Origin of the sequence: Sungkyunkwania multivorans, assembly GCF_042675645.1 — a bacterium.
Lineage (GTDB): Bacteria > Bacteroidota > Bacteroidia > Flavobacteriales > Flavobacteriaceae > Sungkyunkwania > Sungkyunkwania multivorans.
Genome location: NZ_JBHTJH010000002.1, coordinates 1 through 56,730, shown reverse-complemented (window position 1 = coordinate 56,730; position 56,730 = coordinate 1). Strand labels below are relative to the sequence as shown.

The 56,730-nt window shown below is 40.9% G+C and carries 59 protein-coding genes (1 of these 59 only partly in view); 22 read left to right on the top strand and 37 right to left on the bottom strand.

Annotation, left to right across the window (positions count from 1 at the left end):
• The 8 genes from ACFQ1M_RS01575 to ACFQ1M_RS01540 all read right to left on the bottom strand — a co-directional run.
• A protein-coding gene (locus tag ACFQ1M_RS01575; RefSeq protein WP_386402845.1) for a M20 family metallo-hydrolase crosses the window boundary here: on the bottom strand, positions 1–51 show its beginning. 1,011 nt of this gene lie to the left of the window's left edge; 51 of the gene's 1,062 nt are visible here — the first part of the coding sequence; it begins with the start codon at positions 49–51; its stop codon lies beyond the left edge, outside the window.
• The gene (gene argB / locus ACFQ1M_RS01570) at positions 48–863 is read right to left on the bottom strand and encodes an acetylglutamate kinase (RefSeq protein ID WP_386402842.1); all 816 of its coding nucleotides are present in this window, start codon (positions 861–863) and stop codon (positions 48–50) included. The genes ACFQ1M_RS01575 and argB overlap by 4 nt, the downstream gene beginning before the upstream one ends.
• Positions 853–1,806, bottom strand: a complete 954-nt coding sequence (locus ACFQ1M_RS01565) for an N-acetylornithine carbamoyltransferase (protein ID WP_386402839.1) — start codon at positions 1,804–1,806, stop codon at positions 853–855. Before ACFQ1M_RS01565 ends, argB begins: the two co-directional genes overlap by 11 nt.
• A 1-nt stretch (position 1,807) precedes the next feature.
• Positions 1,808–2,947: an aspartate aminotransferase family protein gene (locus tag ACFQ1M_RS01560; protein ID WP_386402837.1), complete on the bottom strand. Its 1,140-nt coding sequence runs from the start codon at positions 2,945–2,947 to the stop codon at positions 1,808–1,810.
• Between the two features lie 4 nt (positions 2,948–2,951).
• Positions 2,952–3,746, bottom strand: a complete 795-nt coding sequence (proC, locus tag ACFQ1M_RS01555; RefSeq protein WP_386402835.1) for a pyrroline-5-carboxylate reductase — start codon at positions 3,744–3,746, stop codon at positions 2,952–2,954.
• A gap of 19 nt (positions 3,747–3,765) precedes the next feature.
• On the bottom strand, positions 3,766–4,743 hold the full coding sequence (gene argC / locus ACFQ1M_RS01550; RefSeq protein ID WP_386402832.1) for an N-acetyl-gamma-glutamyl-phosphate reductase: 978 nt from the start codon (positions 4,741–4,743) through the stop codon (positions 3,766–3,768).
• Between the two features lie 146 nt (positions 4,744–4,889).
• Entirely contained in the window at positions 4,890–6,074 is a 1,185-nt protein-coding gene (argG, locus tag ACFQ1M_RS01545) for an argininosuccinate synthase (protein WP_386402829.1), read from the bottom strand.
• Entirely contained in the window at positions 6,071–6,685 is a 615-nt protein-coding gene (locus ACFQ1M_RS01540) for a GNAT family N-acetyltransferase (RefSeq protein ID WP_386402827.1), read from the bottom strand. The genes argG and ACFQ1M_RS01540 overlap by 4 nt, the downstream gene beginning before the upstream one ends.
• A 271-nt stretch (positions 6,686–6,956) precedes the next feature.
• Between ACFQ1M_RS01540 and ACFQ1M_RS01535 the strand changes: the two genes are divergently transcribed.
• The 5 genes from ACFQ1M_RS01535 to ACFQ1M_RS01515 all read left to right on the top strand — a co-directional run bounded on the left by ACFQ1M_RS01535 (position 6,957) and on the right by ACFQ1M_RS01515 (position 14,406).
• A complete protein-coding gene (locus ACFQ1M_RS01535) occupies positions 6,957–8,273 on the top strand; it encodes an anthranilate synthase component I family protein (protein WP_386402825.1) in 1,317 nt (438 codons plus the stop codon).
• Positions 8,274–8,344: 71 nt separating this feature from the next.
• A complete protein-coding gene (locus tag ACFQ1M_RS01530; RefSeq protein WP_386403050.1) occupies positions 8,345–9,193 on the top strand; it encodes an alpha/beta hydrolase in 849 nt (282 codons plus the stop codon).
• Positions 9,190–10,500, top strand: coding sequence for a tRNA lysidine(34) synthetase TilS (tilS, locus tag ACFQ1M_RS01525; RefSeq protein ID WP_386402822.1), 1,311 nt, complete (start codon positions 9,190–9,192; stop codon positions 10,498–10,500). Before ACFQ1M_RS01530 ends, tilS begins: the two co-directional genes overlap by 4 nt.
• Positions 10,497–12,473 carry a protein-disulfide reductase DsbD family protein gene (locus tag ACFQ1M_RS01520; protein ID WP_386402819.1) on the top strand — a complete coding sequence of 659 codons (1,977 nt, stop codon included), beginning with the start codon at positions 10,497–10,499 and terminating at the stop codon, positions 12,471–12,473. Before tilS ends, ACFQ1M_RS01520 begins: the two co-directional genes overlap by 4 nt.
• A 100-nt stretch (positions 12,474–12,573) precedes the next feature.
• Positions 12,574–14,406, top strand: a complete 1,833-nt coding sequence (locus tag ACFQ1M_RS01515; RefSeq protein ID WP_386402816.1) for a DUF885 domain-containing protein — start codon at positions 12,574–12,576, stop codon at positions 14,404–14,406.
• Between the two features lie 166 nt (positions 14,407–14,572).
• Here the strand turns inward: ACFQ1M_RS01515 and ACFQ1M_RS01510 are convergent, their stop codons facing one another.
• Positions 14,573–16,051, bottom strand: coding sequence for a hypothetical protein (locus ACFQ1M_RS01510; RefSeq protein WP_386402813.1), 1,479 nt, complete (start codon positions 16,049–16,051; stop codon positions 14,573–14,575).
• 190 nt (positions 16,052–16,241) lie between these two features.
• Between ACFQ1M_RS01510 and ade the strand changes: the two genes are divergently transcribed.
• Positions 16,242–17,861, top strand: a complete 1,620-nt coding sequence (gene ade, locus ACFQ1M_RS01505) for an adenine deaminase (RefSeq protein WP_386402810.1) — start codon at positions 16,242–16,244, stop codon at positions 17,859–17,861.
• Positions 17,862–17,913: 52 nt separating this feature from the next.
• Here ade and ACFQ1M_RS01500 read toward each other — a convergent pair whose 3' ends face one another.
• The 7 genes from ACFQ1M_RS01500 to xerD form a co-directional block, all read right to left on the bottom strand.
• Positions 17,914–18,930, bottom strand: a complete 1,017-nt coding sequence (locus ACFQ1M_RS01500) for a T9SS type A sorting domain-containing protein (protein WP_386402807.1) — start codon at positions 18,928–18,930, stop codon at positions 17,914–17,916.
• 138 nt (positions 18,931–19,068) lie between these two features.
• A complete protein-coding gene (locus ACFQ1M_RS01495) occupies positions 19,069–19,641 on the bottom strand; it encodes a phage tail protein (protein ID WP_386402804.1) in 573 nt (190 codons plus the stop codon).
• Between the two features lie 19 nt (positions 19,642–19,660).
• Positions 19,661–20,233, bottom strand: coding sequence for a phage tail protein (locus ACFQ1M_RS01490; RefSeq protein WP_386402801.1), 573 nt, complete (start codon positions 20,231–20,233; stop codon positions 19,661–19,663).
• Positions 20,234–20,395: 162 nt separating this feature from the next.
• Positions 20,396–21,868, bottom strand: coding sequence for a PAS domain-containing sensor histidine kinase (locus ACFQ1M_RS01485; RefSeq protein ID WP_386402799.1), 1,473 nt, complete (start codon positions 21,866–21,868; stop codon positions 20,396–20,398).
• A gap of 131 nt (positions 21,869–21,999) precedes the next feature.
• Positions 22,000–23,232, bottom strand: a complete 1,233-nt coding sequence (locus tag ACFQ1M_RS01480) for a DUF418 domain-containing protein (RefSeq protein ID WP_386402796.1) — start codon at positions 23,230–23,232, stop codon at positions 22,000–22,002.
• 2 nt (positions 23,233–23,234) lie between these two features.
• Positions 23,235–24,947 (bottom strand): glycoside hydrolase family 13 protein, encoded by a 1,713-nt coding sequence (locus ACFQ1M_RS01475; protein ID WP_386402793.1) that lies wholly within the window; start codon positions 24,945–24,947, stop codon positions 23,235–23,237.
• A gap of 36 nt (positions 24,948–24,983) precedes the next feature.
• Complete coding sequence (xerD, locus tag ACFQ1M_RS01470; RefSeq protein WP_386402790.1) at positions 24,984–25,880, bottom strand: site-specific tyrosine recombinase XerD; 897 nt, start codon at positions 25,878–25,880, stop codon at positions 24,984–24,986.
• A 225-nt stretch (positions 25,881–26,105) separates the two neighbouring features.
• Here xerD and ACFQ1M_RS01465 point away from each other — a divergent pair, with 225 nt between their 5' ends.
• Entirely contained in the window at positions 26,106–26,303 is a 198-nt protein-coding gene (locus tag ACFQ1M_RS01465) for a hypothetical protein (protein WP_386402787.1), read from the top strand.
• 52 nt (positions 26,304–26,355) lie between these two features.
• Here the strand turns inward: ACFQ1M_RS01465 and ACFQ1M_RS01460 are convergent, their stop codons facing one another.
• The 9 genes from ACFQ1M_RS01460 to ACFQ1M_RS01420 all read right to left on the bottom strand — a co-directional run bounded on the left by ACFQ1M_RS01460 (position 26,356) and on the right by ACFQ1M_RS01420 (position 34,220).
• A complete protein-coding gene (locus ACFQ1M_RS01460) occupies positions 26,356–27,297 on the bottom strand; it encodes a LysR family transcriptional regulator (protein ID WP_386402784.1) in 942 nt (313 codons plus the stop codon).
• Between the two features lie 157 nt (positions 27,298–27,454).
• On the bottom strand, positions 27,455–27,922 hold the full coding sequence (locus ACFQ1M_RS01455) for a DUF2141 domain-containing protein (RefSeq protein WP_386402781.1): 468 nt from the start codon (positions 27,920–27,922) through the stop codon (positions 27,455–27,457).
• A 300-nt stretch (positions 27,923–28,222) separates the two neighbouring features.
• Complete coding sequence (locus ACFQ1M_RS01450; protein ID WP_386402778.1) at positions 28,223–29,563, bottom strand: DUF58 domain-containing protein; 1,341 nt, start codon at positions 29,561–29,563, stop codon at positions 28,223–28,225.
• Entirely contained in the window at positions 29,564–29,980 is a 417-nt protein-coding gene (locus ACFQ1M_RS01445) for a hypothetical protein (protein WP_386402775.1), read from the bottom strand.
• Between the two features lies 1 nt (position 29,981).
• Positions 29,982–30,182: a hypothetical protein gene (locus ACFQ1M_RS01440; protein ID WP_386402772.1), complete on the bottom strand. Its 201-nt coding sequence runs from the start codon at positions 30,180–30,182 to the stop codon at positions 29,982–29,984.
• A 22-nt stretch (positions 30,183–30,204) separates the two neighbouring features.
• A complete protein-coding gene (locus ACFQ1M_RS01435) occupies positions 30,205–31,191 on the bottom strand; it encodes an AAA family ATPase (RefSeq protein WP_386403047.1) in 987 nt (328 codons plus the stop codon).
• An 84-nt stretch (positions 31,192–31,275) separates the two neighbouring features.
• Positions 31,276–32,496 carry a DUF4350 domain-containing protein gene (locus tag ACFQ1M_RS01430; protein ID WP_386402769.1) on the bottom strand — a complete coding sequence of 407 codons (1,221 nt, stop codon included), beginning with the start codon at positions 32,494–32,496 and terminating at the stop codon, positions 31,276–31,278.
• Positions 32,496–33,236 carry a hypothetical protein gene (locus ACFQ1M_RS01425; RefSeq protein WP_386402767.1) on the bottom strand — a complete coding sequence of 247 codons (741 nt, stop codon included), beginning with the start codon at positions 33,234–33,236 and terminating at the stop codon, positions 32,496–32,498. Before ACFQ1M_RS01425 ends, ACFQ1M_RS01430 begins: the two co-directional genes overlap by 1 nt.
• Positions 33,237–34,220 (bottom strand): stage II sporulation protein M, encoded by a 984-nt coding sequence (locus ACFQ1M_RS01420; RefSeq protein ID WP_386402764.1) that lies wholly within the window; start codon positions 34,218–34,220, stop codon positions 33,237–33,239.
• A gap of 23 nt (positions 34,221–34,243) precedes the next feature.
• Between ACFQ1M_RS01420 and ACFQ1M_RS01415 the strand changes: the two genes are divergently transcribed.
• Both ACFQ1M_RS01415 and ACFQ1M_RS01410 read left to right on the top strand, forming a co-directional pair.
• Positions 34,244–34,981: an RDD family protein gene (locus tag ACFQ1M_RS01415; RefSeq protein WP_386402762.1), complete on the top strand. Its 738-nt coding sequence runs from the start codon at positions 34,244–34,246 to the stop codon at positions 34,979–34,981.
• Complete coding sequence (locus ACFQ1M_RS01410) at positions 34,981–35,601, top strand: trimeric intracellular cation channel family protein (RefSeq protein ID WP_386402759.1); 621 nt, start codon at positions 34,981–34,983, stop codon at positions 35,599–35,601. The genes ACFQ1M_RS01415 and ACFQ1M_RS01410 overlap by 1 nt, the downstream gene beginning before the upstream one ends.
• Positions 35,602–35,604: 3 nt before the next feature.
• Here the strand turns inward: ACFQ1M_RS01410 and ACFQ1M_RS01405 are convergent, their stop codons facing one another.
• Positions 35,605–36,321: a peptidylprolyl isomerase gene (locus ACFQ1M_RS01405; RefSeq protein ID WP_386402756.1), complete on the bottom strand. Its 717-nt coding sequence runs from the start codon at positions 36,319–36,321 to the stop codon at positions 35,605–35,607.
• Between the two features lie 4 nt (positions 36,322–36,325).
• Between ACFQ1M_RS01405 and ACFQ1M_RS01400 the strand changes: the two genes are divergently transcribed.
• The gene (locus ACFQ1M_RS01400; RefSeq protein ID WP_386402753.1) at positions 36,326–36,967 is read left to right on the top strand and encodes an NUDIX hydrolase; all 642 of its coding nucleotides are present in this window, start codon (positions 36,326–36,328) and stop codon (positions 36,965–36,967) included.
• Between the two features lie 47 nt (positions 36,968–37,014).
• Positions 37,015–37,818 carry a lysophospholipid acyltransferase family protein gene (locus tag ACFQ1M_RS01395; protein ID WP_386402750.1) on the top strand — a complete coding sequence of 268 codons (804 nt, stop codon included), beginning with the start codon at positions 37,015–37,017 and terminating at the stop codon, positions 37,816–37,818.
• A gap of 56 nt (positions 37,819–37,874) precedes the next feature.
• Here the strand turns inward: ACFQ1M_RS01395 and ACFQ1M_RS01390 are convergent, their stop codons facing one another.
• Complete coding sequence (locus ACFQ1M_RS01390; RefSeq protein WP_386402747.1) at positions 37,875–38,507, bottom strand: hypothetical protein; 633 nt, start codon at positions 38,505–38,507, stop codon at positions 37,875–37,877.
• A 3-nt stretch (positions 38,508–38,510) separates the two neighbouring features.
• Complete coding sequence (locus ACFQ1M_RS01385; RefSeq protein WP_386402744.1) at positions 38,511–39,005, bottom strand: RNA polymerase sigma factor; 495 nt, start codon at positions 39,003–39,005, stop codon at positions 38,511–38,513.
• 116 nt (positions 39,006–39,121) lie between these two features.
• On the opposite strand from ACFQ1M_RS01385, the gene ACFQ1M_RS01380 reads away from it, so the two are divergent.
• Positions 39,122–40,423 (top strand): NAD(P)/FAD-dependent oxidoreductase, encoded by a 1,302-nt coding sequence (locus tag ACFQ1M_RS01380; RefSeq protein WP_386402741.1) that lies wholly within the window; start codon positions 39,122–39,124, stop codon positions 40,421–40,423.
• Here ACFQ1M_RS01380 and ACFQ1M_RS01375 read toward each other — a convergent pair.
• The 5 genes from ACFQ1M_RS01375 to ACFQ1M_RS01355 all read right to left on the bottom strand — a co-directional run bounded on the left by ACFQ1M_RS01375 (position 40,410) and on the right by ACFQ1M_RS01355 (position 44,079).
• The gene (locus ACFQ1M_RS01375; protein WP_386402738.1) at positions 40,410–41,093 is read right to left on the bottom strand and encodes a lysoplasmalogenase; all 684 of its coding nucleotides are present in this window, start codon (positions 41,091–41,093) and stop codon (positions 40,410–40,412) included. The two genes, ACFQ1M_RS01380 and ACFQ1M_RS01375, sit on opposite strands and share 14 nt — an antisense overlap.
• Positions 41,093–41,779, bottom strand: a complete 687-nt coding sequence (locus ACFQ1M_RS01370; protein ID WP_386402735.1) for a lysoplasmalogenase — start codon at positions 41,777–41,779, stop codon at positions 41,093–41,095. The genes ACFQ1M_RS01375 and ACFQ1M_RS01370 overlap by 1 nt, the downstream gene beginning before the upstream one ends.
• 36 nt (positions 41,780–41,815) lie before the next feature.
• Entirely contained in the window at positions 41,816–42,502 is a 687-nt protein-coding gene (locus ACFQ1M_RS01365) for a lysoplasmalogenase family protein (protein WP_386402732.1), read from the bottom strand.
• 106 nt (positions 42,503–42,608) lie between these two features.
• Positions 42,609–43,310 (bottom strand): lysoplasmalogenase, encoded by a 702-nt coding sequence (locus ACFQ1M_RS01360; protein ID WP_386402729.1) that lies wholly within the window; start codon positions 43,308–43,310, stop codon positions 42,609–42,611.
• Positions 43,311–43,389: 79 nt separating this feature from the next.
• Positions 43,390–44,079 carry a lysoplasmalogenase gene (locus ACFQ1M_RS01355; protein ID WP_386402726.1) on the bottom strand — a complete coding sequence of 230 codons (690 nt, stop codon included), beginning with the start codon at positions 44,077–44,079 and terminating at the stop codon, positions 43,390–43,392.
• A 171-nt stretch (positions 44,080–44,250) separates the two neighbouring features.
• Here ACFQ1M_RS01355 and ACFQ1M_RS01350 point away from each other — a divergent pair, with 171 nt between their 5' ends.
• On the top strand, positions 44,251–46,401 hold the full coding sequence (locus tag ACFQ1M_RS01350) for a TonB-dependent receptor (protein WP_386402723.1): 2,151 nt from the start codon (positions 44,251–44,253) through the stop codon (positions 46,399–46,401).
• Here ACFQ1M_RS01350 and ACFQ1M_RS01345 read toward each other — a convergent pair.
• The gene (locus ACFQ1M_RS01345; RefSeq protein WP_386402720.1) at positions 46,383–47,198 is read right to left on the bottom strand and encodes a hypothetical protein; all 816 of its coding nucleotides are present in this window, start codon (positions 47,196–47,198) and stop codon (positions 46,383–46,385) included. The two genes, ACFQ1M_RS01350 and ACFQ1M_RS01345, sit on opposite strands and share 19 nt — an antisense overlap.
• Positions 47,199–47,752: 554 nt before the next feature.
• Between ACFQ1M_RS01345 and ACFQ1M_RS01340 the strand changes: the two genes are divergently transcribed.
• The 9 genes from ACFQ1M_RS01340 (at position 47,753) to ACFQ1M_RS01300 (ending at position 53,178) form a co-directional block, all read left to right on the top strand.
• Positions 47,753–48,403, top strand: a complete 651-nt coding sequence (locus ACFQ1M_RS01340; RefSeq protein ID WP_386402717.1) for a DUF2306 domain-containing protein — start codon at positions 47,753–47,755, stop codon at positions 48,401–48,403.
• A 109-nt stretch (positions 48,404–48,512) separates the two neighbouring features.
• Positions 48,513–49,139 carry a hypothetical protein gene (locus ACFQ1M_RS01335; RefSeq protein WP_386402714.1) on the top strand — a complete coding sequence of 209 codons (627 nt, stop codon included), beginning with the start codon at positions 48,513–48,515 and terminating at the stop codon, positions 49,137–49,139.
• Positions 49,139–50,476 (top strand): 2TM domain-containing protein, encoded by a 1,338-nt coding sequence (locus ACFQ1M_RS01330; protein ID WP_386402712.1) that lies wholly within the window; start codon positions 49,139–49,141, stop codon positions 50,474–50,476. The genes ACFQ1M_RS01335 and ACFQ1M_RS01330 overlap by 1 nt, the downstream gene beginning before the upstream one ends.
• A gap of 126 nt (positions 50,477–50,602) precedes the next feature.
• Positions 50,603–50,914, top strand: coding sequence for a 2TM domain-containing protein (locus ACFQ1M_RS01325; RefSeq protein WP_386402709.1), 312 nt, complete (start codon positions 50,603–50,605; stop codon positions 50,912–50,914).
• Between the two features lie 11 nt (positions 50,915–50,925).
• The gene (locus ACFQ1M_RS01320) at positions 50,926–51,237 is read left to right on the top strand and encodes a 2TM domain-containing protein (protein WP_386402706.1); all 312 of its coding nucleotides are present in this window, start codon (positions 50,926–50,928) and stop codon (positions 51,235–51,237) included.
• A gap of 8 nt (positions 51,238–51,245) precedes the next feature.
• Positions 51,246–51,596: a 2TM domain-containing protein gene (locus ACFQ1M_RS01315; RefSeq protein WP_386402703.1), complete on the top strand. Its 351-nt coding sequence runs from the start codon at positions 51,246–51,248 to the stop codon at positions 51,594–51,596.
• A 7-nt stretch (positions 51,597–51,603) separates the two neighbouring features.
• The gene (locus ACFQ1M_RS01310) at positions 51,604–51,924 is read left to right on the top strand and encodes a 2TM domain-containing protein (RefSeq protein WP_386402700.1); all 321 of its coding nucleotides are present in this window, start codon (positions 51,604–51,606) and stop codon (positions 51,922–51,924) included.
• An 11-nt stretch (positions 51,925–51,935) separates the two neighbouring features.
• The gene (locus tag ACFQ1M_RS01305) at positions 51,936–52,409 is read left to right on the top strand and encodes a DUF2306 domain-containing protein (RefSeq protein WP_386402697.1); all 474 of its coding nucleotides are present in this window, start codon (positions 51,936–51,938) and stop codon (positions 52,407–52,409) included.
• Between the two features lie 13 nt (positions 52,410–52,422).
• Entirely contained in the window at positions 52,423–53,178 is a 756-nt protein-coding gene (locus tag ACFQ1M_RS01300) for a LytR/AlgR family response regulator transcription factor (RefSeq protein WP_386402694.1), read from the top strand.
• A 16-nt stretch (positions 53,179–53,194) separates the two neighbouring features.
• Here ACFQ1M_RS01300 and ACFQ1M_RS01295 read toward each other — a convergent pair whose 3' ends face one another.
• The 3 genes from ACFQ1M_RS01295 to ACFQ1M_RS01285 all read right to left on the bottom strand — a co-directional run bounded on the left by ACFQ1M_RS01295 (position 53,195) and on the right by ACFQ1M_RS01285 (position 56,574).
• Entirely contained in the window at positions 53,195–54,310 is a 1,116-nt protein-coding gene (locus ACFQ1M_RS01295; protein ID WP_386402691.1) for a hypothetical protein, read from the bottom strand.
• A 496-nt stretch (positions 54,311–54,806) separates the two neighbouring features.
• Complete coding sequence (locus tag ACFQ1M_RS01290; RefSeq protein ID WP_386402688.1) at positions 54,807–55,892, bottom strand: DUF4932 domain-containing protein; 1,086 nt, start codon at positions 55,890–55,892, stop codon at positions 54,807–54,809.
• Between the two features lie 214 nt (positions 55,893–56,106).
• Positions 56,107–56,574, bottom strand: coding sequence for a hypothetical protein (locus tag ACFQ1M_RS01285; protein WP_386402685.1), 468 nt, complete (start codon positions 56,572–56,574; stop codon positions 56,107–56,109).
• Positions 56,575–56,730: the final 156 nt, after the last annotated feature.

Sequence of the window (56,730 nt, the reverse complement as noted above, 5' to 3'; positions counted from 1 at the left end):
CAAATTTTGCAGCAATTCAAGGGCCTTATTGGTTAGTTGTTGTTGGTTCATAAGGTTAGGGTCGTAAATAACTGACGATTATTTGTAAACATTGTTGCGTTTCCGATACAAACTTTAACAACTTTATTATCGAGCGCATGGAAGCAATTATGCATTTTAGGAAGCATCCCATCCGCGATGATCCCTTCTCTTTTCAGTTCATTGTATGCCGTTTTATCGATCTTTTCAATGACCGAATTCTCATCTTCCACATTTCGTAAGACGCCATTTTTTTCGAAGCAATAGTATAGGGTGGTATCAAAGAATTCACTTAGGGCGATTGCCACTTCGGCTGCGATCGTATCGGCATTGGTGTTTAGCAATTGCCCATTTTTATCGTGCGAGATAGCGCAAAAAACGGGCGTCAATCCAATTTCGAGAAGTTTTTTAATGTTAAAACCATCCACATGGTCAATATCGCCTGCAAAGCCATAATCTATTGCTCTCACGGGACGTTTATGGGCTACGATGGTATTTGCGTCAGCTCCCGAAAGTCCAACTGCATTGCAACCAAAACCTTGAAGTTTGGCAACGATATTCTTATTGGTCAAGCCACCGTAGACCATGGTGATCACCTCTAAGGTCTGAGCATCGGTAATGCGTCGTCCTTGATGCATCTTAGCTGGTATGCCTAGCTTTTCAGCTAATAGTGTCGCTAACTTGCCTCCACCATGTACTAAAACTTTCTGACCATCAATGGCGGCAAAATCCTTCAAAAAGGCGGTCAGTTTTGCTTCATCTTCAATGACATTTCCGCCGATCTTTATAACATTTATTTTGTTATTCCTGCGCCGGTAGGAATCTTTTTTATTGTCAGTTTTCATAGCGACCTAATAATTTTTTCAGCACCAATTGCGCTGCAAATGTTCTGTTATTTGCCTGTTCAATGACGATAGAATTGTCACTGTCTAAAACGGCATCCTCAATCACCATATTTCTTCGTACGGGCAGACAATGCATCAACTTTCCATTGTTGGTCAATTGCATTTTTTGTTGGGTGATCATCCAATTTTTGTCTTTGGAAAGTACTTTTCCATAGTTCTTATAACTACTCCAGTTTTTTACATAGACAAAATCTGCATCCTTAAAAGCATTTTGTTGATCGTATTCGACAGACATATCTTTTGTGATGGCCGGATCCAATTCATAGCCTTCGGGATGCGTGATCACCAAATTAACGTTTTGCAATTGCATCATTTTCACGAATGAATTTGCGACCGCATGCGGTAAGGCTTTTGGATGCGGCGCCCAGCTCAAAACGACCTTGGGTCGTTCTACCTTTTTGAATTCTGTTATCGTGATGGCGTCGGCTAATGCTTGCAGTGGATGCGCTGTAGCACTCTCCATATTTACGATTGGCACGGTGGCGTATTTTTTGAAGCTATTCAGTACCAATTCTGCCTCATCCTGTTCTCTGTCGGTCAAAGAGGCAAAGGCGCGAATAGCAAGGATATCACAATATTGCGATACTACGGCGGCTGCTTCTTTGATATGTTCGGCCTTTCCAGCGTCCATGATCGACCCATCCTCAAATTCCAATTGCCAGCCTTCGGATCCAAAATTCATCACCATCACTTGCATCCCTAAATTCATTGCTGCTTTTTGGGTGCTGAGACGCGTTCGCAAACTCGGATTGAAAAAAAGCATGCAAAGTGTCCTCTTTTTGCCGAGTGATTCGAATTGAAAAGGATCCACCTTCAATTGTAAGGCTTGATCTATCCAACTTTGGACATGATCGATAGCTGTGATGTCTAGATAGTGTTTCATGTTAGACCGCTGTATTTACCATCGCCAGTTCTAAAGCATCGAAGAACTGGTCGATATGTTTATTCTGAATGCTTAGTGGCGGTAGGATTCTCAATAGTTTTTTGTTGCTGCTTCCTCCTGTAAAAATATGATGCTCATAGATCAGTTTTTTACGCAGTTTTCCCACTTCAAAATCGAATTCTAGCCCGAGCATCAATCCACGACCTTTTATTTTTTTCAACTGTGGAAGTTGCTTGGCTTTTTTTATAAAGTAGGATTCCATCCTTTTGGCATGGGGCATCAGCGACTCATTTTCGATCACCTCGAGCACCGCCAAGGTTGCTGCGCAGGCCAAATGATTCCCGCCAAAGGTAGTGCCGAGCATTCCATATTTAGCTTCGATACTTGGGTGAATTAGGATACCTCCGACAGGAAAGCCATTGCCCATTCCTTTCGCGATGGAAATGATGTCTGGAACAATACCGTGTTTCTGGAACGCAAAAAAATCGCCTGTTCGCCCAAAGCCCGATTGTACCTCGTCGGCAATAAGCTTTGTTCCATGCGATTTGCACAAGGACGCTGTGGTTTGAATGAAAGTTGTTGATGGTTCGTCCAACCCGCCAACACCTTGAATGCTTTCGAAGATCACGGCGCATACGTCTTCTTTTTGTAATTCCACTTTCAGACCTTCGATATCACCAAATTCCAAGAACGTAACTTGTTGTTGTGCATTGATAGGCGCAACGATGTTTTGATTGTCTGTAGCGACCACCGCGGCCGAGGTTCTTCCATGGAAGGCATTTTTAAAGGCAATGACTCTGGGTCTGCCCGTTGCAAAGGAAGCGAGTTTGAGTGCATTTTCATTAGCTTCGGCACCAGAATTACAGAGGAATAATTGATAGTCATCACAGCCTGAGATAGCACCTAACTTTTCAGCTACTTCTTTTTGTAAAGGATTTTGAATCGCATTGGAATAAAAACCGATATTATTTAGTTGTACGCTTATTCTTTTTAAATAGGCCGGATGGGCATGGCCAATAGAGATCACCGCATGTCCGCCATATAGGTCCAAATACTTAGTGCCGTTCTTATCCCAAACATAAACGCCTTTTGCTTTGATAGGCGTCACATCATACAATGGATATACATCGAATAGTTGCATAGTATTATTTTTCGGCGATCTGATTTATTTTGTTGAAGGAGGCCACGATACCTCTGATAAGAGAAGAGCTAAGTCCCTGGTGTTCCATTTCGTTGAGACCTTCGATCGTACAGCCTCGAGGTGTGGTGACTTTGTCGATTTCCTGTTCCGGGTGATTTCCACCTTGGATGAGCAAATTGGCGGCGCCTGCACAGGTCTGCATGGCCATTTGTTGGGCTTCTTCGGCATCAAAGCCCAATTGGATTGCTCCTTGGGTGGTTGCTCGGATGAGTCGCATCCAAAAGGCAATACCGCTTGCGCATATGACGGTTGCGGCCTGCATCAAACGTTCCTCGATAATGATCGACGTTCCCAAGCCATTAAATATAGCTTCGGCGAGTTGGATGCGCTTCTTCCCCTTTTCGTTGGCGCACAAACAGGTCATCGATTTTCCTACAGAGATCGCGGTATTGGGCATGCTGCGAATGATGTTTGTATCACTTCCGAGAATGCTTTCCATTCGTTCGATCTTAAAACCGGTGATGGTAGATATCACTACGTGGTTTTCATGCAAAAGATCATTGATCTCTTTGAGAATACTCTCAAATTGATTGGGTTGTACAGCAAAGATCAAAATATCTGATTTTTTCACCGCTTCACGATTGTCTGCAGTGACCTTCACATTGCCATATTCTTCCCAATTTTCAATACTCTCGGTATTGCGCTTGGTGAGGTATAGCGAGGTGGTGGTATTGTTCTTGATGAGTCCTTTGGCGATGCTCAATCCTAAGTTTCCAGTTCCGATAATGGCTATTTTCATATGATACTCTCTTGATTTTTTAAAAAAAACTACCTTTTAGCTGTAATCCTTCGGTTTCCTCTAGTCCGAAAATGATATTCATGTTTTGTATGGCCTGCCCAGAAGCGCCTTTCAACAAATTGTCGATAGCGCTGGTAATGAGCAAGGTGTTTTCATATTTATGCAAATGGATGTGGCACTGATTGGTATTCACCACCTGTTTCAAATGAATTTCCTTGGAAGAAACATGGGTGAAAGGGGCAAGTGCGTAAAAATCACTGTAAAGCTTTTGGGCAGCCTCTAGGGAATCTTCGAATCGCGTATAGGCCGTGACAAAGATTCCTCTCGCAAAGTTTCCTCGTTGTGGCATAAAGAACAGTTCACTTTCAGTTCCCTGCATTTGTTTCAGGCTTTGTTTTATTTCACCCAAATGCTGATGCGTAAAAGGTTTGTACCAAGAGACATTGTTGTTTCGCCAGCTAAAATGAGTGGTGGTCGATGGTTTAACTCCCGCTCCAGTACTTCCCGTTACGGCATTGATATGTACTTCATTTTGAAGTTTTTTGGCCTTGGCCAATGGTAATAAGGCTAGTTGAATGGCTGTTGCAAAACATCCTGGGTTTGCGATATATTTTGCTTTTTGAATCGTATTTTTTTGCAATTCTGGAAGTCCATAAACAAATTCTTTTCCCTCTAGAACGGCATCTTTTTCTAATCTGAAGTCATTGCTTAGATCGATGATGGTAGTCGCTGCCGAAAATTGATGTTCCTTGAGAAAAGCAGTCGAGTTTCCGTGCCCTAAACAAAGGAAGACCACATCGACCTCGGTATTTAGGGCGTTAGAAAATTTTATGTCAGTGATCCCCAATAGGTCTTGATGTGTCTCAGCGATCAAATGTCCCGCTTTGGTAGTGCTAAATACAAAATCTATTACCGCCTTGGGATGATTCAATAGCAGCCGAATCAGTTCACCTCCGGTATATCCACTTCCTCCTATAATTCCTGTTTTTATTTTCATTTATTGCTTTGTTTACTTGTTAGCTGTCGTTTCGAGTGAATCTTTGTAAGAGCATCTGAAAAGATTGGTATCGAGAGGTTATATGAATACTGTTCTTGATACGATTTTTCATCATTCCATTGAGAAAAATCATTCGAAATGACAAACTAATTGTTCACACTTTGATAGATCTTGTTCTGATTGGCCGTTATCTTGATAAAACCTTTTGCATCATCAGCGGTCCAGCCCTTGTTCATTTCGCCATAACTCCCAAAAGAGGCATTCATAAGGTCATGCTGTGATCGAATACCATCGATAGTAAACCGGTAGGGATAAAGCGTTACAAGGACATCTCCCGAGACATTTTTTTGGGTATCCTCCAAAAAGGTCTCAAAGTTTCTCATCACGGCATCCAAATACTGCCCCTCGTGCAATAGCATCCCATACCAATTACCCAGCTGCTCTTTATGATGCTGTTGCCATTTGGTCAATACATGTTTTTCCAAAGTGTGATGTGATTTGATGATGATCATCGGGGCGGCGGCCTCAAAGCCAACCCTTCCTTTAATGCCAATAATGGTATCGCCCACGTGGATATCTCGTCCAATGGCGTATTTTGAAGCGATGGATTGTAGCTTTTCGATATTGGCAACGGGGGTGTTCTGCTCATCGTTCACCGCTGTCAATTCGCCCTTCGTGAATGTGAGCTTTACCGCGATCGGTGTTTTTTCTTCGAGCTGACTTGGGTAAGCTTCCTCTGGAAGCGATTGATGTGAGGTCAATGTTTCTGAACCACCAACACTAGTACCCCATAGTCCTTGATTGATAGAATATTTTGCTTTCTCCCAAGACATGTGAACGCCCTCTTGCTTCAAATATTCAATTTCTGCCTCACGAGATAGCTGCTGATCTCTGATCGGAGTGATAATTTTTATTTCTGGTGCTATCACTTGGAAGATGAGGTCGAATCGCACTTGGTCGTTTCCTGCACCCGTACTTCCATGCGCGATCGCCGTAGCACCCAATTTTTTGGCGTAGTTGATTATTTCTATGGCCTGTACGATTCGTTCCGCACTCACCGATAAAGGATAGGTGTTATTTTTGAGCACATTTCCGAAGATGAGATATTTCACCACTTTTTGGTAAAAAGCGTCGATGGCATCAATGTTTATATAACTAGCTGCTCCTAGTTGCAGAGCCCTTTCTTTGTTTTGCGCGATCTCTTCAGCGGAGAATCCGCCCGTATTGACACTGACAGCATGAACTTCAAAGCCATGCTCTTTGCTAAGATATTTAACGCAATAGGAGGTGTCCAAACCACCGCTATATGCTAGGACGAGTTTTTTACTCATGGTTTTTTCTTTAAAAACAGGGATTGTTTGATACTTTTCAATCTTTTGAACACCTTCTTGTCATACGGATGCTCATTGACATCTTCAACTTTTTTGGGGTCATAGAGCATTCCTGTGCACAGGCACATTTTGTGGTCGGTCCTTGTCAACACATCGTAATTTTTACAGGTCTGACAACCTTTCCAAAACAATTCGTCATCCGTCAATTCAGAGAAGGTCACGGGCTTATAGCCTAATTCAGAATTGAGTTTCATTACCGCCAGGCCGGTGGTAATACTGAATATCTTTGAATCTGGAAATTTTGTCTTGGAATGTTCAAAGACCACTTTTTTTATCTTCCTTGCCAAACCTTGCCCTCGAAAATCGGGATTGACGATCAATCCAGAATTGGCAACATATTTGCCATGACCCCAGGATTCGATATAGCAAAAGCCAGCGAAAACATCCTCTTCTAAAGCGATGACCGCATTTCCCTTTTCGATCTTTTCGATGATATACTCAGGAGATCTTTTGGCGATTCCTGTACCTCGATCCTTGGCAGAATCTTCAATGGTCTTACAGATGATGTGCGCGTATTTTACGTGCGATTTGTTGGCAACAACGATTTGCATGCTCATGATTTTGAGTTACAAAAAATTAAATGAAAGTATTCTTTTGGAAAGGGGAGTCGAACGCATCTAGACTCCAAAATTGAAGTACACCCTTACGGGCGACGGCGGGGAGCGCGACGAATGATAACCGGTCTTAAAACGGGTCGTTTTAAGTTGAGTAACAATAATATGTAGTCTATCTTGCTCATTTGATACTTCAAAGATTGTAATTTTTTAGATACGCTCGACATTGAATTTGTATTTTAGCGAAAAATTGCAGATTCGATAATTTATGCTTCGTATTTCGAAGAAAATTCAACTAAAAGACGCTAAAACTTTCAAAAATAAGTTGTTGGCATGGGCACAACAGTTTGAAGAAGTGGTGTGGTTGGATGCCAATGGTCATCGCGACGACAACAATGCCTTTGATGTAATTCTCGCAGTTGATGCCTTTACCAGTATAAAAACAGATACCGAAAATGCCTTCGAAAAGTTGAGTGAATATCAGCAGACCACGAAAGATTGGCTCTTTGGATACCTCACGTACGATCTAAAAAATGATACAGAAAAACTGACCTCTACCAACTTTGATGGTTTGTGTTTTCCCGATCTATTTTTCTTTCAACCTAAAAAGATATTCATTTTTAGGGGCAATGATCTAGAGCTATTATACTTGCCTTTGGTAGATGATGAAATTGATATTGATGTAGAAGAAATAGAAAAGATGCGCTCTACGCATCCTATTGAAGAGACACATTCAGCAACAGAAAATTCGAAAGGCGTAAAGATAAAATTGAGAATTCATAAAGATGAATATCGAAAAAAGGTGGAAAAAATGCTATGGCATATTCAGCGGGGAGATATTTATGAGGCAAATTTTTGTCAAGAATTCTATGCGGAGAATACCACTATCGACCCACTTAAAACATACCAACATCTCAATGATATATCACATCCACCATTTGCAACCTTTTTGAAGCTCGAAGAAAATTATCTCCTGTCGGCTTCGCCTGAACGCTATTTGAAGAAAGAGGGCAATAGGATTATTTCCCAACCTATCAAGGGGACCTCAAAACGCTCAAAGATAGCGATGCACGATTATTTCTTGAAGCATCGGTTAGCAAATGACCCAAAAGAGCGCAGTGAAAATGTAATGATCGTCGATTTGGTTCGCAACGATCTTTCCAAGACCGCTATCAAAGGTTCTGTAAAAGTAGAAGAGCTATGCAGGGTGTACACCTTTGAACAGGTGCATCAGATGATTTCTACAGTGGTTTCTGAGGTTGATGAATCGACATCTCCAGTGGATGTCATTGCGACCACATTTCCGATGGGAAGCATGACTGGTGCCCCAAAGGTTTCAGCCATGAGGATCATAGAGGATTTAGAGGAGACCAAGCGTGGTCTGTATAGTGGCTCAGTTGGATATTTTACACCAAAGGGTGATTTCGACTTCAATGTTGTCATTCGCTCAATTCTTTATAATGAGGGGGTAAAATATGTCTCCTATTCGGTAGGAGGCGCTATCACCGCCAAGTCGATTCCTGAAAGAGAATACGAAGAATGCCTGATCAAGGCCAAAGCGATGCGAGAGGTGTTGGAAGGTTGACGCATAAAGATTTTGTCATCTAATAGATCGTTTGTAGCTTAGGGGCTATCTAACCAATATCTTACTTGCAAGTGTCGATCAACCACAAAAAGTTTCACTTTCAAAGTCATGGTACACTTTTTTTTGGCCAACATTGGCAGCCTCGAGAAGCCAAAGCGGTGGTGGTTCTAGTACATGGTTTTGGAGAACATTCTGGTCGCTACGCAGATTTTGTCGTCCCAGAACTTGTAAAAAAGAATATAGCTGTCGTTTCTTATGACAATTTTGGTCATGGTGAGACTGAGGGGAAACGAGGTCATTGCCCCAATTACGATGCGCTCATGTTTGTATTGGGTATTGTAGTGAGAAAGGCCGAAGATCTCTTTCCAGGGTTGCCAGTTTTTCTTTATGGACACAGCATGGGAGGTAATCTGGTATTGAACTATGTATTGAGAAGTCCGCATAAGGTAACAGGTGTTATCGCCACTAGTCCTTATTTGCGATTGGCATTTGACCCACCAAAGTGGAAAATGCTTGTTGGCAAAATGCTGATGGGTGTTTCGCCAGGTATCACCTTGGCCTCAGGTTTGGAGGTCGAGGCGATTTCTAGAGATGCATCAGAAGTGGCCAAATACAAGGAAGATCCATTAGTTCACGATAAGGTGAGTCCGATGTTTTCTTTTCCGATCATGGATGCTGGCGAATGGGTGGTAAAGAAAGCCGAGGAATTGTCGGTCCCTACCTTATTGCTTCACGGGACAGATGATCGATTGATAGATCATAAGGCATCTGTAGAATTGGAGGCGAAAGCTCCAATGAGCAAACTACATCTCTTCAAAGGAGGGTATCACGAATTGCATAACGATCTTGAGAAAGACAAGGCATTAAAGATCGTCACTACTTGGATAGACGATCACGTTGGTGCTAACTTTGTATTGTGACCGATAAATTTTTTAAACATATTGAAGATAATTTCCCGTTTCTTCACAACGGAAAATTGCTTGTTGCTGTCAGCGGTGGTTTAGATAGTATGGTCCTGGCACATCTCTGCATAAAGGCCAAGCTCAAGATTGCCATTGCACATTGCAATTTTAAATTGAGAGATGCCGATAGCGATATGGATGAGGAATTTGTGAGAGCCTTTGCAAAAAAAAGCGGCGTTCAATTCTTCAGTGCAAATTTTGATACGGCCTCCTACGCAAAAAAGAATAAAATTTCTGTACAAATGGCGGCGAGGGAACTACGTTACCAGTGGTTCGAAGAGATAGCAAAGGAAAGTGGGTTTGACCATATCCTTACGGCACATCATGCGGATGATGTTATCGAGACCTTTTTGATAAATTTGTCAAGAGGTGCTGGTCTGGATGGACTCACGGGTATTCCAGCGATCAACGATAACATCGCACGACCATTATTGCCTTTCGCCAGAGAGGATATTTTACACTACGCGAAAGACCAAAAGCTTTCATGGAGAGAAGATGGGAGCAATGCAGAGACAAAATATTTGAGAAATAAGATACGGCACGAGATCGTTCCTAGTTTAAAAGAACTCAATCCTTCGTTTATCCATAGCTTTCAGAGAACACTTCGCTATTTGAATGGTAGCCAAGCTTTGGTTGCTAAGCATATCAACGAATATAAGCAGGTCCTCTTTAATAGGGAGGATGGCGTATACCGAATCCCAATATCGCATTTAAAAAATTTAAATCCGAGGCCGGCCTATCTCTATGAGTTGTTCAAAGAGTTTGGTTTTACCGAGTGGGATGATGTGGCAGCCTTAATAGATGCACAGACTGGAAAGCAGATTTTCTCGAAGACACATCGTTTGCTAAAGGATCGCGAAAGTCTCTTTATTCAAGAAATTCAACCGAAGGTGAGGAAGCGAAGTTTTCTAATCGAGGATGACGAAAGTTCGACTACGAAACCTATTAATTTGAAACTAGAAAGTGTCGCCTATGTGCTGGCCGAAGGCCCACGAATTGCACACCTTGATAAAGAAAAGTTAAAGTTCCCTCTAACTGTAAGGAGATGGGAAAATGGTGACTATTTTTACCCAGCAGGAATGCAAGGGAAAAAGAAGTTGAGTAAATTTTTTAAGGACGAGAAGTTTTCCTTGATCGCCAAAGAAAACCAGTGGCTCTTATGCGATGCAGAACACATCGTTTGGGTCATTGGGAAACGATTGGACGAACGATTCAAAGTGACGAAAAGCACTAAACAAATTTTAAAGATCACCTATACTCCATGAGGTATTTTTTACTGACCTTGGCCTTTCTACTGTCCTTTGAGGGCATCGCGCAGAAACAGTATGCTTCTTGGACCACTTCCGTAAAGAAGGTATCCGAGACAGCGTATGATCTGACATTTGAAGCAGAGATCGCTCCAGAATGGCATGTTTACTCACAGTTTACTCCAGATGGCGGTTCCCTGCCGATGGTCATTACTTTTGAAAATGCTGGCTTGGGATACGAGCTCGTCGGCAAGGCGCAGGAAAGCGCCACCGAAACCAAGTTTAGTGAGATATTTGAAGTGGACGAGGTTTTCTTTGTTGGAGAGGCAAAAATCACACAACGGATCACATTGCTGGACGCCTCGTTGAGACAAATTAAGGCAGAGTTAGATTATCAGGTATGCAAAGAAGTATGTATCAGAAAGATCGAGGAGTTTACGTTCGTTTTAGATGGTGGTGCCATTATAGAAGAAACTAAAAGTTTTACCGATAAGGATAAAGAACTTACGGAGGCCCTAATTCTAAATATCAAGAATCGAGAACTGCTTGAAGATGTCAATCAGGTAGAGGCGAAGAAAAAAGGCCTTTGGGGCTTTTTTCTCATAGGCATCTTAGGAGGGTTGGTCGCATTATTGATGCCTTGTACCTTCCCAATGATCCCATTGACCGTTTCGTTTTTTACAAAACATGCAAAAAGCAAGGCACAGGGAGCAAGGGATGCGATCATTTACGGATTATCAATCGTTGCTATTGCCGTATTGTTGAGCATACCCTTTCATCTTTTTGATTCGATTGACGAAGGAATATTAAATACCATTTCTACCAATGCTTGGCTAAACGTCATCCTCTTTGCCGTCTTTATCTTTTTTGCATTCTCATTATTTGGTTTTTATGAGTTAACGCTTCCTAATTCTTGGAGCACCAAGATGGATAAAGCATCCAATAGGGGTGGACTGATAGGAATCTTTTTTATGGCCTTGACACTGGTGTTGGTTTCCTTTTCATGTACAGGGCCCATTTTGGGCGGTCTTCTTGCAGGCACGGCCACCAGCGAAGGAGATGTTGCCATGAATCTTACATTTGGGATGCTTGGTTTTGGAGTGGCTTTTGCACTTCCGTTTACTTTGTTTGCTTTGTTTCCAAATATGTTGAGTTCACTACCGAAGTCTGGAGGGTGGATGAATACGGTCAAGGTAGTTCTCGGATTCGTAGAATTGGCTTTTGCCTTTAAATTTTTGAGTAATGCCGATCTGGTGGAACATTGGGGATTGTTAAAAAGAGAGATTTTTATCGGAATATGGATATTGATCTTTGTTTTATTGGTTATTTATCTATTTGGAAAATTAAAATTTCCCCATGACGGGCCTTTAAAAAAAATGAGCACGACCCGAATAGGCTTATCGTTGATAACCATCGCGTTTGTAGCCTACCTCGCATTTGGATTCACCAATAGATTGTCCTTGTTAAGCGGAATACTACCTCCAGAGTTTTACAGTGTTTCCCCAACCGAAAATGATTGTCCCTTGGGATTGGACTGCTATAAGGATTTTGAGGAGGGACTGGCGGTCGCCAAGTCCGAAAATAAGCCGGTATTACTTGATTTTACGGGTTGGGCTTGCCAGAATTGCCGAAGGATGGAAGAGAACGTATGGGTAAAAAATGAGGTGTATGATATGTTGAGCAATGATTATATACTCATCTCCCTCTATGTTGATGATCGCAAAGAACTCCCAGTTGCCGAGCAATTCAATTTTAAATATCGATCTTCGGGAAGAATCAAAGAGATTGAAACCGTAGGAGAGAAATGGGGTACTTTTCAATCAGTCAATTTCAAATCAGCGTCTCAGCCATATTATGTGCTACTTAGTCCAGACATGGAGGTCTTAAATACGCCCCAACAGTATACAGACGCTGCTGTCTATTCTACTTGGCTAAGGGAAGGATTGCAAAATTTCGAGAAAACAAAACAGACTGCCGCGAATTCCGACTAAATGTATTTCACGCGAGCGCTGCGTGGGTTGATACACCCACTTTTTTGTTTTTAATGATTTTGAAGTATATTTATTCAGCTACTAATTCAATACGTACTTAATGAGATTGACCTATTTGAAAATACTGCTATTGGCAATAATGGCAGTGTATGCTATGAGTTGTGAGAAATCGCCCAAACAAAACTCACATCATTCTCCCGAAGAGGTCGTGGAGACCTCTAAAAAGCTGAATGAGTGGTTTCAACAACAATTTGAGAAAAATATTGCTAGGTCGCCTATGTCTCAGACCAGCTTGGGCGATAAGACCAACTACGATCAGTGGGATGATTTTTCCTTGGAAAGAGAAAAGCAGGATTATGAGGATGCCAAACTTCGTTTGCGTTATCTTGAAGACTCGGTACACGTTGATGCCTTGGACAAATCCACCAACTTAAGTTATCGGCTTGCAGTACAGCAATTGCAAAATGAAATCACCGACTTTAAATATCGATTATATGATTATCCTGTAAACCAGATGTATGGTTTTCATTCTAGGATACCGGCTTTTTTGATCAATATGCATCAAGTTTCCAACAAGAGTGATGCAGAGGCCTATATCGCAAGACTGAGAGGTGTAGATGAGATGTTTGATGATTTGATGGCGGGAATGAAAGAACGTGAGGAAGCAGGGATCTTACCTCCAAAATTTGTTTTTCCAAGAGTCATTGAGGGAAGCAAAAACATTTTAACAGGCGTACCATTCGATGCTACAGAGAAAGAAAGTACGCTTCTGAATGACTTTAAAGGTAAAGTAGAGCTTCTTGAAATTTCAGAGACAGAGAAAGAAGCGCTTGTCAACAAGGCCAAGGAGGCCATGTTGAAGTCCGTCAAACCTGCATATACCAAATTGATTGCGCTATTAGAGGACCAGCAAAAGAGAGCTACCTCTGATCACGGCGTGTGGAAATTACCTAATGGCTTAGATTTTTATAACAATGCCTTGGTGCGTACCACCACCACTGGGATGACTGCAGAAGATATTCACGACCTTGGACTCAGAGAAGTGGAGCGTATCCATGGGGAGATGAACGAGATCAAAAAGCGAGTTGGCTTCAAAGGCTCGCTTCAGGAGTTCTTTGCATTCATGAAAGAAGACCAACAATTTTATTATGAGGACTCGGAAAAGGGCAGAAAGGCCTATATGAAGGAAGCCACGCGTATCATCGATAGCATGAAGGGCCGTTTGGATGAATTATTCAATACAAAGCCAAAAGCTGATATGGTTGTGAAACAAGTAGAAGCATTTCGCGAAAAATCTGCTGGAAAGGCATTTTATCAACAGCCTGCAATAGACGGGTCTAGACCAGGAACTTATTACGCCAACATGTATGATATTATGGCCATGCCCATTTATCAGATGGAGGCATTGGCGTATCACGAGGGCATTCCAGGACATCATATGCAGATCGCTATCGCTCAAGAATTAGAGAATATCCCAATGTTTAGAAAATTGGGAGGTTACACTGCTTATATAGAGGGCTGGGGACTGTATGCGGAATACATTCCAAAAGAAATGGGTTTCTATAGCGACCCTTATTCAGATTTTGGGAGATTGGCAATGGAATTATGGAGAGCGTGCCGATTGGTGGTAGATACAGGAATCCATGCCAAAAAGTGGACCCGCGAACAGGGTATTAGATATTACACGGAAAATACTCCAAATGCCGAGTCCGATGCCATAAAGATGGTGGAGCGTCATATTGTTTTACCAGCGCAAGCCACAGCCTACAAGATCGGGATGATCAAGATCCTCGAGTTAAGGGATAAGGCGAAAAAGAAACTTGGCGATGATTTCGATATCAGAGATTTTCATGATGTGGTTCTCACCAATGGAGCGGTACCTCTTAATGTTTTGGAAATAATGGTAGATGAATGGATCGCCAGCAAGGAATAAATGAAAAGAGGGTGTCTAAAAAGTACAATATCGGGTCATTGCGATTCACTTAGGGCGGAGAAGCAATCTGTCTATCTTTTAGTTGAAATTTGGCAGATTCCTTCCCCGTGAGGCATCGGGGTCGGAATGACTACTTTTTAGAACCCTTTTCTCATCTCTAAATGTCCTATGGTTTGATCATCGTCACATATCTTACCGCAGAATTATGGCCTACCCAACCATAACCATTGGTGGTTCTTGCCCAGGCGCGTACTCTAAAAGCATAGGCACAGGTCACTGGTGGCACCCAGACTCCCGAGCTCGGTGCAAGGATGTTGTTCTGGCCTTGCCATGAATCCGTTGGCGATGGTGTATAGCTCTTACTATCGATTACAGCCGTGTGTCCTTCGCCCCATTGTGCGGTCAAATTGTAGGCACGCAGATTCCCCTCAATATCAAAGGCATCATATATGACTTTTACTCCATCTGTATTGTTAGTAAGATTAACAATACCGCAAGCGCCAACATTGCTCACTCCATGCTTTATGGCATCGATCTTCACCGATGGGACATTATTGTCGATATATAGCGTCAAAGTTTGGGCAGTCGTTGGGATCTTTACATTTGCGGTGTTGTAGAATTCTATTTTGAATTGATGAAAGCCAGTATCCAAGGCTGTAGAATCGAACTGAAGCAATAGATCATCGATTGAGTAATCGACGCTAGGATTTAGCATCCAATAATAATTGTTGCTGTCTGGCGAATAGTTCAATGGAACATATTTGTTTTGACTGGCAATCCATCGATAATTTCTCCAAGAACTTTCGAACTCGGTAAACGTTCCACTTTTTCCTTTTTGATGTAACATTTTGTACTTTCTCGCCCCTGAACCATATAAATTCTGCATCGTAGTTCTATTGCCTATAATATTTAGAAGACCTCCAAATGCAGCATCGGTAACATGCACATAATAGCCGGCCGCTGTGGTCGCCTTCCCCGTGTTACTATTGATCTGTGTGGTGGGTATCAAACCAACACTTCCCATTACCGGTCCTGATAAGGAAGGCGCAATAGAAGGTTTTCTAGAGAAATAGATCCTATGCAAATGGGTGAAGTTTGTATAAAAATTATTGGGCGTATCCCAATTCTTGTTAGGGGCAGAAGAATGGACACGTAGCCCAAAATTCACATACGACATCCACCAAAATGGTAACAGACTTACATTGAGATCCGTAAGTTTGAATTTGAATTTCCATATTCTATGCGGAGTTGTGGAATTTGGCGAAGCCTCGAATGCTTGTTTGCATTCGGATAAAGACGCTTCGTTAATGAGACCTGTCCAAGACCCAGGTCCCAGATAGTATTGCCTTCCCATCTTGTTTGGATTCCCTGGATACAGGCCGTAGTTCACATCAAAGTTAGGAGAGATCGCCTTATTTCTGTTTCGGTCAAAGGTGAACCAGAAATAATCGCCAGTACCCGGATTGTTCGTCGTATCATCTACCATGTCCAATGCCGCATACATGAACTGTGCGTCGTTCTTTACCCAAAGAAATCCTCCAGGAATGGTCATTTGTACATCAGCAGCTCCCGACCAAGACTCGTGTGATAAGGAATTTGAAAGATCGATAGGCGTGGCCGCCCATTTAGAATTAATTGTTGCCATTTGTTATGATTATTGGTTTCTGGCAAAAGTATTTCGAAGGGAAGCAGCTTGTAACAGGCGAAACACGCAACGGCTTGGGGAATATCCCCTTTAGGGTATGTTTCAAACGAAGTGCTCTCTTTTTCTTATGGGAATGCTTTTGCAGCCACTATAAATTTCGGCTATCTTCGCTATAAACATGAAATTTTAAATGAAGATACAGGGCCAAATAGTTGATATAAAAAATCAACGAATATTTAAAGGAGAGCTTCATATCGAAAACAGTAACATCAAATCGGTAATGGCAGTTGAACATGATGTTGACTCATATATTTTACCTGGTTTTATAGATGCCCATATTCATATCGAAAGTTCTATGTTGGTACCTTCAGAATTTGCTAAACTCGCTGTAATTCATGGAACGGTTGCCACGGTCTCGGATCCGCACGAGATTGCCAATGTAATGGGAGTGAGAGGAGTAGAGTTTATGATAGAAAATGGCAAAAAGGTTCCCTTGAAGTTCAATTTTGGTGCGCCATCCTGTGTCCCGGCGACAAATTTTGAAACGGCTGGGGCAACGATTGATGCTGTTGGAATAAAGGACTTGCTTTCCAATCCAGATATCAAATACCTGGCAGAAATGATGAACTATCCGGGTGTACTATTTGAGGACGAGGAAGTAATGAAAAAGATCGCTTGGGCAAAACATTACAACAAACCAATTGACGGTCATGCGCCAGGACTCAGAGGCGAGGACATCTCAAAATATATCGCTGCGGGGATTTCTACCGATCACGAGTGCTTTAGCTATGACGAGGCCTTAGAAAAGCTCCAAAAGGGAATGAAGGTGATCATTAGAGAGGGGAGTGCTGCCAAGAATTTTGAGGCGCTTATCGACTTGCTCCCTGAATATTACGAGCATATGATGTTCTGTAGTGATGACAAACATCCGGATGACCTACTTTTGGGGCATATCGATCAGTTATGTGCCAGAGCCGTTGCAAAGGGTGTTGATATTTTTAAAGTGCTCCAAGCGGCATGTTTAAATCCTATCGAACATTATCACTTGGATGTCGGAATGCTCCGAGAAGGCGATGCGGCCGATTTCATCCTTGTTGACGACTTGAGGGATTTTAAGGTGTTAAAGACCTATATCGATGGGCGATTGGTTGCCGAAAATGGACAGTCTTTCGTGCCGTCAGTATCCTTCGATGTCTTGAATAACTTTAATTGTGAAAAGAAAAGTGTTGGCGACTTCAAATTTGAAAGTGCCACAGACAACATTCGTGTCATCGAGGCCTTGGATGGCGAATTGGTGACCAATGAGATCATTGCAGACAGTTTGATCAGAAAGGGCAATCTTGTTTCAAACGTTACCGACGATATTCTAAAGATGACGGTGGTGAATCGCTATGAAGATCAAGCGCCATCAATCGCTTTTATAAAAAACTTTGGTTTAAAGTCGGGCGCAATAGCTTCCTCGGTAGCACACGATTCGCATAATATCATTGCGGTGGGTGTCTCAGACGAAATGATATGCAAGGCAGTAAACCTATTGATTAAAAACAAAGGTGGTATCTGTGTTGTCTCTGGAGATATCGAAAAAGTGGTGTCGCTCCCAGTGGCCGGCATCATGAGTGATAAGGATGGCATCACGGTGGGAAAGGCCTATGCGGAATTGGACTTGTTAGCCAAAGAACTTGGCAGTAGTTTGCGCGCACCGTTTATGACCTTATCTTTTATGGCGCTTTTGGTGATACCCTCATTAAAGCTTTCAGACAAGGGACTCTTCGATGGAAGCTCTTTTGCGTTTACGTCTGTTGAGGTATAAAAAAAGCACACAAGGAAGGTGCTTTCTATAATAGGTTATGTGATGAAGTATCTTATTCGATCACAAATTTTTCTGAGAAGCTTGCGTTTTCAGCATTAACTCTCAACACATAGATTCCGGTTGTCAATCCTGAAAGATCCAAACGTTCTTCCACATCGGCATTACGTAGATCATAGGATTTGATGACGCGTCCGCTGATATCTACAATTTGAGCATTGGTCAGAAGCTTATTTTCGTCATTCTTGATAAAGATCTCTCCATTTGTTGGGTTAGGATAAGTTTTAATGCTATTTCTCAGGGCCACATCTTCAATACTCAAAACAGCACCCGATAAACTGGCGGGTATTGCAGCGACGGCTGCATCATAGGTGGCATCAAGACCAGGAGGGTTTGGATTGCTGCCATAGTAGTTTGCAGGGTCGGTAAGCGCAATTTTTGCATCCATAGTACTGGCAAATGTATAAGTCCCTGTGTAAACGGCATTGTCAAATTCATCGGATACTCCCGGACCCGAACCTACGGCCAATGCTGTTCTCGGCAAACCTGTATCAGAAAGGCCAGCTGGTAAATTCGTCTGAGTGGTACTTAATGAATCGTCACCCGTGAATCCGGTAGAACCTAAGTTCAATGCAAAGATAAAAGTAGGATTGGAAGCCGGATTGATATTGTCACCATCTGCATCTTGGAAAGCGATCACTTGATCCCCTGCTGTCGAAATTGCAAAACCGCCTGTGATGAGACTATCACCTACTAAAGGTGAAAAATCAGCAGCACCAGACACAAATTGGACGATGCTGTTAGCAGGCAAGCCACCTGCCGGAGCGGTGTATACAGTAGCTCCTTCAGTTGATCCGGCAGGATCGAACGTACCACCGGGCACGATTCCTGCATCGGCAAAATATATAATGGTTCCAGGAGCCAGGTCAACAAAAGTTACAAATGCAAAATCGTCTGGCGTATCTGCTTGCCCCCAAAAAATGGCGATATCGCCCGGGCTCAAAACAGTTTGACCATAGCTTATAGTCGTTCCAAATACAAGACAAAAAATGAAGGGTAAAAGTTTTTTCATGTTTAATATATTAGTTAAAAATGATTCTAAGTGTTAGGATGCATTACATCGCTATAATTCCAAAGTTAAGAAGTAAAAACGATATAACACCCAAAGAAAACTATATTTCCTTGGGTGTTTGATTTCATTTGATTGTTACTAGCTTCTAGCAGGGTATATCCCTTCCAAGGCGATGATATAATTCAATGCTAAGAAAGGTGGTAAATTATCAATAGGCTCATTTCCACCGGTGGCTGCGGTGTTGCCTGCAACATTGGTGGTCGCTGTCACTCCGGCCAATTGTTGATTAGTTGCACTGGAATTATAAAAGGTTCCGCTTGCCGCAATTCCTAGAACTTTTCCAGCAGGTTCATTCGAATCTCCATCATCTTCATTCGCGCCTATCACTACGTTTGTTGTACTTGTCAATTCGGCTCCAGCATGCATATGACTAGGCAGTTGAAGCACATTAAGTACGTTTCTCTCAGCACCACCTCTGCTTCCTAAAGCTCTGCTAGCAAGCCCTGGACCATGTCCAGCATGGATTGCTGCGCGGCTTTGAAGATTGGGTAAGGCAAAGTTGGTTCGTCCGTCACCGCCATAAGTCGTTCCTAATAGAGAAAACAAAGCTGTGTTTTGGGTAATGGGCATCAATTGTCCATTGCAAAAAGCCCAACCTCTAGGTGCAAAATTTCCAGCGAACAATTGAATTTGTGCTATAAAAGGTTCCATAAGATCATTTTTTTAATTGTTAGCTTCTTGAAGGAAATATACCTTGTAAAGCAATGATGTAATTCACTGTCTCAAAAGGAGGCATATTGTTGATGGATTGATTTGCGCCAGTCGGGGCAGTTGAACCTCCAATGGTCGTTGTGGCGGTCACTCCACCTAAAGCGCTGTCAGCTGGACTCGAATTGTAAGGAGTTCCGCTCGCGGCAATGCCAAGAACTCTTCCCGCTGGCTCATCAGAATCTCCATCATCTTCATTGACGCCCACAACTACTCCAGTATTAGCCACAAGCCCCATACCGTTGTGCGTGTGAGATGGTAGTTGATTAGTGTTTAGAATGTTGTATTCCGAACCGCCTCTGCTTCCTAATTTTCTATTGGAAAGGCCTGGGCCAGTACCTGCGTGTATGGGCGTTCTGCCCCTTAGATCGGGTAACGCAAAAGTGGTTCTTCCGTCGCCTCCATAGGTAGTTCCAAGAATTGAGAATAGTGCAGAGTACTGCGAAATTGGTAATAATTGTCCGTCGCAGAGTGCCCAGCCCCTTGGGGCGAAGTTACCTCCGAACATGATGATTTCTCCTAAAAACGGGTCCATAGTCTTGAATATTTAATTGATTAATTAATAATATCCTCAAAGCTAGTGTGACCAGTCGTTGGTTTTTAAAGCAGAAATACGGAAAGTTGAAAACAGGTGAAAGTACCTATAAACAAAATTTAGAGTAACAAGAGCTATGGTCTTGAATTTGAGAAGAGACTTCTAAAAATGAATGGTGAAGGTCGTGCCTCGATTTGGAGTACTTTCTAATTCTATGTTGCCACCCATTGCCTCAACCTGATTTTTTGTTATAAATAAGCCGATCCCAACAGCATTCTCATTGCCGTGAAAGGTCTGGTACATTCCGAATAATCGGTCGCCATATTTTTCCAGATCGATACCTATGCCATTATCACGAATTTGAAGGCTTACCTTCTCTTGGTCTAGCGAGGTCCTAATGTTTATGACAGGCTTTCGAGAAGTGTCGGAATACTTTAATGCATTCGAAAGCAAATTGAGCAATATGCTGTCCAAATAGGCTGGAAGGTAGTTTACAAATGCTTCGTCATCGACTTCATCAACGATGGTAGCCTGCCTGTGGGCTATTTCTCCGCTTAAGGTATTCAACGCTCCTTTTACAAATGTCTTTAGCTGGAGCGATTCCTTTTGTCCACGAGCATTGGTCTGTATGGAAACGATCTCTGTTAAATGCTCAATGGTCTCGGTCAAAGAATCCGAGGTCGTTTTTAAATAAGAGGTGATCTCTTCTTTTTCTGAATGTGAATCTGTTTCCTCAAGAAGATCTAGTAACATTTTAAAATTCCCTGCATGATTTTTTAGATTGTGTGACACAATATGTGCGAAGTTCAACAATCGTCCGTTTTGTTGGCCTACGATATCTAGTGTGTTTTCCAAGGCCAGCTCTTTTTCTTTTTTCCAAGTGATATCGGCATGGGTTCCAATTACGCGCATAGGATTCCCTTGTTTATCCCTGGCGATCACTTTTCCCCGATCCAATATCCATTTATAGGCGCCGTCATCGCACAACACGCGATGCTCATTTACATAGAAATCGGTTTCTCCTGCAAAATGCCGCTGAATATCTTCAAAGTATGAGGCCCGGTCCTCTGGATGCACTCTTTCATCCCATTCCTCAGCTTTATTCAAAAGTGAAGCATTCTCTAGACCAAGGATCTTTATCGACTGCTCAGAATAGAAAACATGGTTGGTCTTAAGATTCCAATCCCAAACGCCCTCTTCTGATCCTTGAAGCGCAAATTCGAGCCGTTGTTTATTTTCTAGAAGCGCCGACTCGGTATGTTTGCGCTCGGTGATATCATTGATGTAGCCATACCAGATGACACTGCCATCTGTTTGCTTTTCTGGCTTTCCATTGCCCTTTAGCCAGCGTAATCCTTTTTCAGGAAGTATCGCTCTAAAGTCTAACTCCCAGGATTGTAGTTTGGATAAGGATGTGGAGATCGCAGCGTAAACGAGTGATTTGTCTTTTCGGTAGACTCTTTCAAAAATAAGGTCTGGAGATGCTGTCAACTCAGTTGGAGTAGCCTCATAGACATTCTGAGAGCCTTCGCTTACAAATATGAATTTTTTTAAGTTGGTTTCTTCTGAATATTGAAATTGATAAAAGAAACCATCCACTTGTTGGGAGAGCTTTTGTAAAATTTCTTGAGGCATAGCGGGGGACTCTTGATGCAAAAGCATTTATAGATCGTTTAGTATGTGGGCAAATTAGATGAAAAAAATAATTTTTGATGTTTTTCAACTTTGAGATAAAATGAATCCGATGAACTGTTGCATTTATCGGATTATAGGTCTTTTTTAAGCGGAAACACTTTTAAATAGGTAAGACTTCGCCATAGCCATTCCAACGGTCCGTATTTAAAATTATCCAACCACCACTTGCTTATAACCAGCTGTAAAATGATGATCGCCAAGCCGATTGAAAAGGTATAAATATTTCGTAACTCTCCAATGAGACCAAGTCCCCAACCATAGAGTATAAAGGTTCCGAGCACGGTCTGCCCTACATAATTGGTCAAGGCCATCCTGCCATAGGGCGAAAATTTTAACAAGAACCGTTCGCCCTTAAGTTTCATGTAGATCAAGAGAAACGCTATGATTAGGATAAAGGTCATAAAGATATTGGATAGATCATAAAAGCTGAGCGCTGCCATTACCGTCCAATTGTCAAAGGTAGGAGGGACCTGTCCTTTATTGGTTGCCACTGCGAAAAGCGCGATCATTCCTATGGAGGCCATTACAAAGAGGACAATGGACCAGATGAGTCCTTTTTTCAGTTGTTTTTTGTGGTTTTTGAATTTCTGAAAGAATGCGCTCTTGCCAGCAAGTAATCCCAGCAGGAAGAAACCAAAGGTAAGATAGCCTCTAGCAAAGATTCCCAATTGGAAATCGAGTTTCATCAAGTGGCCTTCAGTTGCATTGCTTTGAGCGACTTCTACAAAGGAACCATTCTTTAAAATGTCATAGTAATCCGTTACTTGCTTGCTGTTGGGATCCATGTCAAAGTCTATTAATAGATTTTCTCCTTGGAATACGAAGAAAACCAGATATCTGAAAGCTCCTAAAAAGATGATCGCAACAATGGTAATGATCCATTTTTTGTTCACTCGATAGAATGGGATCAAGAGGATTCCCAACATTGCATAGATGGTGAGTATGTCACCTCGGTAAAACAAATGATGTACATAGCCGATGCCGAGCAATAATAGGAGACGCCACAAAAATCTTCCTCCAAAATAGCTCCCTTTTTTTGCACCTCGATCCATTTGTATAAAGAAACTTAGCCCAAACAAAAAGGAGAAGAGGGCAAAGAACTTGCCTCTGATAAATAGCCCCATGATACCACTGACGATACTATCCAATACCCCCTGATCAGTAGCAGCGCTCAATGCTGCGGGTGGTGGCCCTCCCACATAGTTCTCTACCATGTGCACAAGAACGATCCCGGCAAGGGCAAATCCTCTAAGGGCATCAATGACTTGTATGCGATCGGTTTGGTTGGTTGGTTGGTCGGTCATTTTTATAGTAGTTGGTAAACAATGGCCTGATAAGGCTTTAACATAAACTCTTTGTAGGTCTTATCATCTGCTATAAGGTCATTGCTGATTATTTTCTTGGCGTAATTATAATTGATCTCTTTTGGTAGCGAAAAGTGCTCGGTACTAGTTGAGAAGCTCAATAAGATCAGAAACCGCTCTTTGTCCAGACTTCGAGTATAGGCGTAAATATTTTCATTGGAAACATTGAGCAGTTGATAGGTTCCGTATATTAGGGTGAGATTGGATTTACGCACCTTTATCATTTTTCTAAAATAGTTGAGCACCGAATGTTCTTCAATCTCCTGCACCGCAACCGAAATCCTGTCTTTGTAATTGTTGTTTATGCTGATCCAAGACGTTCCTGTGGTAAATCCTGCATTTACCGAAGTATCCCATTGCATTGGCGTTCGCGCATTATCTCTACTGGCGTCTTTTTGATCGTCCAAAAATGCTTGGAGGTCTCCATTTGCTGCTTTGATCTGTTTGTATTTGTTGATCGTATTGATATCTCGGTATTCTTCAATAGTATCGAAGCGAATGTTTGTCATGCCTATCTCATCGCCATAATAGAAATACGGTGTGCCACGCATGGTCAACAAAAAGGTATGTAACATCGTTGCAGCATTTTTCCAGTGTGCATCGCTATCATTTCCCCAGCGACTCACCGATCTGGGAAAATCATGGTTGGAAAGGTAGATGCTTCCCCAACCTTTCTTGGAAAATGCAGCATCCCAATCTGAAAATATCTTTTTGAATGCAGATAGTTCCCAGCCATCAGGATTCATTTTAAAAACTTCTCCCGGAAATCGATCTAAGGCCATGAGATCGAAATGAAAGAACATATTGAGTTCCTTTCGGTCATCGTCTACAAAGTCCAAGGCTTGGTCGATGGTCACGCCAGGCGCCTCTCCAACAGTCATCACATCAAAATCACTCAGTACTTCCCTGTTCATTTCGTTCAAATATTCATGCAATCTCGGACCATTGGCGTACACGGAGATAAAATCGTCCGGGACGGAATCTTCTGGTAAACCTGGGAATGAGGGATCCTTCGAAAGGAAGCTGATCACATCCATACGGAAGCCATCCACACCTTTTTCAAACCAAAAACGCATCATGTCATAGACCTCTTGTCGTAATTTGGGATTTTCCCAATTGAGGTCGGGTTGCTTTTCTGAGAAATAATGCAAATAGTAGGCGTTAGTATTTTTTTCGTAGTTCCAAGCGTCATGCTCAACATCGAAATAGCTCCATCTTTTAGGAGGAGTTCCCTTCTCTGCTGGCCACCAATGATAATAATGGTGATATGGGTTTTCTCTAGATTTTCGGGCTTCTTTGAACCAATGGTGTTCGTCGCTACTGTGATTCACAACCAGATCCATAACCAGCTTTAGACCACGATCATGCATGCCCTTTAGCATCACATTAAAATCCTCCATGGTGCCAAACTCGTCCATGATGGACCGATAATCACTGATATCATAGCCGTTGTCATCGTTTGGAGATGCGTATACAGGGTTGAGCCAAATGATATCTACTCCAAGACTGGCGATATAATCCAAGCGTTGAATGATTCCTCTAAGGTCTCCTATGCCGTTACCCGAAGTGTCCTGAAAACTTCTGGGGTATATTTGGTACACAATTCCTTCTTTCCACCACTTACGATCGGTAATTTCTTGAGAAGTTGACGACATATAAAAAATTTAAACCCTTGAAGATACTAAAAAAACTTACTTTCTAGGGTGGTATGTATTTATGACCTTGGCCAGGTCGTTACGATCCAGATGCATATATACCTCGGTCGTGGTAATACTTTCATGGCCTAACATCTGTTGAATGGCCCTAAGATCGGCACCGCCTTGTAGAAGATGTGTAGCAAACGAATGTCTAAAGGTATGCGGACTAATTTTTTTCTTTACACCCGCTTTTATTGCGTGTTGTTTCACTATCGTGAATATCATTGCTCTAGTGAGTTGCTTTCCTCGACGATTTAGAAAAAGTGTGTCCTCAAATTCCTTTGGAATCGACAGATGTACACGTATTTCTCGTCTATATCGGTCGATCAATCGTTGTGTTGCCGGAGCTATGGGGACAAAACGCTGTTTATCACCTTTTCCTGTCACTTTGATAAATCCCTCTTCGAAAAATAGATCAGAGATCTGCATTCCGATCAATTCACTAACACGAAGACCGCAACTATAAAGGGTCTCTAACATTGCACGATTTCGTTCACCCTCGGGTTTGCTTAGATCTATGGAAGCGATGAGCTTATCAATTTCGCTAATGGACAGCGTATCGGGCAGCTTTCTTCCGATTTTGGGCGTCTCTATGAGCGCCATGGGATTTGTGGGTCTATAGTCTTCAAATTGAAGATAATTGAAGAAGCTTCTCAACCCCGATATGACTCTCGCTTGTGAGCGGGCATTCACTTCTTTTGCTATCTCATAAACAAAGCGTTTAAGGCTTTCCTCGTCAATATCCAAAGGAGAGATCTTCATCGTATTTTGATCAAGAAACTTAACCAGTTTCTTTACATCCAGCAGATAGTTCTCTATAGAATTATCAGAAAGTCCACGCTCTATTTTGAGGTAGTTTTCAAAGTCTTTTTGAGCCTGCTGCCAATTCATAGGATAAAGATAGGATGATTTTTTCTTGTGATCAATTTTTGGTTAGAAATTGAGAAGGCAATCGATTGCGAGTTGATTAACAGCAAGTTATATTTCTGATTTCTTTTAGGTATTATGTTGTTTAACTATCACTGTCTATAACTTTAACGTTTTCGAAACAATAATAATTCAACTCTTTTCGTTAATTTGTGAATGACAAATCAACCTAATAAACGTTCATTATCAATGGCAAGAGCTATGTTCGAGTACACTAAAATAGTGCTCAAGAAAGTTAGTTTTGACCCTTCTTTGTTCTGTAAAGAATTAGAAAAAGCCATACAGCGACTGCTGCCGTATGAGTTGGAAGAGTTAAAGGTTTGGATACAACAGTTTATCCAAGGTAAGCCAGAATTAAATCAATGTTTAATCTATTTAAACCCATAGAAAAAGTCACCGAAAGGTGACTTTTTTATTTTCTCATAATTTGAATCGATCGTCATTTTTTCTGGAGCGGGCTAATGATATCTACATCTGTAAAGGCAATAGCACCTCTAATTACACCAGCGATGGTTTCTCTCAATGCTTCGATGATCTGCATCTTCAATTCGCTTTTATGATAGATCAGGCTTACTTCGCGTGCAGGGCTTGGCTCGGTGAAATGGTGGAGATTTTGTCTGACATCTTCTTGGAGATTTTGGGTGTGGAGATAAGGCAGCAATGTCATTCCAAGCCCCTCGTCGGCTAGCTGTATCAATGTCTCAAAACTACCACTTTGCAACTGAAAATGTTCATTGCGGTCGGCCTGTTTCATCTTGCAAAGGTTAATGACACCATCTCGAAAGCAATGGCCATCTTGCAGTAGCAGTACGTCGTTAAGGTCCAAGTCGTCTGCAGTGATCATCTTTTCTTTGGACAGGCGATGATTCTGCGGGATATATGCCACAAATGGCTCGTAATAGAGTGGACGTTCCTTGATCTGATCGTTCTTTAATGGGGTTGCGGCGATCGCTGCATCCAAATGGCCTTCGGTGAGCTTTTCGATAATGGTTTCGGTGTTCATCTCTTCGATCTTAAGCTGTACTTTAGGATACTTCTTAATGAAGTTCTTCAAGAACATCGGTAGAAGGGTGGGCATAATTGTAGGGATCATTCCTAATCTGAATTCTCCTCCGATAAAACCTTTTTGTTGATCCACGATATCCTGCATACGTTCAGATTCGCTAACAACGCTTCGAGCTTGTTCTACTATTTTTTTACCTACTTCGGTCAACCTTATCGGTTTTTTGCTTCTATCAAAAATTTGAATGTCTAGTTCGTCCTCTAGCTTCTGTATTTGCATGCTTAGGGTTGGTTGTGTGACGAACGATTTTTCTGCAGCCAATGTAAAGTTCTGATGCTCAGCTACCGCGAGCACATATTTTAATTGTGTTATGGTCATATTTAATTTTTAAATTTGAGCCGCAAAGATACAAAACCCATCAGTAAAAACTATGAAAATAATTATTATAATTAGGTTTAATTATAATAATTATTGTCTTGACCAAAAAAAGAACCTTTATCATAAGGCTCTTGTCATAGATATATTCCCTTTTTCTTCAGAAACGAATATCGAAATGTAAATTCTCTTCTTTCGCTTCAAACTTCGCATCCACAAACTGAGGAGGCCCAAAGCTCATCTCATTGCCACTTAGACCATAATGTTCTTGAGGCATTCCATTTACATCAAAGTCCATTCGGTTATTGTCGTTCATATCATGTAATGCCATGATCGCATAGGTGCCAGGTAATACATTAGTAAAGGTGGCTGTGGTCTTCCCGTTCTCGATGGTCACTTTAGCATTTTTTACGCCAGGCCCTTTCATAAATGTTTCTGCCGTGTGCAGGCCCAGAAGGACATGTCCGTCGTCGTTCTTACAGTTATCTATATTTACCGTAATGGTGATGCTTCCTGCTTTTGTGGCTTCCTGTGCCATGACGTTCCATGTACATAGCATGGTAATTGCAATTGCGAAAAATGCGATTACGAGGTGTTTTTTTGTGTTGATGATCTTTTGTGAGTCCATACGTTTTGTCTTAATGAAATGAATCAGATATTTTTTGATGACTCAAAGATTTGATAAAACGAAAGGCTTTCCCAATGCAGATGACCGAATTGTAAAATTTTGAGGATGAAATGTGTCAGTAGATGATACATACTCATTGGAGGTATAAGGCTGCCTGAAAGGCCTCACCCTAGATCAACAATTTGAAATGTCTTTGTAAATGGTTGTTGAAGACCGAAAGTATAATGACACCTGTCAGGTTTTCGAAACCTGACAGCTCTGTTGAATAGATAATCGTTACTCCTGGTTTTAATTTTAAGGTTATAAGGCTCCTCTCGCTTTGATCTCCAAGTATTTGTTGATCGTGTCAACTGTCAACTTTTCAGGGGTAGTGAGGATAGCTTGGATACCACATTTGCGAAGTTCGTTAACGATAAGCCGCTTCTCGAATTCGAATTTCTCTGCGATCACCTTATCATATACCTGCTGTATAGTAGTTGCTTTATTGTTTAAGAGTTCGTCAAGTTCAGTATTCTTAAAGAAAATGACCACCAACAGATGACTTTTGGCGATTGCTTTCAGATAGGGTAGTTGCCTGTTGAGTGCATCCAATGTTTCAAAATTAGAATAGAGCAGGATAAGGCTTCGATGGGTAATATTGCGTTTAATTTCGGCGTATAGTCGGCTATAGTCCGATTCTAAGAAATCCGTTTGCACATTGTAAAGCGCATGCAGGATCTTCCCCATCTGACCGCTTCGACGCTCTGCGGCCACATAGTTCTCTACTTTTTTAGAGAACGAGAACAATCCAGCACGATCCTGTTTTCTCAATACGACGCTACTGATAATTAGGGTGGCGTTGATGGCATAGTCGAGCAAGCTAAGACCATTGAAGGGCATTTGCATAATGCGACCCTTGTCGATGACCGAATAGATGGGTTGCGACTTCTCGTCCTGATATTGGTTGACCATCAGTTCATTTTTCTTCGCGGTCGCTTTCCAATTGATCGTACGTAGGTCGTCTCCCTGCACATATTCCTTGATCTGCTCGAACTCCATGGTGTGGCCTATTCTCCTGGTCTTTTTAACACCATAATCTTGCAGATGATGCCCAATGGTCATCAATTCATACTTACGCAACTGTAAGAAGGAAGGATAGGTTGGGACCATCTGATCTGCTTCGATGGTAAATCGGCGAGCGATGAAGCCAAGCTGCGTCTGTGCATAGATATTTAATTTTCCAAAACGATATTCTCCACGTTCTGTGGGTCTTAGCGTATAGGAAATAGTCGTCTCACTTTGTGGTTTCAGACTTTTCTTTCGTTTGAAATCACGGATTTGAAATTGATAAGGCAATTCATCAATGACCTCGGCCCTTATCAGAAAAGGATAGTTATTCTTTAGAGAGATCTTTAGGCCGTTGTCATCTCCATTCGAAAAACGTTCGGGGGCGAAACGCGCTCCTTCAACGCCATATTTCCCTCTTACAAAATAAAGCAGCAAGGCATCTATTAGCAATAGAAAGAAAAGCCCTGCAAAAATTAACTTTGTGGTCCTAAAGAGAGGAGGAGCAAAGAAACTGAGCACAAATAGCACCACCACGGCCATGCCGGCGTAGAAGAATCGAGGTTGTATGTAAAAGGATTTGATGAGCTTCAGCATTTATTCCTCTTTATCCAAAATAATAGACAATAACCAAGCAATACCTAGGGCAAAAAAGACCCATCCGTAGATAGATTCTTCATTCAGTCTTATGACAGCTCTTATAAAACCTAAAAGCGACATTACGATTGGCAAGATAATTCTTTTTCCCTTTGATGCTCTAACCTTTCCTGGGGCCAACTTCTCAATTGCTTTGGTGTCTTCTTCATAAGATTCACAAAAAGTAGTGAATGCGGGTTTCTCTAAACTAAGTCCACAAAGTAGCCCTTTATTAAAATCCACTTTTTTATTTAGACAAACTTTACACAACGAAAGTCGTTCCTCCAAGGTATTGAAATTCCTTTGCCGAAGCCCGAGGTCTAACTCAGCCTGATCTGAATTTTTAAAATCGAATATCTCTTCTAAGGATTTTTCCATATTAACTTTTTTGTCGATCGTAAATGGCCTTTAGAAAGATGAATAAACTGATCAAAAAGAAAAGATGAGACAGATTTGAATAGATCCCCATTATCTCATTGAATCCCAGATGCAGCAGGCGTTGTATTAACCAATAGGTGCTACTGATCATCTGTAGAACTATGGCAATTAGCACTAATCGTGTTGCTGATATTAATTTCATTTGAATATATTTTGTAAAAGACTTATCTCGGGATCTCCAACGATTTAATGATATCTTCTATGATCTGTTTGCTGGTAATGCCTTCCATCTCGCGTTCAGGAGTAACGATGATGCGGTGATTCATTACTGGAACAGCCGCTTTTTTAATATCCTCAGGGGTTACAAAATCTCTTCCTTCCATAGCGGCAAAGGCCTTACTGGCATTCAAAATTGCGATGGAAGCTCTGGGCGAGGCGCCGAGATAAAGGAATTGATTGGTGCGGGTAGCCACGATCAGCTGGGCGATATACTTAAGCAAATTGGGTTCTATCAATACTTTGGTCACCAATTGTTGGAACTTTACGATCTGAGCAGCTGTTAGGAAAGGGGTGATGCTATCGGTCTTCTTCTTATCTTCTAGCGCATGCTCTCGAGTGATGATCTCGATCTCGTCCTCTAGGTTCGGGTAATCAACATCGATCTTAAATAAGAAACGGTCCAATTGTGCCTCTGGAAGGCGATAGGTGCCTTCTTGCTCGATCGGATTTTGTGTCGCCAATACCATAAATGGTGGTTCCATGGGATAGCGATTGCCGTCTATTGTGATCTGACGTTCTTCCATCACTTCGAAAAGTGCAGCCTGGGTTTTTGCAGGAGCGCGATTGATCTCATCGATCAGCACCATATTGGAGAAAATCGGCCCTTTTTTAAATTCGAACTCCGACTTTTTCATATCAAATACAGAAGTCCCCAAAATATCACTCGGCATTAGGTCTGGTGTAAATTGGATCCGACTAAAATCGACACTCATCGCTTTCGATAACAATCTGGCAGAGACGGTCTTTGCGACACCAGGCACACCTTCTATCAGCGAGTGTCCCTTTGCGAGCAAAGAGGCGATGAGGTAATCCACCATACGATGTTGGCCAACGATCACTTTGCCTATTTCTGACTTGATCTTCAGCACACTTTCTTGAAGCTCTCCGAGATCCAATCTGCTTTCAAATCGTAGGTCGTTATTTTCCGCCACCTCGTTGGTTGCTGTGTTGGCCGCTTCGGCCTCTTTGCCAGCTGCATCTTGCGGCTCGTTGTTGGGTTCTAATTGTTCCATATGCTATGAAGTATAAAAATCTTCGATAAATTTATTCAGTGCTATCAATTGTTGTTCGCCGTGATATTTATTGTTCTTAAGCCAAACAATATAATGTATCAGCGGGGCTACCTTATCTCGTTTCTGACCCGATTTGGAGGTGAGTTCTTCAATAAAATGATCATCTAGCTTCTCTGTCTGTAATCTGAAATCGGTACGGATTCGTTCTAAAAAATAGGTGATCTTTTTATGGATCAGGTTTTCATGGTCATATCTGTCAAAATACAGGTTTGCTATCGTCTTTACAAATGCTAGCGAAGTATTTTGAAGCGGGCTTATGATCTTGATGACGCGTTGTCTTCTTTTGGCTGCGAATATCATGAACAAGATCACAAACAACCATAATACATACCATGCCCAGCGAAAGGAATCCTGAGATTTCAAATAGCTCAAGTTAGAATGGCTTTCCGCACGTTCGGTATACGGAGTATCATCATCATAATATTTGTAATAAGAGTCGTAGTAGATATCTTCATTAGGAAGGTAGGATAACAGTCCTTCGATATATTTATAATTTTCTTCCTTAAGCAATTGATAATTGGTGAATGCCTTTGGCTGAAGATGCACATAAAAGGCTCCTTCCCCTCTTTGAACTCGAATGTAATTTGGTTTTTCGCCAAGCGCGGTCACAGTCTTCCCCAATATTTGTATGCTATCTGTCGGAATCTTTCTAAAATAGTAATCTTGATATATGCTATCTAAGACAACATTGCGATCCGAAAGAGCACTTTCTTCAAATAGCAAGGATGCTTTATTTTCAATGGTATTGACACTGTCTACGGCGGTATGCAAGATCTCGTTCAACAAGGCGGGAATATTTTTACCAGAAATAAAGACCGAATTTCCGGTTTCAACAAAATATTTAAGTTCTTCTACAGAATAATAGCCGAGTCTGTCGGCAAACCCTACGACCATATAGATACCTTTGGCAATATGGTCACTGTGACTATATTCGCTATGCGCGATCAGATAATTATATGGTGTATGATAGATGGTTCGGATCTTTTTTTTGGGAAAAAGACTAGGCAGTTGCTCATGAAATACCAAGGTGCCATATGGTTTGCTGTGTCGCTCGCTATAGGATTCTTGCCAATCCACTTTTCGGCTCACGCTAAAATCTAGTAAGACCATTCCTAGCAGGACCACGGCGATAAGACCAACAGCTATAAGAATATTCCTGCTCATTAAGTGATCTGGTTTAAAAGGTTCCCAAAATTCCGCTTCACCTTTGCATATTGAAGGTCGTCAACAGAAAACTCTCCATACCAAATGTAATTATACAGATATGAGGTCTTTCTGAATAGTGGATTCATTTGATGCCCTTCCAGTTCTAGAAGGTAATCACTGTTTGTCTTTTCTTCCTCAAATTCGATCAGCTTTTTAAAGGCCAATCGCTTTAACACCGAGAGGTATAGATAACGAGTTGCCAACCGATAGTCACCGCTTTTTTCGGCTTGTACAATGAGGGAGTCGATATCGGTGGTGTGGATATTTTCCGCAGAAATAGTTTCACTATCGTCCAAGATCTTCTTGGAAGAATTTCCGAATAGTCGTCCATTTCCTTGAGTGATCAGGGCATGAACCAAGAAAATAAGCGCAGCCGCGACAATAATCATCAAGACAAAGAAAAAAGGTCCGCTGGGAAGCGCTATGCTAGTATTTGAGCTGTTGATATCATCGGTGTCCCTTTTCGAAGGTTTATCCTTTGAATATTTAGAGTTCTTCCCGCTTGTATTTCCTTTATCGCTGGTCTTGACCGCTCTCCCCTCATAATTGAACTTTCGCCCTTTATATTGGTCTTGAAAACCCTTGTCAAATTTATGTGCTTCGGTATTGGGATCGACCACTTCTTGTGCATAAGCGGAAGCAACGCTCTCGCAAAGCATAGATAAGGACAAGATGAATATCAGGGCAAATCTTTTCATCTATCCAAGAGCGGGTATCAATTGATGATGTAATTCATTCTTCACCTTATACGGGTACAGAAGGTAGTAATAGCTTATAATTCCCAAGGTGGCAAGGATAATTCCAACCGAGAGAACATTAGGCATTGTATCGGAATAACGTGTGACGAATCCTTCAAGAAATCCAGCGGCAAAGGTAAATGGAAACGTGCTGATCAATATTTTAACTCCATCTTTAGCGCCTCTTTTAAAACTCTCGAACCTTGAATGTGTACCGGGAAAAAGTATGCTTGCCCCCATGATGAGGCCTGCTGCCGCCTCGATGACGATCGCGAATATTTCCATAGACCCATGTATCCATATTCCTCTGACACTTTCCCAGAATACGCCACGCTCATAGAAAAAGTATTGAAAGGCCCCAAGCATGATGCAGTTGTTAAAGAGAATATAAACGGTTCCCAGCCCAAGAAATACCCCCATCACGAAGGCGATGACCCCAACGCGTAGGTTGTTTACGGTTATACCGATAAAGCTTCCCCAGTTGCTACCGCTTTTATAGACTGCCACTGGATCGCCCTTATCGATGTTCTCTAGTGTTTGATTTACGTATTCGTCACCTAATACGCCACGTACAAAATCCTCATCATCTGCGGCGGAGAGCACACCGATCACAGTGAAAATGGTAAAGATCACAAAAGCCAATAATACATACTTGCGATATTGATACATGAGCAAGGGTACTTCGGTCTTCCAGAAGTGAACAAAGCGATTCGTATCTTCTCTCTTGGTCTTGTAAATCTTTTGAAAGGCTTTGGCAGCTAATTGATTCAAATAAACTACGACCTTGCTTTTCGGATAGTAAGTTTGTGCATAGGCCAGGTCATTCACCAAATGGATGTACTGATTTGCAAGTTCGTCCGAGTCCATTTCCTCTCCATTGAAAACGGCTTTTTCAAAACTTAACCATTTTTCTTTATTTTGCTTGATGAAAGCGACTTCTCTCATAAGTGTGCTAATTAAACTATAAAATGGCAGAGATACAAATCAACACTACCCAAAATGTAAAGATTAGCTTCACTGCAGCCGACCTTGGGCTAAGAATGGTCGCCTTTATAATAGATGGAGTAATAAAAATAGCTTATTTATGGGTGGTATGGGCCATAATAGAGGCATTGCCGTTTAATGAAACCTACGAAGGAATGGACCCTTGGTCGCAAAGGGCTGTGCAGGTGGTCGTTGGTTTTCCAACAATGATATATACCCTAGTACTCGAATCCTTATTAGAAGGACAGACTTTGGGCAAAAAGCTAGTAAAGATACGCGTTGTGAAGATCGATGGCTTTCAGGCGTCTTTTTCAGATTATGTGATCCGGTGGTTCTTTAGGATCGTTGATATATGGCTCTTTTTTCTACCTGGTGTGATCGCTATAGCCACCAGCAAGCGTAACCAACGGATTGGCGATATGGCATCGGGCACCGCGGTCATTACCTTGAAAGATAAGGTGAAGTTCTCACAAACTATTTTAGAACATTTAAAAGAAGGGTACCAACCTACCTATCCTAGTGTCATCAAACTTTCGGACAACGATGCGCGGATCATCAAAGAGACATTCGTTACTGCCAAAAGGAACGTGGACCATGCGACCCTTATCAAATTGAGGGATAAGATCGAGGAGGTCATTGGCGTAAAGTCAAAGCATAAGGACACCTTTGGATTTATCGATACGGTCCTCAAAGATTATAACTTCTATACCCAGGACATGTAATGGTTTTTCAAGCACTAGATATTTTAGGAACGATCGCCTTTGCAATTTCGGGTGTCATGACCGCATTGAATAAGCGATTGGACCCATTCGGAATTTTTATTATCGCCTTTGTGACAGCAGTTGGTGGAGGAACTTTGAGGGATGTGCTAATTGGCCAGACGCCTGTTAGCTGGATGGAGGATCTGACGGTGGTCTATGTAATTTCGGCCTCTGTGATCTTTGCTGTGCTTCTAAGAAAAAAACTCAGTTATTTAAGCAAATCACTCTTTCTGTTCGACACCATAGGGCTGGGCGTGTTTACACTGATCGGCATCGAGAAGGGAATAGCATCTGGCCTTAGTCCGATCATATCCATCGCCTTGGGCGCAATGACAGGAACTTTTGGAGGTGTCATCAGAGACATTCTTTGTAATGAGATCCCAGTTATCTTTAGAAAAGAGGTGTATGCAATGGCCTGCGTCGCTGGCGGATTCTCCTTTTTCTTGCTAAAGGAATTGCCTATCGCAGAAAATTTGGTGTATATCTTGACCGCTTTGATAGTGATCACCATTCGTATTTTGGCCGTGATCTTTCATCTGCAATTACCCTCGTTCTATCGCAATACACAGAATAAGAGTTGATCGTCATTCGATGACCTCGACCTGCATGGAGATATCTTGCAACGGCCATTCGGCGACATCCGTGGGCTGGGCTGCTATCTTGTCTACAACATCCATGCCTCTTACGACGCTCCCAAAAGCGGTGTATCCACCATCCAAATGGTAGGCGCCATCTTTTTTTTGCACGATAAAAAACTCAAATGGAGAAGCTAGTTTATGCGGATTATCTATATCGCTGCTGGGTACAGAGACCACACCGCGATGATGGCGATGCCCCTTTCTGGTGTCTGGAGGTAGTAAATACCTACCTATTTCATTTCTTTTTTTTGAAGTACGCCGACTATCTGAATTTCCTCCCTGGATAATAAAGTCATTCACCACACGGTGAAAATAAGTGCCATTGAAATAGCCTTTCTTGGTCAAATAGATAAAATTAGCACGATGATAGGGTACATTTTCAAACAGTTCTATGTCAAAAGAGCCAAACTTGGTGGTGATACGTACTTTGGTCTCTGGATTGTCCTTTTCATATTGGTTGAAGAAAGGTATCGCATTTTCATCGGTAAGCTTAAAGGGCGCTTCTTCCTCTTCAGGCGCTTCCGTAAAAACGCTATCCATAACGACCTTATTTACTTCTTCCGGGATGGTCTCTTCAGCCGGAGGTGTTTTGGTCTCTGGCGTATCCTTACAAGCGATAAGAAAAAATAGTGGTAATATTGTATAAAGAGAAAAGATCCGCATTGCTATGAACTTTGAAAGATTTGTAAATTCACTTTCAAAAATAAAAGATTTCCCGTTACCAGGTATAAAAGCACAATTAGAAATGGCACCTTTGATACGCCAGCAAGAGCTTAGAGAATATGGTGAACGACGTAGAAATGCTCGAAGAGCGGCTGTGCTATCTTTGTTTTATCCAGACCAACGGGATCAGACCAATTTTATGTTGATCCATAGAAAGACATATCCCGGTGTTCATTCTAATCAAGTTGGTTTTCCCGGGGGGAAATTTGAAGAAGAGGATAAGGGTTTGGAACAAACAGCCTTGCGTGAGACAGAGGAGGAGATAGGTGTTTCTAAAAATAGCATCACGATTATAAAAGAGCTTACCGATCTTTATATACCGCCGAGTAATTTTGTCGTACAACCGTATTTGGGTTTGATTGAACATACCCCAAGCTTTGTGCCTCAAGATGATGAGGTGGAGGGACTCATAGAGGTAAAATTGTCACATTTTTTGGAAGATAGATCGTTGACCTCACAAAAATTATCTACCTCCTATGCCAAAGAAATAGAGGTACCTGCCTTTGAATTAAATGGATATATCGTTTGGGGGGCAACGGCAATGATGCTAAACGAGGTCAAAGCAATACTGCGAGCGACAATATAAGATGGAGTTTTGTAACTTTGCCTTTCGCATAAAAACTAACTTACTATATGGGATTGTTTAAAACGAATCCTTTTGGACATATACTTTTCTTGAAAAAATGGCTAATTCGCATTTTTGGTGTGATGACCCATGGTCGTTATCGAGGCTTTAACAAATTGGATATTGAAGGTTCCGAGATCTTTAAAGACCTCCCAGAGACCAACGTCCTTTTTGTATCCAATCATCAAACTTATTTTGCAGACGTTGTGGCCATGTTTCACGTGTTCAACGCGAGTCTAAAAGGACGTGTCGATTCAATAAAGAACATAGGATATTTGTGGCGACCTAAACTCAATATCTATTTTGTGGCTGCCAAAGAAACCATGCAGTCCGGCCTATTGCCACGAATTTTGGCCTATGCGGGAGCAGTGACTGTAGAGCGTACGTGGCGCGAAAAAGGAAAGGAGATCCAGAGAGAGGTAAATCTCAGCGATACGGGCAATATTGGTATTGCTTTGAATGATGGGTGGGTGATCACTTTCCCGCAAGGTACTACCAAGCCATGGAAGCCGATACGAAAAGGAACGGCCCATATTATCAAGGAATACAAACCCTTGGTGATTCCTATAGTGATCGACGGTTTTAGAAGGTCTTTTGACAAGAAAGGCCTGTTGATAAAGAAAAAAGGTATTTTACAGCATATGGTCATCAAAAAACCATTGGAGATCGACTATGAAAACGAATCGATTGAAGAGATCGTGGAAAAGCTAGAATATGCCATAGAGCAGCATCCTTCCTTCATGAAGGTCATTCCCGAAGAAGAGCTTCAGCACTATGAAGAGCTTAACGAACAGCGAAAGTGGAGGTATTAGAAACCTTGGAAAAAAGAGAAAGACCCTTTCACTATTAAAGATCAAAGGCCCATTTCTTATATATCGAGTTGCTGTAATTCTTTATAGTTTCTCTCCAATCTTCGCAGTAATAGGCCATAGAGCAATTGATAGACCAGCCATAATGCAACTATAATGACAGCGGTGACCACTAAGATCACTATTGATGCTGCGATATAGAGGATCAGGACCGAATCGCTACCATTGACCTTTTCTACGAAAAATGGGGCGTTAAAAGTTCCAATGAACAATAATATAGCTGTATAAACCGCTGCTATCAACAAGGCAATTTTGATATAGTTCTTTACAATTTTTCGGGTCTTTAGAATATTCTTCATCAAGGTTCGGGAATCGTCCGTCACAGTGATCTTCTTATAATTGTTGAAAAATCGAAACATAAAATAAACCAATACGATCATTGAAATGGCTTCGAATGCCAAGGTGATAGCATCGATGTCATAGCCTTCTATCTCGATCTTGTCGTAGGTGTCGTCAAACATAAACCAGGCCGTGGCGACCAATGCTAACAACAATTCAAATATGCTTATATAAAATATCCATTTTACTATTGAAGAAGACTTCTTTAAAAGTATTCTGTAAATTTGATCAAAAGACAAGCTGGGGGTTTCCTGCTTATTCCAATCTTTCTTTAATAGTTCTAATTCATCCATCGTTTACGGATTTAGTATCTTTTTCATCTTTGTCTTGATACGGTTCATTTTTACTCTTGCATTTACCTCGGTAATACCCATGGTTTCCGCGATCTCTCTATAATTTTTGTCTTCCAAGTAAAGGAATACCAAGGCCTTCTCGATATCGCTCAGTTGCTTTATGGTCTTGTACATTACTTTGAGTTGTTGTTCTTGCGTATCATCATACTCTTCGGCGCTTATTTTAAACTGGATATCATCAAAATCTTGGGTGTTGGGTCTTCTTTTGGACTTGCGATAAAGGGTGATAGCCGTATTTAATGCAACACGATACATCCATGTACTGAATTTAGAGTCACCTCTAAACTTCGGATAGGCTTTCCACAACTGTATGGTGATCTCTTGGAACAGATCGTTATGTTCGTCTCTGTTGGCGGTATAGATCCGACATACCTTGTGTACAATATTCTGATGCTTTTCTAGCTCGGCAACAAATTTATGTTCTAGTTCTTTCGTCACTAATGATGGTTAGCTTTTTAGGTAAGTAGCTTTTATGAAGACAATGTTACAATTTTTACTCAAATTTTTAAGTTGAAAAACCGCTAAGTCCTATTTTTGTAGCATATTTTCAATCTATGAATATTCCTAGAAATAGCATGCCACGGGTAGTGATCATCGGTGGCGGTTTTGGCGGAGTGTCTTTGGCCAAGCAGCTCTCAGAGCAAGAGGTACAGGTCGTATTGCTGGACAAGCATAACTATCACACGTTTCAACCTTTGCTGTATCAAGTTTCTACGGGTGGATTGGAGCCCGATTCTATTGCATATCCCATTCGGAAGATACTCAAAGACTATCCTAATTTCTTCTTTAGATTGGCCGAGGTAAAGAAAATAAATATCGAAGCAAAGCAGGTCAGCACCAATATCGGCGATCTGCGATATGATCATTTGGTCATTGCAACAGGTTCAACCACGAACTTCTTTGGAAACAAGGAGATGGAGCAGAACAGCATGCAGATGAAGACCATTCCGCAGTCGTTGAACTTACGCAGTTTGATCCTGGAAAATTTTGAGGAAGCCTTGCTTACAGACGACCTTAACGAGCGCAACGCCCTTATGAACTTTGTGATCGTAGGTGCAGGACCGACCGGTGTAGAGCTAGCCGGTGCTTTGGCCGAGATCAAAAAAGGAATATTGCCCAAAGACTATCCTGATCTCGATATAAGACAGATGCAGATCAATCTGGTACAAGGCAGTGATCGAGTCTTACCAGCGATGAGTGAAAAGGCCTCGAAAAAGGCCGAGGACTATCTCGAAGGCTTAGGGGTCAATGTTTGGAAATGCCTGCGTGTACAAAATTACGATGGAAAGACCGCAAAGACCAATACCGATGTCACCTTTGACACGGCCACGCTTGTCTGGGCTGCTGGAGTAAAAGGTAATACGATAAAAGGTATAGATGCAGCTGATGTGATCACCAGAGGGAATCGTATTAAGGTGAATCGCTACAACGAGGTAGAAGGTCTAGAGAATGTCTATGCGATCGGAGACATTGCCTGTATGCAAGATGACGAGTACCCCAATGGACATCCTATGATGGCGCAACCGGCTATACAACAGGGGAGGCTATTGGGAAAGAACCTCTTGCGAAAAATAAAGGGAAAGGAGAAGAAACCTTTTAAATATAAGAACAAGGGGTCGATGGCAACGATCGGCCGAAATAAGGCTGTGGTGGATCTGGAACGGATAAAGTTTCAGGGAGTTTTTGCATGGTTCGTTTGGATGTTCGTGCATCTGTTCTTTCTCATAGGGTTTAGAAATAGGGTCGTGGTCTTTGTCAATTGGGTCTATAACTATATTAGATTCGATCGAGAGGCGCGTCTTATTATCCGACCGTTCAAAAAGAAGAAAAGTCGGGTCATCACTACAACTCAGTAGAGGTGTTTTCACCTTGGCATAACATGCCTTTCACTATGAAAAACTGTGCGTAGGCATAGGTGAGCATGATCAAGATGTTCTTGTAAGGCACTTCATCATAAAATCGATTGATACTAGAGATGCTCTCGCAAATGACAAAAAGCAGTGACCCGCCTAAAACAAACAGAAAGCTTTTTGTATTCACTTTTCGATAACGCAAAAATGCACAAAGTGCCATGATCGTGGAGGCTAAAAAATAAGCCGTTACCGGAATCAATAGATTTCCAACTTTAGGGAATATTAAGATATAAAGACCTGTGGCATATATAAACCCGCCAGATAAAAAGAGTGTCAAACGTCGTTTTTCTATGGTCGCCTGCTGTTTAAAAGCTAGAAAATAAAAGATCTTGGCTACGATAAAGCAGATGATACCACCCACAAGATAGAATGTTTTGAAGTCGCCAAGGATAAATAGGTCGCCTACGAACAGCGACATCAATCCGTAGCGGGTGTACTTTTTCTCTTTAGCAGGAAGATGGTCACTATTTAGGTAAAAATAAACAACCAGCGAGCCCAGAACCAATGGTTTGGTCAAATATCGGAATACGGAGAGCTCCGCAAGATTGTTCAATGTTATATCGATAAGAAGAATCCCCGCGAAAAGCAACCCGAATGCGAGATCTCTACTCATTATTTGGTGATTTTTTCCATTTTATGATACTTGTAAAGTATTCCCAAAGCGATGTTGAGATGCGCGAGACCATGGAAGAACATGATCCATATGTTTTTTCCAGGAAATGGCTTATGGAACTGATTCAATGCTACAATCGTCCAACCAATTACGGCAAAGATGCTCCCTATAAACACCATCCAAAAGCTCCTGTTATTTACTTGTCCCTTCCTCAAAAAAGACATGGTGAGCATAACAACCCCCGAGATGAGAAAAAAGATCGCGGGGATAAGAAAGGGTCCTAAGTTGTCCTTTATCAACGAAAAAATAACAGCGGCATAAGCCCCGATACCAACCAAAACGGGTAAAAGTCTTTTGAGCCTGAAGGTGCAATCTCTAAAAAAAACGATGGTATAAAGCACATTGGCAACCATAAAAGTAATGATGCCAATGCCAAAGAAATAGATATTGGACTGTTCGAGCAAGAAGGTATTACCTATAAGAATGACCGCTAAGGCTTCTAGAACAAAGACATATTCCTCAACCGAAAGGCGTTGTCTGTTTTGATAATAGAAAAGCAATAGCGATATCGTAACACCAGGTTTTGTGATGAATCTAAAGGTATAAAGCCCATCGATATTGTTAAAGACTATATCGAGCGCCAAATTGATCAAGAATAAAAAAAGGAAAAGCTTTAAATTTTTCACATTATAAAATCGAAATTTAGATTTTTGCTTAGTTAATTATTGGTCAAATTCTACAGGTCGACGCTGCTGGATCAAGATTCCTATCACGATACAATATTGAGCGATTCCATAGGTGAACATGGTAAAAAAATTTTCATAGGGGACGGGTCCGACAAATTTGTTGTAAGCAATAAGCGTTTGCGTACCCAGATAGATAAGGGCTCCGACAAAAACGAGATAAAAACTTTTTTGAGGCACCTGGTTCCATCGGAAGAATGCACTTTGAAGTGAGCTGAATATGACCACCATGAATATAATTATAGGAATGAAGTAGTCGCCCAGACCCATCAGTGTTTTCTTTAAGAACCAAAAAGCATAGATCATAATGATCACTGAGAGAATGACCAATCTTCCCAAATGGTATGAAATATTGAATTGAAAGGCAAAAACGTACATCAAATATGCAAGGAAAAAGAATCCAAAACCGATCATGAAGAACAAATTGTCATAATAGTTTAGAAAAAAGAGATCACCCAAGAAAAAGAACACCAATGCGGCCAACATAAAGTTTCGTTGTTGTTTGACCAGATGTCCACTGTTGTATAAAAAAAAGAAGAATAGAGAAGAAATTACCGAGGGTTTTGTGATCACCCTAAATGGCCTCAACGACTCCACGTTACTGCAGACAAGGTCAGTAGCAAGGATAACCATATAAATGATCGTAAAGAGGCCTTGGTTTTTCATAGCATTGTTTTTTCCGAAGGAAAAATCTAAAATCTTTAAATATACACATCCCTTTTATATTTTGAAAGATTGTGTTGTAAAAGAATCTTAAAATGTTGTGAATCTATTAGTTATGAAAATTTTGATTATATTTTTTCGCCTTAGTATTTCGTTTGTACGTCATTCCCATGATTATGAAATATTGTCCTAGACCATAGGTGAGCATTATGAAAATATCTTCGAAGGGAAAGGGTTTGTAGAATTTGCTATATGCAATGATACTTTCCGAGAACATAAAAAGAAGCCCTCCTGTGAAAACTAGAAAATAAGCGGTTCTGGGCACCTCGGCTTCCAATCTCGAGAAAGCACTCTGTAGCATTGTGAAAACGACCACCATAAAAATAAGAACCGGAACAAAAAGCGCTTCCAGTCCATCGATTATAAGATTCAATAGACCATAGGCATAGGCCAATAACACTATCGAGAATAGTATGGTCCTTATAAAGCGATGTGAAACATAGAAGTGAAAGGCCAGCGAATACATAATGTTTCCCAACATGAAACTTGCCATCCCTAAAAAGAAGAAAAAGGTGTCATCAAACTTTAAGAATAATATGTCACCTAGAAGGAGGAACACCAGTGCCAATAATAAAAAGCGTCTCTCCTCCTTTATGAGATGTGCACTATTGAGATAGAAGTATACCAAGAGTGAGCCGATCACGGCCGGTTTGGTAATCACTCGATATGGAAGAAGGTGGTCAAAATTACTGAAGACAATATCCAATGTCAAGATCAAAAAAAACAGACTATTAAAAAGGATACTCTTCATTTACGTAGGCAAACAACTTTTTTCTGGTAAAAGGTATAGTTAAGTTAGGTCTAATCCAAAAAAAGCACTGTAAAACATCTCATTTTTGTTGTTTAAGCAGTCCCAACGTGATGCCATACTGGGCAGCCGCGTACGAACTTATGATGATGAAACCAGAAAACGGGATACTCTGGTGAAATCTATCAATTGCGATAATACTGTCAGAAAACATAAAGAGAACCGCCCCAGCCAGCACAAGCAGATAACTAATGCGATCTGCTTTCCCCCATCTAAGGTAAGCGGTGAGTGTCATAGTGCTGATGACCATCACATATAAGACAACCGGGAGCACAAGCGTGTCCAGATGTTCATATAGCAAGAATAGAAGTAAACTTGCATAGATGACCAATATTGATGCGAACGGCACGATACGTCTAAAAGAGACCCGAATGTTTTCCATGAATACCCGAACATACATCACATGGGCCAACAGGAAGGAGGACAGCCCAAACAAGAAGAAAAGATCATCCTTGTTCTCAAATATCAAAAGTACATCACCTAAAAGGCATAGAGATAAAGCCACCAGTGTATATTGTCTATACCTTTTAGGCAAGTGGCTCGAATGCTTATAAAAGAACCAGATAAGCGATGCTACGATCAGCGGTTTGAAAAGAATTTCTAAATAGGATAATTGCTCTAAAACTGTACATAGGGCAGCCATGATACTGATGACTGTAAAAATCAAACTAAAGAGCGATCGTTTTTTGTTGGTCAAAATGGTTGGGTTCAAAACTAAGAAGGTTGGTTATGCAAATAAAAGAAAAATTGCTAGATCGATCATAAATCTTTTACCTATTGTCCATTTCAGAACAGTTCATCCTTATTATGTCACAGTTCGGAAAAGCTTCTTAGAAATTCGTTGAAGATCATATGAATTTAGCACTAACAAAAAACAGCGACCATGAAGTTCATTATGTTAGTGCTTTCATTCATCGTATCACATTATACACTTGCACAGGTAGTGGTATCAGGAAAGGTCACCGATTCCAAAGGAAATCCTATCGGCGGTGCAAATGTATATCTAAAAGGCACTTACGATGGTGCTTCGACCAGCGAGACTGGGACTTTCAACTTTTCTACTACAGAGCAAGGCGTTCACACCTTGACCGTGACCTATATTTCCTTTGAAGAATTTTCATTGACAACAGATGTCGCTCAACTCCAGGATCTGACGATCGTATTAAGGGAGGAGATCAATACCCTCACTGGGGTGACCCTCACTGCAGGTTCATTTAAGGCGGGAGACAACGCCAAGGTTTCCGTGTTAAAACCGTTGGACATTGTTACTACCGCAAGCGCATTAGGGGATTATGTAGGTGCTTTCCAGACCTTACCAGGGACGACCACAGTGGCAGAGGATGGTAGATTGTTCGTCAGAGGAGGCCAAGCCGAAGAGACCCAGGTCTTTATCGACGGTATGAGAGTTTTTACGCCTTTCACCCCAACCGCTAATAATATTCCCACGCGCGGTCGCTATTCTCCCTTTCTTTTCAAAGGAATTACATTTTCGACCGGGGGATATTCTGCAGAGTACGGTCAGGCATTGTCCAGTGTATTATTATTAAATACCATCGATGAACCCGATCAAGAGAAGACAGACATCGCTTTGATGAGTGTTGGGGGAGGCCTTGGCCATACCACAAAATGGGAGAAGAGCGCTTTGAGCGTAAATACTTCTTACATCAATCTGGCCCCGTATATCGCTATTTATCCCGACAGGAACGATTGGGAAAAACCGATCGAGGTCGCGGCGGGCGAGACCGTTTTTAGAAGAAAGTTCGATAAAGGGATGTTTAAACTGTATGCCGCACTCGATATGACCAACTTTAGGCTAACCCAGCCGGATATCAACTTGACCGAAGGCGCTCGATTTGGGTTGAAAAATCGAAATTTTTACATCAATAGTAGCTATAAGGGATATTTTGGGAATGACTGGATATTGAATACGGGATTGAGTTACACCAACGACCGCAACGGTGTGACCATCCAAGATGCTGAGGTCGATGGCGATACGGATTCCTTTCACCTAAAGGCTTCATTCAAAAAGAGCTTCAGCAGTCGCTTGAAACTAAATTTTGGTACGGAGTATTTCAATGCTGCCTTCGAAGAGGATTTTATGGATGCCTCCCTCAACTTTAGTACGGCTTTCAGCAACAATATCTTTGCAAGTTTTGTAGAGGGCGACATTTTCTTTTCGAACAAGCTGGCCTGTAAAATTGGATTACGCTCTGAATATTCAGAATTGTTACGAGAGACCAATTGGTCGCCGAGGCTTTCCTTGGCGTACAAGACCGGTGATGCCTCGCAGTTCTCTTTGGCCTACGGCGAGTTCTATCAGCAACCGCTAGATCGCTATCTCAAATTCCAAAGAGATCTTCACGCCGAGCGCGCCACCCATTACTTGCTCAATTATCAGTATTCTAAGGGGGGGCAGATCTTTAGAGCGGAGGCATACCATAAACGATATCGCAATTTGATAAAATATGATACGATGCTACCGCAATTCGATAGTGATTTCAATAATGAAGGATTTGGTGATGCCTCAGGCTTGGACCTCTTTTGGCGAGATAACAGGTCGATCAAGAACTTGGACTATTGGCTCAGTTATTCATACCTGGATACGAAAAGGAACTATCAGAATTTTCCTGTGGAAGCTGCGCCTAGTTTTACAAACAAGCACAATATCTCGCTAGTAGGGAAATATTGGATAGATTCTTGGAAATCACAGATCGGAGCGAGTTACATCTTCGCTACTGGCAGGCCTTATACCGATCCCAACATCACTTCATTCTTATCCGAACGTACAAGACCGTATAACAGTCTAAGCATCAACTGGGCCTATCTAATTAGCCAACAGAAAATACTTTACTTTTCGGTAAATAACGTCTTGGCCACGCGCAACGTTTTTGGATACAATTATGCAAACACTCCAAATTCGGAAGGTTTTTTTGACAGACAGGCAATTAGACCAGCTGCAGATCAATTCTTCTTTATAGGATTTTTCTGGACTATAAGCGGCGACAAGAAAAGCAATCAGTTAGATAACTTATAGGATTTTGACGAGGTCTCTACCCCAGGTTCCGACGCCTTTTCCTCGGTAATGGTATTTCCTTGTGTCACTATTTGGGTCTTTGGATTCCAAAGACGTTTATGATCATTGAAAAGCATCATATAGCGAAAATGTTTCCTTAGCATGATCAAAAGAGTACTTATAAGGAAATTTGGAAACTTTGGGAACTTGTCCAAAACAGTATCGATGGTCTTGATCTTATAATTGTACAACATAAAAGGAATGGCCTTCGGACTAAAATATATCGCTCTTATATAAGGATCGTCAATATCTACATTCTCACCGAAGCACTCATATTTTAAGGGTAACTTTTGGCGTCCTCTTGTAAAAAGTTCTTCCGCAGAAAGCGGTGTTTCGTTTTTGGGGTCATAGAAAAATAAGCACTTGCTCGGGTCGACAGCGATCCACTTGTCAAGTTCTTCAGAAAATATTTCGTTAAAGGAATGCCCATAGGATTCTTTATAGAATTTATCCACTACTCCCCATTCCCGGACCTTGATGTCATTTAGAATACAAAAGTTGTTGAAGACCTGAGAGATATCACTGCAAACACCATAATTTCCTTCTAACATGATCTTTAACGCTCTACCGCTTGAGGTACCTAGACCTGGACCACCTTTAACGTGCTTGGCTAGGTATTTGCAAATGACCGCTGTCTTTTCCAAAGCGCTTTCCGACGAGAAGGGAATGTCCTCATTCACTTTGTGATAAATATCGGGAATGTCTTCGGAACTATTATAATTATTATAATTCTCATCAGTTAACAGTTGGTTCTTCATCTGTCTACTGATCAACATATACCGTGTATAGTACAGCATTGGGTGCCTTCGCCAAAACCACTTGGCCTTCTTATATAATTTACGCATATAGAGCAGGGGAAATCAAATTGGCATCAAAAAAATATACGGGCAATTTATGCATTTGGTTTTTTATTAATTCTATTTGCTTTCATAATACGATGTCAAGACCATTTTTTACGACAAAATGCTGCATAAAGACTAGCAGAATCTAAAGCTATTATTCGAATCTTTTTGCTTGATTTACAATGTCCTATGTCTTTTAACTTTTATAATTCTTGGTGTAACTCCGTTTTAATCAACGGATTAAATGTACAAAAGAATAATTAAATAGTGGATTTCATAAAAATAAGCAGGACGGTATGTCCTTTTTTTATGGATCATTCATTTTTATCGCACCAAATAGGATGGTAATTGAAGTCAAAATGCAATATCCTTCATTCTATCCGCAGTTTTCTACAATTCGGATTATTTAGTTTTGTCCGCCTATTAAAAACATCAATATTCGAAGGGTTCAACATTTATAGAAATCAACAATGACTTTAGAAGACCTGATCACCATAATGATCTATATTCATGCATTCGCAGGAGCTATTGCGCTTCTGGCCGGATCAGTAGCAATCGTAAGTAGAAAAGGAGGTACGGTCCACACCAAGGCGGGCCGTGTTTTTTACCATAGTATGGTCGTTTTGGCGTTGCTGGCATTGGTTATTTCCTGGATGCCAGGCCATATTAACAATTTCTTATTTGTTATCGGCGTATTTAGTCTCTACTTGGTCATTTCGGGTAAAGCTGCAATCCGATATAAAAAGATCGAACAACGATCAGAGCTAAGAGTTGATAAACTGGTTTCTGGTGCGATGTTCTTTTTTGCCATCGTTATGCTTGTCATGGCAATACATCAACAATTGAATGGGAACAGTTTTGGAATCGTTCTTGCCATATTTGGAGCTCTTGGGCTGGTTCGTTCCATTCAAGACTTCCTTGCGTTCCGCAATATTCAAAAACTTCGTAAAGATTGGTTGAGGCATCACATCGGCAAAATAACAGGTGGATTCATCGCTGCTGTTACCGCCTTTTTTGTTGTGAATGAGGTGTTACCATCTCTGCTGGGTTGGTTACTTCCGACGCTTCTGGGAACTTCATATATTCTATATTGGACGAGAAAAATTTCTAAGCGTAAATAAATGACAACTCAGCCATTGAAAATGACAATTCGGTAGCTATCCTTTTCAAAGCCCCTCAGAAAACGTCAATTTTGGGGTGTAATCAATTTCAAACGTAATATTAGGAATCATGGTACGGATAATTTTCTATTTAGTGGTCTCACTATTGGCTTTAGCAAACGGAAATGCCCAAAGCAAGTACGAGACGGGAATGCAAAAAGCATTCGACCTTTGGAAAGCAAAGGATATTGAACAGGCAGAGGCCTTATTTGAGCGTATCGCTAGCGCAGCACCGGATGCTTGGCTACCTCATTACTACATCGCTCAGATAAATACCTTTGCCGCTTACAAGGAGAAGGAAGAGCAACGATTAACGTTGCTATTGGAAAAGGCAAAGGCACATATTGATGAAGCAAAGATCATTTCGCCAAACAATGCCGAGATACTGGTGCAGGAAGCGATGATCAATACGGCCTGGATCGCTTTTGATGGGGCCACCTATGGGATGACTCTTTCTGGCAAGGTAACGCAGCTCTACAACGAGGCTTTACAATTGGCACCCAACAATCCCAGAGTTGTATTTGCCAAGGCAGAGTGGGATATGGGTAGTGCTCGATATTTTGGAAAAGACACCGCGCCATATTGCAAGGATGTGGCCAAGGCCTTAGAACTTTTTACTACCTTTAAAATTGAAAGTGAGTTTCATCCAAATTGGGGAGAGAAAAGGGCCCTGCAAATTCTTGAAAACTGTGAATAATGACGTGGAAACGTTTCATCAAAGAGCTTCTAAAAGCATTTAGTGTTGGAGTTGCCGTTTTTTTGGTGCTGGGCGTAATTAATTACTATAATGGTAGGAGGTATGTTCTGGACGAAAGCTTTTTTACGATGTTCGCCTACCATCAGCTATTCTCTGTCGTACTCTACATGGTCAATATGTTTTTGATCGTTTATTTGCTGAGACGATATAAAAAAGAACTTTTCACCATTAAATTCTTATTTACTGGAATCGCTGGGTCGGTGGTGGTGTCCATGATCGCTATTTTCTTTCTACGCATGTTCAATGAAGTGGGACTAAAAGGCGAGTCGTGGCAAGAATTTATCTCAGGTGAAAGGATCTCATACTATTGGGTGTCATTGACCATCTCCATTGTCGTAACGGCAATCTTTTATTCGGTCTTCTACTATAAATATCGACAAGAGCACAAGGTCAAGGAACAAAAGATCATCGCAGGTGCTGCATCGGCTCAATTCGATGCGCTTAAGAACCAGTTGGACCCTCACTTTCTATTCAACAGCTTAAATGTGTTGACCTCCTTGATAGAAGAGGACCCTTATCAGGCGCAGAAGTTCACAACCTCCTTATCTAAGGTATATCGCTATGTATTGGAGCAAAAGAACAAGGAGTTGGTCACGGTAGATGAAGAGTTGAAATTTGCAAAGACCTACGTCAGCTTATTGAAAATGCGATTTGAAGACAGTATCGTTTTTGAAATTCCTGATAAGGCCTCGGACCCTGAGGCCAAGGTGGTGCCGCTATCCCTTCAATTACTTTTAGAAAATGCTGTGAAACACAATATGGTGACGCCTGCCAAACCATTGCATGTGACGATCACCGAAGAGCAGGGAAATCTAGTGGTCACTAATAATCTTCAACCAAAACAAGTGGTGAAAAAGAGTAGTGGAGTTGGACTGAGAAATATACATCAGCGTTATGCGATTCTTACCAATAGAGCCGTCTCCATAGATAAAACGACTTCGGAATTTATCGTAAAGATACCGATGCTCACGAAACAAGTTACAACCATGAAGACACAAGATACTTTTATAAAGGACAAGCGTTATCAACGCGCCAAAGAGCGGGTGGATGCGATCAAAGGATTCTATGGGAATCTTATCAGCTATTGCATCGTAATCCCCCTTTTGGCGTGGCTAAATTTTCGTACTACGGACTTCCCGTGGGTGATTTTTCCGGCTTTGGGATGGGGTTTTGGTGTTTTGGCCCATGGTCTGGAGGCATTTGGATACCATCCGCTTTGGGGGAAACGCTGGGAGCAGAAGAAGATAAGAGAATACATGGAGAAAGACAATTTCTAGGACCATACATGGTCTGGTATCGGTTTAAGAAAACAGTTCATCATTCAAAATCGACAGTTGAGAAATACAGATTACCAAAAACGGTAAATGCTTAAGAAATTAGCCTTGTAATTAAAACTGACCATCATGGAAGATTTCAACAAAGAGAATAAGTACCTACGCGCAAGAGAACGCGTTGAGAATCTTAAAAAATTCTATAGCAACCTCACCTCATACGTGATCGTTTGCTCCGGACTGGCCATCGTAAACTACTATGTGAATGAGTGGCATTATATGTGGTTCCTTTGGGTAGTATTTGGCTGGGGTATCGGCATCATTTTTCATGCCATCGGAACCTTTAACCTCAATCCGTTCTTTGGAAGAGACTGGGAGGAACGCAAGCTGAAAGAATATATGGACAAGGACCGAGAAGAAGGTCGATCCAATCGCTGGGAATAAATTATAGCATCATGGAAAACTACATTAAAGAAGACCGTTATCTTAAGGCAAAGGAACGCGTAAATGAGCTGAGGGGATTTTACATTCACTTGACAACCTATACTATCATAATTGGGGGGCTGGCAGTGATCAACTTTGCAGTTGACGGATTAAGATATCCCTGGTTCTTATGGGCTGCCTTTGGTTGGGGCATTGGGCTGGCCTTACATGCCTTACGCACATTCAATGTATTTCCTTTTTTTGGAAAGTCATGGGAAGATAGAAAGATCAAGGAATTCATCAAAAAAGATGAAGAACGTTATAACGACCTTAACCGAAAATGATACAACGTATGATAGATAACCCGGAAGAAGCTCGCTACCAAAGAGCACAAAAAAAAGTGAAGGATCTTAAGGATTTCTTTTCACATGTTCGTGCCTATGTCATCATTAATTTATTGATCATCTTCCTTAGATCGGGCTTTGTGGATGTTATTAGAGGTCGCATAGATGATCAGGATTTTTTAGACTGGTTGGATTGGAATGTCTTGCTTACCCCAGCCCTTTGGGGGATAGGACTGTTGGCCCACGGATTGTACGTCTACCGAGATAGGTTCACCTTTTTTAGATCTTGGGAGGAACGTAAGATCAAAGAATTTATGGAGAAGGACGAACAAGAATTTAGAAATAACCGCTGGGAATAATAATACTATGGAAAATTTGGAAGACATAAAATACAAGCGTGCGAAAGAAAAAGTAAAAAAAATAAGAGGCTTCTATGTGCATTTGACCGTATTCATCCTGGTCAATTCCCTTTTGCTCGTCAATACTGAGATCATCCCTAGGTTTTGGAATACCTCTATAGAGGTGAAGGTCTCTTGGTGGGGAATAGCCTTATGGGCATTATTTTTGGCGATACACGGACTAAGGGTTTTTGGGGTCATCACGTTTTTGGGCAAAGACTGGGAAGAACGCAAGATACAAGAGTTTATGAAAGAAGAGGAGGAAACTTATAAAAGCAACAAATTTTAACTAAAGCTACCGTGTTTCATAGTACTACAGGACTCGTCCATACTATTTTTGCCATCATCGCGATGGTCACAGGAGCAGTGGTGCTGGTGAGTATCAAAGGAACCAGGTTTCATGTGCGCGTTGGGTATATCTATGTGATATCGATGCTATCGATGAATATCTCCAGTTTCTTTCTCTACCATCTCTTCGGAACTTTTGGCGTTTTTCATTGGTTTGCGATCTTTAGTTTGCTTACGTTACTAGGAGGGATGTATCCGGTTCTCTTTAGAAAACATGTAAGATTATGGTACTATGTCCATTTGAAGGTGATGAGTTGGAGCGTCGTAGGACTTTATGCTGCTTTTGTCGCTGAGGTAGGAACCAGATCATTGCCATTGTCTTATTTTTGGTTGACCGTAGGTTTGGGAACCTTTGCTGTCTGCGGAATTGGAAGGTGGCTGATCGAACGAAAATTAAAAGAAGAACGCTTAAAAGCACAATATTAAAGAATCGACCATTATGAATGTGATCATTATAGAGGATGAAAAACCTGCGGCCAGACGCCTTTCACGACTTCTGGCGGATCTTAATGTAGAGGTCAATGAAATGTTGCACTCTGTGGAGGAATCCATCAACTGGTTTCAGCACAATGCGCATCCCGATCTTATCTTTTTAGATATCCAGCTATCAGATGGCCTTTCTTTCGAGATCTTTGATGCCGTAAAGGTAAATAGCGCAGTTATTTTCACCACGGCTTTTGATGAGTATGCGCTGCAGGCCTTCAAACTAAACAGTATCGATTATTTGCTTAAGCCGATCGATGATGAAGAATTGGCGGCAGCAGTAACAAAATATAATGGTTTTAAACCTGCGGCTCAAGAGGTTCAACTTAATTTTGACGATATCAAAAAGTTACTGATCAATCCTTTAGAACGCGAATACAAAAAACGTTTCACGGTCAAAGTAGGACAACATCTAAAGATGATTCCCGTAGACGAGGTCGAGTGCTTTTATTCCGAAAATAAAGGGACTTATGCGTTTACTGCCGAAGGGAGGAATTACCTTTTAGATACGACTTTAGAAAATTTGGAGGGGGAAATATCGCCAGAGACCTTTTTTCGTATCAGCCGAAAGTTCTATGTGAACATCAATTATATCAAAGACATCATAGCCTACACCAATTCACGTTTGCAGATAAAACTTCAAAAGTATAATGAGCAAGAGGTGATCGTCGCACGCGAACGCGTAAAGGACTTTAAACTGTGGTTGGAGTAAGCGGTTTTTTCCTAGATCAATTATTGGTAATGGTAACAGCTTCCGGTTTACCTTGAATGCGTATTGTGATGGTGTTTAGATGTTTCAATTGCCTTCTTAACTCGCAGAATTCCGTTTCATTTTTCACAACCACCCCATTTATAGAAATAAGGTCCATCTCGGGTCGGATTCCCAATGCATAGGCATTAGAATGTTTAAAGACACTTCTTACACTAAGTCCATCGTCAAATTGAAAACCAACACTTTGAGTGCGGTGTACAAAAGGTTGGTCATTTTTATCTTGAAGATACAACTGCTTTTCAGGGTAGTCCAACGTAATTAGAAAGTGCTTTAAAAAACCATTTCCAATGGCAGTGAATGAAGAGGAATTGCTTGCGTATGTTTCAACATTGGTAAAGGGGCGCTTTTCTTTCCCGAGTTTCAGCGTATCTATCGTCACTACATATTTCTTACTCTCCTTATCGTTACTAGAGAGTCCAGAGGATCCAATGCCAAGAAGTTCGCGTCCATTGGCTACGGTGCTCGAATCGATTTTTTTTAAAGGAATGGTGAGCACGCTATTGCTACCCAGGTCTATGGTAAATTGTCCTTTTTTATCGCCAACGGCAAAGGAGGTATAGATTTGATGCCCCCATTTGTTTTTTGCGATGCCGATGGCCGATTCTTTGTCAGGAGTGACGGGTAGATGTCTTCTTTCTTTGGAAATATGAATCAGCTGGTTCTGATAATCTATCTGCCAAACAAAGTGTCGCATGATGTTGGCACCGATAAGTCCGTAGATGTGATCGTAACATTGAAACGGTTGTTCTGTATATTTAAAGCCAACATTCCGAAGGGTGATATCCCCGATGCCGATATAGGGTGCTTCGTAGATCTTGGGGAAAGAGAAGGCCCCGTTCGTGTCCATACTCAATGTTCTTCCAGTGGTCTTTGGAGACTGCTGGCCCAAGTAGTTTTCGAAAAGATAATTGGCTGCCCCACTATCTAGGATGAAAGGATAGGTATTCTGGGTATCATCAATGCCAACTTGTATTACAATATGACCTGAAGGAGCATATTCGAAAGGGATACTGGTTACCTTTGGAACATGTTCCATCGTGTGTGCATCCAGCTTTTTGTAGCTGGAGTTCATGAATACAAAAATGGCAATAAGAAGTACGATACAACACAGAAATAAAAGACCTATAACCCTAAATAGTTTTTTCAGCATGAATATATTTTGAAGTATTGGTGATACTTTTTTGAAGTATGTTACGATCTTTTAGCACTTTTAATGTTGTCAATGAACTTCGCAGATCAGTGTGACAGAGATCATCAAATGGTTCAAAAGAAGTGTCATTATTGACGCTCCGGCCCATTGATAGGGCCATATCCGAGCTTGTTGTGAAGTAGTCTGAGAAAATTGCGAGCCTCGTACTGCTTTATGATTTTGATGACCCGATGCTAGGTGAATTTACGGTGAATATTCTAGTTGTAATCGCCGGGGGTTTTTAGGGCACTTGCGCATCAAACAAACATAAGGTATCGCAGGGTTCGGATTGTACTGAGAAGAATTACAGGCGTACATTAACCTGAAAATTGGTCTAAAAAATAGGTGTTTTTTATCTCAGTTCTTTGTTGGCAAATCGTTATCTTTCAGATGCTGATTGTTTAATTAAATTTATACAATCAGAATAGGTTTGTTCAAACGACATTCCGTTTTCTGGTTGATATTCATTCAGTTTCGCATAAATATCTTTTCTAATATCTTCACATTCGTTAAGATAAAAATTGTGTCCATCATCTTTTCCGTTAATTTTATGTTGTAGTAACCATTGTAATGGGTTTACAATAAGATGGTCAATTTTATCTTTAATTTTTATTTCGTCACAATCCTCACAGATTGTTTTGTACTGACTTAATTCTCCAATGTATTTATCTAATAATTTATCTGTAAATAAATGAGATGTTTCGTGATATAGAATTCCTCGTCTATTGTCATCTAATTCTAATATTTCGTTAGTAGAAGTCGATTTGTCAGGTGTTTCACAAATATTCCCTAAAATAGTTGCTCTTTTCTTTGGGTTGTAGTTGTCGTAAAACGATACAGCTTTATTGTTTGCACTATTCGTTAATTCAACAAAAACAATCATTTCTAAACCCTTTTCTTTAGATTGGAAAAAGTCCACTATACTATCAAAAAGTTTTTCTTGATTAACTTGGTTTTCGATAGTTTTTACAGAGTTCCGATAATATTTCTTATTATTCTCAAAGAATATTTTGAAATTAGACTTTTCACTAAAGTCAATTAGCAAAGGTTGTAATGAGTCAATATCACTTTTTGTAATCTTAAATCCCGAAAGTTCTTTAGAGTAAGTATCATCAAATTCAAAAGTTTCAAAATTTTTAAACATTAATCCAATTGTTGGGAAATCAAACAATATGTTTGGTGAATCATCTATGTATTTAATTAATTGATGATTTTTGAATTCCCTGAAGTGCTTATTTACACGTTTTGAATATTCAGTTTCACAAGGAAGCATTCCTACGTCAATATAATCTTGAACAGCCAAATTAAATGCTATTCTCAATAATTCTATTCTTTCGTCAATTTTAAATATTACTTGATTTGTTTTTTCTTTTTCGGTAACGATATATTCCGTTGTGTTTTTCTCTTTACAAGCAAAAAGTGTAATTATAAAAAACAGATTGATTAGGATTGATGTGTTCTTCATTGTTTTTTGTTACAAAGACTATTCTGTTTCTTATTCGTTACAGTTTTGACTTAATGTTTGCCAACGTGTTTGTATAAGATTAGTTGCGTGTTTTAATCACTAAAGTTAGCAAATAAATCACAGATAGAAAGTCCGCGAGGACTTTCGTAAGTAGGCTTTTACCAGCAATTAATTTTATACTGTGTTGTGTGTTCGTTTTTATTCAGTTTCATTTTCAATTACAATCATTTCTTTCATTCATTATTGGTCTTTCGTTTAAGTATTTTTGAATAAATTCCTTTGATTTTCCTTCACGATTGTAAGATGTACTTTCAATTAGAAAATGATATTTTCTCGAATTCCTTTCTACATAAATAGTATCAGAACATTGGTTTTTAATTACTCTGTCATTTTTTTTAATAAAATCATAAAAAAACGCAGGTTCGTAAGCGTAATTCCTACTGTTTTCGATTTTATATCTATTTTTTTTATTTGTCAGTAACAAATAAGTATTTCCTTTTTCTTCAAAAATGTCCACAACATTTTCGTCAAAAGTTGTACTTAAATAAATGTCTTCAAAATCTCCTTTTTTAACAACAGTATAAATTGCAAATACGATAAGAGATATAAATAGAAAAATAACTGGAAGATATTCTTTCAGTGTGTACTTTTTTCCGTCATATTTTTCAATCATTTTTTTCAATCGATATTTCTATTTTTGTTCAATATTTTCAATTTCAAGTTTCGATGTTCAAATGTCTTGTCCTGAAATATGGCTACAGGTTAAAATTGATTTACGCTGTTTTTAAATATACCATATTTGGTGTTCTATAGTCTAAAGATAAATGTAATCTGATTT

What these genes read in the sequence shown, in the direction of transcription:
- ACFQ1M_RS01500 (WP_386402807.1), bottom strand. Translation starts at nt 18,930, where the DNA reads ATGAAAAAACTTTTACCCTTCATTTTTTGTCTTGTATTTGGAACGACT.
- ACFQ1M_RS01430 (WP_386402769.1), bottom strand. Translation starts at nt 32,496, where the DNA reads ATGAGCAGGAATATTCTTATAGCTGTTGGTCTTATCGCCGTGGTCCTG.
- ACFQ1M_RS01510 (WP_386402813.1), bottom strand. Translation starts at nt 16,051, where the DNA reads ATGGCAACAATTAATTCTAAATGGGCGGCCACGCCTATCGATCTTTCA.
- ACFQ1M_RS01485 (WP_386402799.1), bottom strand. Translation starts at nt 21,868, where the DNA reads ATGCCTCAAGAAATTTTACAAAAGCTCTCCCAACAAGTGGATGGTTTC.
- ACFQ1M_RS01315 (WP_386402703.1), top strand. Translation starts at nt 51,246, where the DNA reads ATGATAGATAACCCGGAAGAAGCTCGCTACCAAAGAGCACAAAAAAAA.
- ACFQ1M_RS01455 (WP_386402781.1), bottom strand. Translation starts at nt 27,922, where the DNA reads ATGGACTCACAAAAGATCATCAACACAAAAAAACACCTCGTAATCGCA.
- ACFQ1M_RS01375 (WP_386402738.1), bottom strand. Translation starts at nt 41,093, where the DNA reads ATGAGTAGAGATCTCGCATTCGGGTTGCTTTTCGCGGGGATTCTTCTT.
- ACFQ1M_RS01560 (WP_386402837.1), bottom strand. Translation starts at nt 2,947, where the DNA reads ATGCAACTATTCGATGTATATCCATTGTATGATGTGACGCCTATCAAA.
- ACFQ1M_RS01480 (WP_386402796.1), bottom strand. Translation starts at nt 23,232, where the DNA reads ATGACCGACCAACCAACCAACCAAACCGATCGCATACAAGTCATTGAT.
- ACFQ1M_RS01405 (WP_386402756.1), bottom strand. Translation starts at nt 36,321, where the DNA reads ATGCGGATCTTTTCTCTTTATACAATATTACCACTATTTTTTCTTATC.
- ACFQ1M_RS01350 (WP_386402723.1), top strand. Translation starts at nt 44,251, where the DNA reads ATGAAGTTCATTATGTTAGTGCTTTCATTCATCGTATCACATTATACA.
- ACFQ1M_RS01475 (WP_386402793.1), bottom strand. Translation starts at nt 24,947, where the DNA reads ATGTCGTCAACTTCTCAAGAAATTACCGATCGTAAGTGGTGGAAAGAA.
- ACFQ1M_RS01310 (WP_386402700.1), top strand. Translation starts at nt 51,604, where the DNA reads ATGGAAAATTTGGAAGACATAAAATACAAGCGTGCGAAAGAAAAAGTA.
- ACFQ1M_RS01360 (WP_386402729.1), bottom strand. Translation starts at nt 43,310, where the DNA reads ATGAAGAGTATCCTTTTTAATAGTCTGTTTTTTTTGATCTTGACATTG.
- ACFQ1M_RS01520 (WP_386402819.1), top strand. Translation starts at nt 10,497, where the DNA reads ATGAGGTATTTTTTACTGACCTTGGCCTTTCTACTGTCCTTTGAGGGC.
- ACFQ1M_RS01515 (WP_386402816.1), top strand. Translation starts at nt 12,574, where the DNA reads ATGAGATTGACCTATTTGAAAATACTGCTATTGGCAATAATGGCAGTG.
- ACFQ1M_RS01365 (WP_386402732.1), bottom strand. Translation starts at nt 42,502, where the DNA reads ATGAAAAACCAAGGCCTCTTTACGATCATTTATATGGTTATCCTTGCT.
- ACFQ1M_RS01495 (WP_386402804.1), bottom strand. Translation starts at nt 19,641, where the DNA reads ATGGAACCTTTTATAGCACAAATTCAATTGTTCGCTGGAAATTTTGCA.
- ACFQ1M_RS01290 (WP_386402688.1), bottom strand. Translation starts at nt 55,892, where the DNA reads ATGAAGAACACATCAATCCTAATCAATCTGTTTTTTATAATTACACTT.
- ACFQ1M_RS01325 (WP_386402709.1), top strand. Translation starts at nt 50,603, where the DNA reads ATGGAAGATTTCAACAAAGAGAATAAGTACCTACGCGCAAGAGAACGC.
- ACFQ1M_RS01490 (WP_386402801.1), bottom strand. Translation starts at nt 20,233, where the DNA reads ATGGACCCGTTTTTAGGAGAAATCATCATGTTCGGAGGTAACTTCGCC.
- ACFQ1M_RS01440 (WP_386402772.1), bottom strand. Translation starts at nt 30,182, where the DNA reads ATGAAATTAATATCAGCAACACGATTAGTGCTAATTGCCATAGTTCTA.
- ACFQ1M_RS01465 (WP_386402787.1), top strand. Translation starts at nt 26,106, where the DNA reads ATGGCAAGAGCTATGTTCGAGTACACTAAAATAGTGCTCAAGAAAGTT.
- ACFQ1M_RS01420 (WP_386402764.1), bottom strand. Translation starts at nt 34,220, where the DNA reads ATGAGAGAAGTCGCTTTCATCAAGCAAAATAAAGAAAAATGGTTAAGT.
- ACFQ1M_RS01415 (WP_386402762.1), top strand. Translation starts at nt 34,244, where the DNA reads ATGGCAGAGATACAAATCAACACTACCCAAAATGTAAAGATTAGCTTC.
- proC (WP_386402835.1), bottom strand. Translation starts at nt 3,746, where the DNA reads ATGAAAATAGCCATTATCGGAACTGGAAACTTAGGATTGAGCATCGCC.
- ACFQ1M_RS01345 (WP_386402720.1), bottom strand. Translation starts at nt 47,198, where the DNA reads ATGAAGAACCAACTGTTAACTGATGAGAATTATAATAATTATAATAGT.
- ACFQ1M_RS01395 (WP_386402750.1), top strand. Translation starts at nt 37,015, where the DNA reads ATGGGATTGTTTAAAACGAATCCTTTTGGACATATACTTTTCTTGAAA.
- argG (WP_386402829.1), bottom strand. Translation starts at nt 6,074, where the DNA reads ATGAGTAAAAAACTCGTCCTAGCATATAGCGGTGGTTTGGACACCTCC.
- ACFQ1M_RS01330 (WP_386402712.1), top strand. Translation starts at nt 49,139, where the DNA reads ATGACGTGGAAACGTTTCATCAAAGAGCTTCTAAAAGCATTTAGTGTT.
- ACFQ1M_RS01390 (WP_386402747.1), bottom strand. Translation starts at nt 38,507, where the DNA reads ATGGATGAATTAGAACTATTAAAGAAAGATTGGAATAAGCAGGAAACC.
- ACFQ1M_RS01400 (WP_386402753.1), top strand. Translation starts at nt 36,326, where the DNA reads ATGAACTTTGAAAGATTTGTAAATTCACTTTCAAAAATAAAAGATTTC.
- ACFQ1M_RS01565 (WP_386402839.1), bottom strand. Translation starts at nt 1,806, where the DNA reads ATGAAACACTATCTAGACATCACAGCTATCGATCATGTCCAAAGTTGG.
- ACFQ1M_RS01450 (WP_386402778.1), bottom strand. Translation starts at nt 29,563, where the DNA reads ATGCTGAAGCTCATCAAATCCTTTTACATACAACCTCGATTCTTCTAC.
- ACFQ1M_RS01535 (WP_386402825.1), top strand. Translation starts at nt 6,957, where the DNA reads ATGCTTCGTATTTCGAAGAAAATTCAACTAAAAGACGCTAAAACTTTC.
- ACFQ1M_RS01540 (WP_386402827.1), bottom strand. Translation starts at nt 6,685, where the DNA reads ATGCAAATCGTTGTTGCCAACAAATCGCACGTAAAATACGCGCACATC.
- ACFQ1M_RS01445 (WP_386402775.1), bottom strand. Translation starts at nt 29,980, where the DNA reads ATGGAAAAATCCTTAGAAGAGATATTCGATTTTAAAAATTCAGATCAG.
- ACFQ1M_RS01410 (WP_386402759.1), top strand. Translation starts at nt 34,981, where the DNA reads ATGGTTTTTCAAGCACTAGATATTTTAGGAACGATCGCCTTTGCAATT.
- ACFQ1M_RS01460 (WP_386402784.1), bottom strand. Translation starts at nt 27,297, where the DNA reads ATGACCATAACACAATTAAAATATGTGCTCGCGGTAGCTGAGCATCAG.
- ACFQ1M_RS01380 (WP_386402741.1), top strand. Translation starts at nt 39,122, where the DNA reads ATGAATATTCCTAGAAATAGCATGCCACGGGTAGTGATCATCGGTGGC.
- ACFQ1M_RS01295 (WP_386402691.1), bottom strand. Translation starts at nt 54,310, where the DNA reads ATGAACTCCAGCTACAAAAAGCTGGATGCACACACGATGGAACATGTT.
- xerD (WP_386402790.1), bottom strand. Translation starts at nt 25,880, where the DNA reads ATGAATTGGCAGCAGGCTCAAAAAGACTTTGAAAACTACCTCAAAATA.
- ACFQ1M_RS01320 (WP_386402706.1), top strand. Translation starts at nt 50,926, where the DNA reads ATGGAAAACTACATTAAAGAAGACCGTTATCTTAAGGCAAAGGAACGC.
- ACFQ1M_RS01425 (WP_386402767.1), bottom strand. Translation starts at nt 33,236, where the DNA reads ATGAAAAGATTTGCCCTGATATTCATCTTGTCCTTATCTATGCTTTGC.
- argC (WP_386402832.1), bottom strand. Translation starts at nt 4,743, where the DNA reads ATGAAAATAAAAACAGGAATTATAGGAGGAAGTGGATATACCGGAGGT.
- argB (WP_386402842.1), bottom strand. Translation starts at nt 863, where the DNA reads ATGAAAACTGACAATAAAAAAGATTCCTACCGGCGCAGGAATAACAAA.
- ACFQ1M_RS01340 (WP_386402717.1), top strand. Translation starts at nt 47,753, where the DNA reads ATGACTTTAGAAGACCTGATCACCATAATGATCTATATTCATGCATTC.
- ACFQ1M_RS01300 (WP_386402694.1), top strand. Translation starts at nt 52,423, where the DNA reads ATGAATGTGATCATTATAGAGGATGAAAAACCTGCGGCCAGACGCCTT.
- ACFQ1M_RS01335 (WP_386402714.1), top strand. Translation starts at nt 48,513, where the DNA reads ATGGTACGGATAATTTTCTATTTAGTGGTCTCACTATTGGCTTTAGCA.
- ade (WP_386402810.1), top strand. Translation starts at nt 16,242, where the DNA reads ATGAAGATACAGGGCCAAATAGTTGATATAAAAAATCAACGAATATTT.